This is a genomic window from Mogibacterium kristiansenii, assembly GCF_029224645.1.
GTDB lineage: Bacteria > Bacillota > Clostridia > Peptostreptococcales > Anaerovoracaceae > Mogibacterium_A > Mogibacterium_A kristiansenii.
This window is the reverse complement of sequence record NZ_JAQXUZ010000019.1, coordinates 1-46,124: the sequence shown is the minus strand read 5'-3', so window position 1 is coordinate 46,124 and position 46,124 is coordinate 1. Positions and strand designations below refer to the sequence as shown.

Annotated in this window: 41 protein-coding genes and 1 tRNA gene; 36 read left to right on the top strand and 6 right to left on the bottom strand. The window is 51.1% G+C overall.

Translation table 11 applies throughout. The features are described 5' to 3' along the window. A partial coding sequence (locus PUE40_RS05535; RefSeq protein WP_277672142.1) for a restriction endonuclease subunit S occupies positions 1 to 612 on the bottom strand: 612 nt, incomplete at its 3' end. Between the two features lie 537 nt (positions 613 to 1,149). Here PUE40_RS05535 and PUE40_RS08295 point away from each other — a divergent pair. The 5 genes from PUE40_RS08295 to PUE40_RS05510 all read left to right on the top strand — a co-directional run bounded on the left by PUE40_RS08295 (position 1,150) and on the right by PUE40_RS05510 (position 6,998). Next, positions 1,150 to 1,494: a KilA-N domain-containing protein gene (locus PUE40_RS08295; protein WP_328603037.1), complete on the top strand. Its 345-nt coding sequence runs from the start codon at positions 1,150 to 1,152 to the stop codon at positions 1,492 to 1,494. A 299-nt stretch (positions 1,495 to 1,793) separates the two neighbouring features. Beyond that, on the top strand, positions 1,794 to 2,435 hold the full coding sequence (locus PUE40_RS05525; RefSeq protein WP_277672141.1) for a hypothetical protein: 642 nt from the start codon (positions 1,794 to 1,796) through the stop codon (positions 2,433 to 2,435). Positions 2,436 to 2,446: 11 nt separating this feature from the next. Continuing rightward, positions 2,447 to 2,665, top strand: coding sequence for a PF20097 family protein (locus PUE40_RS05520; protein WP_154554065.1), 219 nt, complete (start codon positions 2,447 to 2,449; stop codon positions 2,663 to 2,665). Positions 2,666 to 2,931: 266 nt separating this feature from the next. After that, positions 2,932 to 6,255, top strand: a complete 3,324-nt coding sequence (locus PUE40_RS05515) for a DEAD/DEAH box helicase family protein (protein WP_277672140.1) — start codon at positions 2,932 to 2,934, stop codon at positions 6,253 to 6,255. 65 nt (positions 6,256 to 6,320) lie between these two features. Next, positions 6,321 to 6,998, top strand: coding sequence for a hypothetical protein (locus PUE40_RS05510; RefSeq protein WP_277672139.1), 678 nt, complete (start codon positions 6,321 to 6,323; stop codon positions 6,996 to 6,998). 982 nt (positions 6,999 to 7,980) lie between these two features. Here PUE40_RS05510 and PUE40_RS05505 read toward each other — a convergent pair. Beyond that, the gene (locus PUE40_RS05505; RefSeq protein WP_206157313.1) at positions 7,981 to 8,880 is read right to left on the bottom strand and encodes a YitT family protein; all 900 of its coding nucleotides are present in this window, start codon (positions 8,878 to 8,880) and stop codon (positions 7,981 to 7,983) included. Between the two features lie 157 nt (positions 8,881 to 9,037). On the opposite strand from PUE40_RS05505, the gene PUE40_RS05500 reads away from it, so the two are divergent. Beyond that, positions 9,038 to 10,789: an ABC transporter ATP-binding protein gene (locus tag PUE40_RS05500; RefSeq protein ID WP_277672138.1), complete on the top strand. Its 1,752-nt coding sequence runs from the start codon at positions 9,038 to 9,040 to the stop codon at positions 10,787 to 10,789. Here the strand turns inward: PUE40_RS05500 and PUE40_RS05495 are convergent. Further along, a complete protein-coding gene (locus tag PUE40_RS05495; RefSeq protein WP_277672137.1) occupies positions 10,784 to 11,848 on the bottom strand; it encodes a WG repeat-containing protein in 1,065 nt (354 codons plus the stop codon). The two genes, PUE40_RS05500 and PUE40_RS05495, sit on opposite strands and share 6 nt — an antisense overlap. Positions 11,849 to 11,981: 133 nt before the next feature. Between PUE40_RS05495 and PUE40_RS05490 the strand changes: the two genes are divergently transcribed. The 11 genes from PUE40_RS05490 (at position 11,982) to PUE40_RS05440 (ending at position 20,603) form a co-directional block, all read left to right on the top strand. Then, entirely contained in the window at positions 11,982 to 12,416 is a 435-nt protein-coding gene (locus PUE40_RS05490) for an RrF2 family transcriptional regulator (protein ID WP_277672136.1), read from the top strand. A gap of 102 nt (positions 12,417 to 12,518) precedes the next feature. Beyond that, entirely contained in the window at positions 12,519 to 13,709 is a 1,191-nt protein-coding gene (locus tag PUE40_RS05485) for a cysteine desulfurase family protein (RefSeq protein ID WP_154554252.1), read from the top strand. Continuing rightward, entirely contained in the window at positions 13,699 to 14,115 is a 417-nt protein-coding gene (gene nifU, locus PUE40_RS05480) for a Fe-S cluster assembly scaffold protein NifU (protein WP_154554251.1), read from the top strand. Before PUE40_RS05485 ends, nifU begins: the two co-directional genes overlap by 11 nt. Before the next feature lie 154 nt (positions 14,116 to 14,269). After that, positions 14,270 to 15,076, top strand: a complete 807-nt coding sequence (locus PUE40_RS05475; RefSeq protein WP_154554250.1) for an RDD family protein — start codon at positions 14,270 to 14,272, stop codon at positions 15,074 to 15,076. Between the two features lie 28 nt (positions 15,077 to 15,104). Then, the gene (locus tag PUE40_RS05470; protein WP_154554249.1) at positions 15,105 to 16,316 is read left to right on the top strand and encodes a dihydroorotase; all 1,212 of its coding nucleotides are present in this window, start codon (positions 15,105 to 15,107) and stop codon (positions 16,314 to 16,316) included. 3 nt (positions 16,317 to 16,319) lie between these two features. After that, positions 16,320 to 17,051: a dihydroorotate dehydrogenase electron transfer subunit gene (locus PUE40_RS05465; RefSeq protein ID WP_154554248.1), complete on the top strand. Its 732-nt coding sequence runs from the start codon at positions 16,320 to 16,322 to the stop codon at positions 17,049 to 17,051. Continuing rightward, positions 17,036 to 17,953: a dihydroorotate dehydrogenase gene (locus PUE40_RS05460; RefSeq protein ID WP_154554247.1), complete on the top strand. Its 918-nt coding sequence runs from the start codon at positions 17,036 to 17,038 to the stop codon at positions 17,951 to 17,953. Before PUE40_RS05465 ends, PUE40_RS05460 begins: the two co-directional genes overlap by 16 nt. 2 nt (positions 17,954 to 17,955) lie before the next feature. Next, the gene (gene pyrF / locus PUE40_RS05455; protein ID WP_154554246.1) at positions 17,956 to 18,669 is read left to right on the top strand and encodes an orotidine-5'-phosphate decarboxylase; all 714 of its coding nucleotides are present in this window, start codon (positions 17,956 to 17,958) and stop codon (positions 18,667 to 18,669) included. Beyond that, complete coding sequence (gene pyrE / locus PUE40_RS05450; RefSeq protein WP_277672135.1) at positions 18,662 to 19,270, top strand: orotate phosphoribosyltransferase; 609 nt, start codon at positions 18,662 to 18,664, stop codon at positions 19,268 to 19,270. Before pyrF ends, pyrE begins: the two co-directional genes overlap by 8 nt. Then, the gene (gene pyrB / locus PUE40_RS05445; protein WP_277672134.1) at positions 19,252 to 20,178 is read left to right on the top strand and encodes an aspartate carbamoyltransferase; all 927 of its coding nucleotides are present in this window, start codon (positions 19,252 to 19,254) and stop codon (positions 20,176 to 20,178) included. The genes pyrE and pyrB overlap by 19 nt, the downstream gene beginning before the upstream one ends. Continuing rightward, a complete protein-coding gene (locus PUE40_RS05440; protein WP_154554243.1) occupies positions 20,178 to 20,603 on the top strand; it encodes an aspartate carbamoyltransferase regulatory subunit in 426 nt (141 codons plus the stop codon). The genes pyrB and PUE40_RS05440 overlap by 1 nt, the downstream gene beginning before the upstream one ends. Positions 20,604 to 20,659: 56 nt before the next feature. On the opposite strand, the gene PUE40_RS05435 is transcribed toward PUE40_RS05440, so the two are convergent. Next, positions 20,660 to 21,409 (bottom strand): N-acetylmuramoyl-L-alanine amidase family protein, encoded by a 750-nt coding sequence (locus PUE40_RS05435; protein ID WP_154554242.1) that lies wholly within the window; start codon positions 21,407 to 21,409, stop codon positions 20,660 to 20,662. A gap of 168 nt (positions 21,410 to 21,577) precedes the next feature. On the opposite strand from PUE40_RS05435, the gene PUE40_RS05430 reads away from it, so the two are divergent. From PUE40_RS05430 to PUE40_RS05360, 15 genes are all read left to right on the top strand, one after another. Next, on the top strand, positions 21,578 to 23,101 hold the full coding sequence (locus tag PUE40_RS05430) for an NAD(P)H-hydrate dehydratase (RefSeq protein WP_154554195.1): 1,524 nt from the start codon (positions 21,578 to 21,580) through the stop codon (positions 23,099 to 23,101). A 122-nt stretch (positions 23,102 to 23,223) separates the two neighbouring features. Further along, positions 23,224 to 23,403: a 30S ribosomal protein S21 gene (rpsU, locus tag PUE40_RS05425; protein WP_092088778.1), complete on the top strand. Its 180-nt coding sequence runs from the start codon at positions 23,224 to 23,226 to the stop codon at positions 23,401 to 23,403. Between the two features lie 20 nt (positions 23,404 to 23,423). After that, a complete protein-coding gene (locus PUE40_RS05420; RefSeq protein ID WP_277672133.1) occupies positions 23,424 to 23,876 on the top strand; it encodes a GatB/YqeY domain-containing protein in 453 nt (150 codons plus the stop codon). A 1,602-nt stretch (positions 23,877 to 25,478) separates the two neighbouring features. Further along, entirely contained in the window at positions 25,479 to 25,808 is a 330-nt protein-coding gene (locus PUE40_RS05415; RefSeq protein ID WP_277672132.1) for an ArsR/SmtB family transcription factor, read from the top strand. A 13-nt stretch (positions 25,809 to 25,821) separates the two neighbouring features. Further along, positions 25,822 to 26,040, top strand: a complete 219-nt coding sequence (locus PUE40_RS05410) for a cation transporter (RefSeq protein ID WP_154554192.1) — start codon at positions 25,822 to 25,824, stop codon at positions 26,038 to 26,040. 36 nt (positions 26,041 to 26,076) lie between these two features. After that, complete coding sequence (locus PUE40_RS05405; protein WP_277672131.1) at positions 26,077 to 27,984, top strand: heavy metal translocating P-type ATPase; 1,908 nt, start codon at positions 26,077 to 26,079, stop codon at positions 27,982 to 27,984. Positions 27,985 to 28,189: 205 nt separating this feature from the next. Continuing rightward, positions 28,190 to 29,761 carry an MBOAT family O-acyltransferase gene (locus tag PUE40_RS05400; RefSeq protein WP_277672130.1) on the top strand — a complete coding sequence of 524 codons (1,572 nt, stop codon included), beginning with the start codon at positions 28,190 to 28,192 and terminating at the stop codon, positions 29,759 to 29,761. A gap of 16 nt (positions 29,762 to 29,777) precedes the next feature. Next, positions 29,778 to 30,854 carry an SGNH/GDSL hydrolase family protein gene (locus PUE40_RS05395; protein ID WP_277672129.1) on the top strand — a complete coding sequence of 359 codons (1,077 nt, stop codon included), beginning with the start codon at positions 29,778 to 29,780 and terminating at the stop codon, positions 30,852 to 30,854. Positions 30,855 to 30,869: 15 nt separating this feature from the next. Next, a complete protein-coding gene (locus PUE40_RS05390) occupies positions 30,870 to 32,450 on the top strand; it encodes an amino acid adenylation domain-containing protein (RefSeq protein WP_277672128.1) in 1,581 nt (526 codons plus the stop codon). Continuing rightward, complete coding sequence (locus PUE40_RS05385; protein WP_277672127.1) at positions 32,447 to 33,655, top strand: diaminopimelate decarboxylase family protein; 1,209 nt, start codon at positions 32,447 to 32,449, stop codon at positions 33,653 to 33,655. The genes PUE40_RS05390 and PUE40_RS05385 overlap by 4 nt, the downstream gene beginning before the upstream one ends. A gap of 39 nt (positions 33,656 to 33,694) precedes the next feature. Beyond that, positions 33,695 to 33,925 (top strand): acyl carrier protein, encoded by a 231-nt coding sequence (locus PUE40_RS05380; protein ID WP_154554186.1) that lies wholly within the window; start codon positions 33,695 to 33,697, stop codon positions 33,923 to 33,925. A 3-nt stretch (positions 33,926 to 33,928) separates the two neighbouring features. Next, the gene (locus PUE40_RS05375) at positions 33,929 to 34,702 is read left to right on the top strand and encodes a response regulator transcription factor (RefSeq protein ID WP_277672126.1); all 774 of its coding nucleotides are present in this window, start codon (positions 33,929 to 33,931) and stop codon (positions 34,700 to 34,702) included. Beyond that, positions 34,683 to 36,353: a HAMP domain-containing sensor histidine kinase gene (locus PUE40_RS05370; RefSeq protein WP_277672125.1), complete on the top strand. Its 1,671-nt coding sequence runs from the start codon at positions 34,683 to 34,685 to the stop codon at positions 36,351 to 36,353. The genes PUE40_RS05375 and PUE40_RS05370 overlap by 20 nt, the downstream gene beginning before the upstream one ends. Then, positions 36,350 to 37,036: a DNA/RNA nuclease SfsA gene (gene sfsA / locus PUE40_RS05365; protein ID WP_277672124.1), complete on the top strand. Its 687-nt coding sequence runs from the start codon at positions 36,350 to 36,352 to the stop codon at positions 37,034 to 37,036. The genes PUE40_RS05370 and sfsA overlap by 4 nt, the downstream gene beginning before the upstream one ends. A 183-nt stretch (positions 37,037 to 37,219) precedes the next feature. Then, positions 37,220 to 37,294: transfer RNA gene (locus PUE40_RS05360), tRNA-Gly, on the top strand. Between the two features lie 536 nt (positions 37,295 to 37,830). Here PUE40_RS05360 and PUE40_RS05355 read toward each other — a convergent pair. Together PUE40_RS05355 and PUE40_RS05350 are read right to left on the bottom strand one after the other, a co-directional pair. Beyond that, positions 37,831 to 40,227, bottom strand: a complete 2,397-nt coding sequence (locus PUE40_RS05355) for a glycoside hydrolase family 2 protein (protein WP_277672123.1) — start codon at positions 40,225 to 40,227, stop codon at positions 37,831 to 37,833. A 62-nt stretch (positions 40,228 to 40,289) separates the two neighbouring features. Further along, on the bottom strand, positions 40,290 to 41,033 hold the full coding sequence (locus tag PUE40_RS05350) for a tRNA threonylcarbamoyladenosine dehydratase (protein WP_277672122.1): 744 nt from the start codon (positions 41,031 to 41,033) through the stop codon (positions 40,290 to 40,292). A 122-nt stretch (positions 41,034 to 41,155) separates the two neighbouring features. Here PUE40_RS05350 and PUE40_RS05345 point away from each other — a divergent pair, with 122 nt between their 5' ends. The 4 genes from PUE40_RS05345 to PUE40_RS08225 all read left to right on the top strand — a co-directional run bounded on the left by PUE40_RS05345 (position 41,156) and on the right by PUE40_RS08225 (position 45,918). Beyond that, on the top strand, positions 41,156 to 42,022 hold the full coding sequence (locus PUE40_RS05345) for a deoxyribonuclease IV (RefSeq protein ID WP_277672121.1): 867 nt from the start codon (positions 41,156 to 41,158) through the stop codon (positions 42,020 to 42,022). Beyond that, the gene (prmA, locus tag PUE40_RS05340; RefSeq protein ID WP_277672120.1) at positions 42,023 to 42,997 is read left to right on the top strand and encodes a 50S ribosomal protein L11 methyltransferase; all 975 of its coding nucleotides are present in this window, start codon (positions 42,023 to 42,025) and stop codon (positions 42,995 to 42,997) included. A 74-nt stretch (positions 42,998 to 43,071) separates the two neighbouring features. Beyond that, complete coding sequence (gene metA, locus PUE40_RS08230) at positions 43,072 to 45,363, top strand: homoserine O-acetyltransferase MetA (protein WP_154554178.1); 2,292 nt, start codon at positions 43,072 to 43,074, stop codon at positions 45,361 to 45,363. 153 nt (positions 45,364 to 45,516) lie between these two features. Then, entirely contained in the window at positions 45,517 to 45,918 is a 402-nt protein-coding gene (locus PUE40_RS08225) for a YdbC family protein (protein WP_330636955.1), read from the top strand. Positions 45,919 to 46,124: the final 206 nt, after the last annotated feature.

Here is a 46,124-nt window from a genome sequence, read left to right as displayed (position 1 = left end):
TTCATTCCCATCATTAACACAATATTTAGCCCAACCACGAGAACCAGAAGTAAGCGAAATAATGTAATTAGAAAGCCGATTGATTTGATATCCATTTGGATTTTCAGTTGGATCCCCAAAGAGTTCTACAAATCGGGCTTTGATAAGGTCATCTAAATACTGTATCTCCCTTTTCCTGTGAGAAAGAACCGTATCCAGTTTGCTAAATACATCTACAATTTCTTTTTGCTCTTTCTTATTCCCGATCCAAACCTCCATTTTTTCTAAATCAGCTCTAATAATCTGAGGTTGGACAGCTCCACTGATTACATCCTGGAATCCTCTACCCATAAGTGCATAATATAAATATCTTATATCAATATCGTCAACCAAATCATCTAGTGCCATTGCATTACCATTTATATAGGAGAATGGCTGAGAAATATTAAGAGCGCCACACGTTCCTCTGCACCCTATCATCAAAGTTTCATTCTCATGATTGTAGTCATTATAATATCCAATTATTCCATTTGCACCGTACACAGGATATTTACCATCTGGCACAAGATTTTTTCCAGTCAAAGTTTTCCACTGTTTTGGTCTACATATATTTTTTAATTGAACTTTTTCCATACACATCAGCCTCTACAAGTCCTAGTTTTACTTTCATCTCTTCATTCCTTATGTTCTATCTTTCCTAATGCCTGAGTTATAACCTCTGGCACGCATTATGAAGTTCCCGTGAAGTGTTGTGCATTTTAGGCAATTCAGCCCCAATCTGCACAACATTTTCGTCCAGGAAGCAGTTCTTTGACGAGAATTGGAGAAATCACCTTCCTGTGTGGATTATCCTATTAGAATCACCCCCGGATTCCTCCGAAAAACCGTGCTGTTTTTATGCCGAATCCGTCCGAAACGGGCCAGCTGCATACCTGCTCGCCGCTTCGACTTTGAAGTGTTGGCGCAAAAACAGGTTCCGGCGGCAATATGCATAACGTTTCACACCAACTTCACAATCCGGCCCGGCGGCCACTCTAATTTCCGCTGTTTTCCGCCGTTTCCCGTCAGCACTCGGCGTCTGCTTTTCGCAAAACAATAAATATCAATTTGTAGCACTGCCCACTTTCCATTTAATAATGAATTCTACGTCGAAAAAATCTATAGGACCCTATCCAAAATACTGCTGCATTAAGCTATCAAATAGAAGTTGAGTCTCGTCCAACGCCTTCTGCACCGTCGCTTTCAATTTCAAAACAAGACCTGGATGATTATATTTGCATTACGGATATCGCAAAAGCAAAATCGGATTCAGCCAGAGCTGCAGATATAGTACGAAATTGGTTGAGAAACCGTGGTACATTAGAGTTTTTGTCTGTATGGGAGCAAATATATAATCCTCAATTTAAAGTGTTCGAATCTGAACACTTTAAAAAGCAGGTTGGATTATTGACTTTTACACCAAGTGTTTCGGAATGGATTAGTAACTCAAACTTCCCACATGAAAATGGGAGCTGAACAAGTAATTGCCATCAGACCGGCCAAGAGCGTATCATTGACGATGAACACATCCTTACGATTTTCACCGGCATCTGCCTTACGGAGCAGCTTTCCGACATGGAACATTGAAAAGATATTTTCGATAATTGTGTAAAGTATCTGTCCATCGCGATTGTCGTGTGGTATCATGATTGTAGTTATCTAATATCCCCAAAATCGTTGATATACTACGCATATCAAATAATGAGGAGTCTTGACAGACTCCTCATTATAAAAAACAAACATCACTGTTTCGATATGCGAAGGGGGATTTCACGATGAAGAAACGATTAGGGATTTTTGTTGTTTTAATTGCTGTATTAGTTTTTGGTATAAGTGCTCAAGGGGCTTTTGCTAGTAAAGAGCATTATTTTGGAAAAACACCACGAGGACAGAAGATATACTATACTGTCAAATCTGTAAAAAAACATACAATACGAAAGTATGCTTCCAAGCCTTCAAAATCAGACTGGAAAAAATACGTTAAAGGGGTAGTTGATGTTTCGATATCATTTTTCGATAAAAAAGTTGGAATTCCATATTCTGTAGTTTCCGCCGCATTAGGATTGAAGAATGATAAGGTTAAGATTAATTACGGAACAAGATTCTTCTCTGATGCTCAAATGCATTCGATAAAGGAAAGAACATTTTATATATATGAAGATAAAAAGCATACAAAAAAGAGAGTTGTTTACAAAGATCAGTATGGTACAGGAGATTTGTTATATTATGTTGATCCGGTTGGAAAACATGTCCATATAACTAGAATTAAGAAAAAGTGTAAATATGATGTAAAAATGAAGACACGTTGCTTTAGCAATAATTCATACATTAAGAAACGGTGTGGAATTAACTATAATCATAGGTCTAAAGAAGTGTGGAATTTGGACGATCAAGTTTTATTTCAAACTTTTAAATAAGGAGTATAGTAATGAAATGTTCAAGCTGTGGCGAAGAGATGATTCTTGGATATATTAAGTGTAGAGATGGACTTTGTTTCTGTGAAAAACCAAGCCCGATTACAGTCTTTCCATCTCTTGGAAAGAACGCTATTCCGCTTGGGAAAGAAAAAGTCGGACTTTTCAGTGGTGGAACGATTACAACTGCATACAGATGTCCGAAATGCAGAGAAGTCGTAATTAAATATTAATAATGGATAGCAATCTTCGCAGAAGCGAAGATTGCTACAGAATGAAGAAAACCCGCAGATTCAAAATTTTGAATCTGCGGGTTTTCTTGTAAGAGACGTTGGTTGGAACGGTTTTACGAGGGACCATTATCAATGTGAAGGCATATGGAAAGATTTCTTCCCAATCAACAGTTGGCAGGGAGATGGGAAATACGATATAATGAAATGACTTTTGAATGCGCCCATGGTGAGGGTGCTGCAGTTAGTATAATTATCGGAGAGAAGCAATGGGTAACTTTGATTTCCTTAAAGAGGATGCACAATTTAAGTCTTTTGCGGATATGGCTGTTCGGGCGGAACGGCTGCTGGGAATCGATCCGGAAGCGTGCGCAATCGGGTGCAGAAAGGCGATGGAATTTGCCATCAAATGGATGTACACGGCGGACCATTTTCTTCGGATGCTATATAAAGAAACCCTTGTTGCGATGATCAATACCAATCGCTTTCGGGAGTTGGTGCCGGATGATTTGATGCGGCGGATTCAGTATGTGCGGGCGCTGGGAAACAATGCGGCGCATGCCGGCGTGCAGATTACCTATGAACAGGCGGCGCTTGGAATAGAGAACCTGTTCTACTTCATGGATTTTGTGGCATGCAGTTATTCCAGAACCTACGATGCGCCGGATTTCCACCGGGAGCTTCTCGGCGCAGAGAATGAGCTGGAAAAGAAGGAAGCCCTCGCCCAGGAGAAAACGCAGCAGTACGAACTGAACATCCAGAAGCTTATCGAAGAGAACCGGGCACTGAAAGACGAACTGAGTGCGAGACGGGAAGAGCGGATGGAGAATTATGTTCCAAAGCCGCTGGATTTGACGGAATTCAAAACGAGAAAAATATACATCGACGTTATGCTGGCCGCTGCCGGCTGGACGAAAGGCAAGGACTGGCTGGAGGAGGTGCGGCTGGAAGGAATGCCGAACGCCTCCGGCGAAGGTTTTGCGGATTACGTGCTGTACGGGGATGACGGACGGCCGCTGGCAGTTGTGGAAGCGAAGCGCACCAGCGTCAACGTGGAAAACGGCCGAATTCAGGCCCGACTCTATGCGGATATTATGGAGAAAGAATACGGGCGCAGGCCGGTGGTCTTCCTGAGCAACGGTTTCGAGATGCGAATCATCGACAACCAGTACCCGGAGCGGCCGGTTGCGGAATTCTATTCCAAGCGCGATCTGGAGAAGCTTCACAATCTCCAACGGATGCGGGAGCCGCTGACGGATATTCGAATTCGCCGGGACATTGCCGGCCGGTATTACCAGGAAGCCGCGGTAAAAGCAGTCTGCCGTACGTTGGGCGAAGAGAACCGGCGGAAGGCGCTGCTGGTCATGGCGACGGGTTCGGGAAAAACCAGAACCGTAATATCCCTGGTAGAAGTGCTCCAGAGAAAGGGTTGGGTGAAAAACGTCCTCTTCCTGGCCGACCGAACCGCACTGGTCACTCAGGCTAAAAGAAGCTTCGGCGATCAGCTGCCGAATCTATCGGTAACCAATCTCTGTGAGGATAAAGAAAACTACGGCGCGGCCTGCGTCTTTGCCACTTACCAGACCATGATCGGCTGCATCGATTCGGTAAATGACGAGGATGGCAAAAGATTGTTTACGCCGGGCCATTTCGACCTGGTGATTTGCGATGAGGCCCATCGGTCGATTTATAACAAATACCGGGATATTTTTAATTACTTCGACGCACCATTGGTGGGCTTGACGGCAACCCCGAAGGACGAAATCGACAAGAATACCTACGGTGTTTTTAACCTGAAAGCCGGGCAGCCGACCTATGGCTACGAACTGGCTCAGGCGGTGACGGACGGATACCTGGTGAATTACGTGTCTGTGGAAAGCAAGCTGCAATTCATGGAGAATGGCATCAACTACGACGATCTTACCCCGGAAGAGCAAGACGAATTCGAAAATACTTTTGAGGATGAGGATTTTATCCCGAAGCAGATCGATTCCTCGGCGCTGAATCAATGGCTGTTCAACAAGGACACCATTCGAAAAGTGCTGGACATCCTCATGACGAAAGGCCACCGCGTTCATTTCGGAAAAGATATCGGCAAGACCATTATTTTTGCAAAGAACCATCGGCATGCAGAGGAAATCCTAAAAGTATTTAACGAGGAATATCCGAAGCTGACCGGCTATGCGGAGGTCATCGACAATCAGATTAAGAATTCGCAGCAGGCCATCGATACCTTCTCCAATCCGAAGAAGCTGCCGCAGATTGCGATTTCCGTGGATATGCTGGATACGGGAATTGATGTGCCGGAAGTGCTGAACCTGGTGTTTTTCAAGAAGGTGATGAGCAAATCGAAATTCTGGCAGATGATCGGCCGGGGGACACGGCTGTGTGAGGGCTTGCTGGACGGTGCGGACAAGGAGAATTTCTACATTTTCGACTTCTGTGGAAATTTCGAATTCTTCCGCTTGAATCCAAATGGCCGGGAAGTGAAGAATTCCGGAACGCTGCAGGGTCAGTTGTACCGGATTAAATTCGCCCTGTCTCATAAGCTGCAGGATTTGGAGTACCAGACGGAGCCGTTGATGGCATTTCGAAATAATCTGGTGGATGAGATGCTGGAAAAGGTCCGGGGAATCAATAAGGAAGGTTTTGCGGCGCGACAGCATTTGCGGTATATCGAAAAATATTTAAATAAGGATAATTACAAAATCATAACCGATGAAGACGAGTCGTACGTTAAGGAAGAAATCGCTCCGCTGCTGCAGGACGACACGGAAGATGCGCGGGTTCTTCGCTTTGATTCGCTGATGTACGGCATCGAATTGGCGCATCTGGAAGGGAAGAAGATGAGTGCCGGAATTCAGTCTCTCCAGAATCGTGTGGGTCGTGTGGCAAAAGAAGCCGGGACGATTCCTGCGGTAAAAGCTCAGAAAATGTGGATTGACCGGGTTCTGGATACAGAGTGGGTCAGTGACGCGGACATGAACGATTTCGAATCCGTTCGGAAGAACCTTCGGGAGCTGATGATATATTACCAGCCGCCAAAGATAAAAGTACATCATACGGATTTTGAAGATGAAATTCTGGAAATGAAATGGGATGGCGGCGAACTGGAGAACGATTACCTGAAGGATTATCGTCACGATGCAGAGGTATACATTCGCCAGCATCCGGATCACCTGGTAATCGGGAAACTCAAGTCCAATATTCCGCTGACCAAAATGGATGTGGAACAGCTGGAGCAAATCCTTTGGAGCGAGGTGGGCTCCAAAGAGGATTACGAGAAGGAGTACGGCGACAAACCACTGGGAGAACTGGTTCGTGAAATTGTGGGAATGGATATGAATGCGGCCAAAGCGGCATTTGCAGATTACCTGGAAAATGCGAACCTGAATGATCGGCAGATCTACTTCGTGAACCAGATTGTGGAATATATCGTTCGAAACGGTATCATGAAAGACGTTTCGGTTCTCCAGGATTCTCCGTTCACGGACCGCGGAAATATCATCGAACTGTTCGGAGATTCCCAAGATGTGTGGAGCGGGATCATGGGCACGATTCGGGATATCAACCGGAATGCGGATATCTCGTAGTTGAACAGAGCAGAGGAATATTTTTTCCAGTTCGGGTAAAGCATGAGCGAATGACGAGGTGAATCATGGGCGAATATTATAGGTGGGTGAATGTCGATAAAAAAGAATATATCTGTCCGGAGGATTTTGATTACGGGAGTAAATTTGGCGCGTCTATGCACAAGGACAGTACTCCACTTCATGCACTTCACAGTCTGTTGACAGATGAGTGGAAGGGCGACCGTGTTCTTTGGTTTGGTGATGAGTGTTCTGTTCCGGAACAGTCTTCAAACGGAGTGATAAAAACGCTGTACGAACAGTCGGTAGAATTTGGATATCCGGAGGATGCTTTTGATATGATCTGCGAATCGTACAGAAACGTATCCTGCTTATTCAAGGAAGCTGAAGAAGACGTCCGTGAATGGATAGAGGATGATCTTGAGGAGTACAGGGAAAACGGTAAACTTGATCATTTCAACGAATACGGGATTGATTTTGATAATCCGTATGAAGGATTGTTCCTGAAAACTGCGAAAAGACGTATGTTCACGATTAACCACACAAAGAAGATTTATTACACTCTTGCTGAGACAGACATACTTTTTCAGGATCGTACAAAGAATGATTATGCAGATCCACTGGCAGTTTTAATGGGTTATGGAAGAGTTACTGAACCGGGAGAATGGCTTGGAGACGTTATAGGGGTTTCAGATCAACGGCCTGAAGGTTATTCGCTGATCAAAGAAATATATGTGGATTGGTAGTGATTATGACGAGGCAGATATTGGATCGTTTTTCATATCGAGGAAAAAGGACGGAATAGTTTCTGCGAACTATCTCATAGTGATTCATGAAGGGCTCTAATTCAAGCCGTTTTCGGAATATCGGAAGAAATTGACGACGAACGGGAGAAGATGAAGCGTTCGTCGACAATTCTTTCCTTTTGTGAATTATGATGATATGAAGTGATGCACGAAGGCCGGCGAGCGCCTTCCGTGCATCACTTTTCATGTGAACGCGGCCCGAATCTAATTCGGGACGGCGCCGCCCGTGTTGGCGTCGGCCTCCCTGCAAGGCCTTGTTGCACCGTCAAGCCACGCCAACAAGGCCTGGATTTTCCCGAGACGGTGCCGATCGTGTTGGCGTGGGCCTTCCCGCAAGGCCTTGTTGCACCGTTAAGCCACGCCAACAGGAGCCGGAATTTCCCGCGCCGGCGCCGCCCTTGTTGGCGTGGACCTTCCCGCAAAGTCTTGTTGCACCGACAAGCCACGCCAACAAGGACTGGAATTTCCCGTGCCGGCGCCGCCCGTGTTGGCGTGGGCCCTCCCGCAAGGCCTTGTAGCACCGACAAGCCACGCCAACAAGGCCCGTATTCTCCCGAGACGGCGCCGCCCGTGTTGGCGTGGGCCTCCCCGCAAGGCCTTGTTTTACCGTCAAGCCACGCCAATAAGGCCCGGAATTTCCCTTGCCGGCGCTACTCGTGTTGGCGTCAGCCTCTCTGCAAAGTCTTGATTCACCGTCAAGCCACGCCAACAGGAACCGGAATTTCCCGAGACGGCGCCGCCCGTGTTGGCGTGGGCCTTCCCGCAAGGCCTTGTTTCACCGTCGATCCGCGCCAACAGGAGCCAGATTTTCCCGTTCCGGCGCTGCTCGTGTTGGCGTGGGCCTCCCCGCAAGGCCTTGTTTTACCGTCAAGCCACGCCAACAAGGCCCGGATTTTCCCGAGACGAAGCTGTTGACGAAGAATTAATCCGTCAGCTTTTTCTGGAAATTTCCGTACACTTTGGTGCCTTCCGTCACGATGACGAAAGCGTGGGGGTCGATGCCGCGCACCAGGCTCAGCAGCCGCTCGATTTCGTACTTGGAAATCATGGTCACCAGGATGTAGGAATCCTCTTTCGTATAGGCACCTCGGCCGGTCCAGTCGGTAACGCCGCGCTCCATCTCGGTGAGAATTACGTCGGAGATTCCCGGGTTCTTGGTGAAAATCATCACCTGCACGTTGATGTTCTGGATGAACATCCGGTCCAGGAACACCGCCAGAATCGTGGTGTAGATCAGGGAATAGATGACCACTTCCACATTAAAGATGAAGAGGCAGACACCGTAGATAAAAACATTCATGATGATGCTGATAATTCCGACTTTGGCATTGGGATGGCGAATGGCCATGCACACGCCGATGATATCCTGCCCGCCGCCGGAGGAACCTCCGCGCATTACCATTCCGGCACCGCTTCCGGCGATGACGCCGCCCACAAAGCAGGCCGCCAGGGTATCGTGCATGATCGGTGTGGCCGGCACGGGAACCAATGCCAGCGCCAGAGAGGCAATGCCGATGGACACCAGGGATTTAAAGCAGAATTCTTTTCCCACCACCTTATAGGCGACGAAGAACAGCGGCACGTTCTCCAGGAAGTAGATGATACCCACCAGGTCAAAGCCGGCCGGCACCGGAATGTGCAGCACGTTGACGCAGAGGAGGCGCAGTAGCTGCGCCAGGCCCATAAAACCCCCATTGTACAGTCCCAGCGGGGTGACAATCATATTGACGCCGATGGCAAAGAGAATATTGCCGCCGACCATCCAGGCGTTCTGCTCGATGAAATGACGATATTTCGATGGAATCAAGCTATTCGGTTTCATGACCCTCTTCCTTTCCCAATTACACTCCAAATACAATCCTTAAATATGACAATTATACATTATCTCCATGAAAAAAACAGAGTTGAACAGATAATTCTTGCAACTTTCCAAACGATTGTGTACAATAACTTGTTACAATATGATAAGGAGGAAGAATATGAAGAACCATACACTGCCCACCGGGTATTTGCTGAAGCGGTTCATGCCGTACTTCAGCTCTTATAAAAAGATCTTTATTTTTGACCTGATTTGTGCCGCCTTCACCAGCGTTTGCGACCTGGTGCTGCCGGTCATCATCCGGTTTATCACCAACACGGTATCCTACCATCCGGCCGACCTCACCATCAACATGGTGGTGCGCCTGTCTGCGCTGTATCTGGTACTTCGCGGGGTGGACGTGCTGTCCAACTACTACATGCAGAACACGGGCCACGTAATGGGCGCGCTGATTGAGACGGACATGCGGCGGGACCTGTTCCGCCACTTCCAGGAACTGTCCTACTCCTACTACAGTGAGAACAAAATCGGTCAGCTGGTTTCCAGAATCACCACAGACCTGTTCGACATTGCGGAATTTGCCCACCACTGTCCGGAAGAGTATTTCATCGCGGCGGTTAAAATCATCATTTCGTTCATCATACTGATCCGGGTGAATGTGCCGCTGACATTGGTGCTTTTCGCCATGATTCCGCTGATGATTTACTTCGCTATGAAGTATCGGACCAAGATGCGTTCCGCCTTTAAGCTGCAGCGGAGCCAGCTGGGTGAAGTAAACTCCCACGTGGAGGACAGCCTGCTGGGAATCCGGGTGGCCAAATCCTTTGCCAACGAGGATATTGAAAAAGAAAAGTTCAGTGAAGGAAATGTCAAGTTCCTGGATGCAAAGCGCATCGGATACAAGAGCATGGCGGGATTCCGCAGCGTGACCCGGATGTTTGACGGGCTGATGTACGTGATGATCGTGCTGCTGGGATCCATTTCCCTGATTAAAGGCACCATTACCGCCGGCGATTTCATCGCATATCTTCTCTATGTTAACATGCTGCTGGAAGCCATCCGCCGGATTGTGGAGTTCACAGAACAGTTCCAGCGGGGTATTACCGGAATTGAGAGGTTCGTGGAAGTGATGGACGAACCGGTAGAAGTGGATGATGCGCCGGATGCGGTAACACTGGGACCGCTGAAGGGCGAGGTGGATTTCAAGGATGTATCCTTCCGCTACAACGACAGTGAGGAAATCCTGAATCGCATCAACCTGCATATCCGTGCAGGAGAGAACATCGCGCTGGTAGGACCTTCCGGTGCGGGAAAAACCACCTTCTGCAACCTGATTCCGCGTTTTTACGATGTTACATCTGGAAGCATTTCCGTGGATGGAATAGATATTCGAAATGCAAAGATTCAGTCTCTCCGTTCCCAGATTGGAATGGTACAGCAGGACGTATATCTGTTCTCCGACACCATTGCGGGAAATATTGAGTATGGCCGTCCCGGTGCCACTCGGGAAGAAATTATTGCGGCGGCAAAATTAGCCGGTGCCGATGATTTCATCCGGGAAATGCCGGAGGGATACGACACCTATGTGGGAGAACGAGGAACGAAGCTTTCCGGCGGCCAGAAGCAGCGAATCAGTATCGCTCGGGTGTTCCTGAAGAACCCGCCGATTCTGATTCTAGATGAGGCCACTTCGGCATTGGATAACGAAAGTGAGCGTCTGGTGCAGTCTTCTCTGGCAGAACTGGCCAAGGGAAGAACTACGCTGACCATCGCACACCGCCTGACCACCATCAAGAATGCGGACCGAATCATCGTTCTGACGGAGAACGGCATTCAGGAAGAAGGAAGCCACGATGAGCTGATGGCGAAGGACGGAATATATGCTCACATGTATCACATGTATGAGCTATAGCGATTCCGGAATGATTTTTCCGTAAGGATCCATAAGGACGGTGCGAACGTCGCCGGGACCGAATATTTTCTGCGCACGGAAGGTGCCGTCTCCCAAATATTGAATACGGATATAATCCGCATCCGTCAGTTCGGTGCGGAGTTCCACGCTGTAGATGCCCAGTGCTTCGCATTGGGCATCTTTGTTGTATTCGATGTAGTAGAGGTACTCCCGGTTGTGGCTGTAAATATCCACGCCCTGATTGTGAGGACCGAACAGGGCTTCGTTCTGCTCGTTCAGCACCCACCATTTGTGGCGATAATCCATCACCAGGACGAATCCGTTGGCCATGTAATAGAGGTCCGGGTAGATGCAGGGAATGATTTCCTTTCCCGTTTCGTCGCACAATCCGAAAAGGTCGTAATCCGTTCCCCCGGGGATTATCTTTCGAATGCTGGTTCGGTAGATTTCCTTCTCCGTTGAAAACAATTCGATGTCGTTATAGATGGGCGGAATGAGGGTGCCGCCGTCTTCATCCAGCAGGGAAACGAACTGCTCCTCGGTTTCCTCATTTCGAATTACTTTGCGGAAGTGCCGGGTGGTGGGAACCCGCTCCGTAGAAATTCGGCGGAATGGGGATTCATCCGGAACGGCGGTGGACTGAATGCCATGACCGCCCTCTTCCGATGAAATGATGTATTGCCGGAGCAGCCGGTTTTCCGGATGGAAGAAGGCATCGGAAAAAGACAGGCAGAGCATGGGCTCTTCTCCCATCAGTACATAGAAATCGTGGAGTTCCATTCCGGCACAATCCGTCAGTCCATCGAAAGACGAAAGCCCCAAGGGTTCGCCGGACGAGGCGGCCGGGCCGATTCTGATTTTACAGTGATTGGAATCCTTATACCAGATGAGAAGGAATTTGGTACCGAATTCCAGCGCGTGGATTCCCAGAGAAGCATCGGTTTGCCAATCGGTGAGGCGGCATCCCTCCAGCACGCGAAAGGCTTCCTCCACACCTTGCCGGATGCGGGTGTAGCCGGAGTATTCTTTTGCAAAAAGTTGATTGTAATCGTATTTCATAGCGGTTTCTCCTTACCGGAATTGTACCATATTTAACGAAAAAATTAAATTCTATCGAATTAGTAGGAATTACTTGATTTCCTAGTGAACAGGTGGTATTTTAATTAAGTAAGTTTGAAAGGAGGATGGGCAGATGATGGTTTCGACAAAGGGCCGATACGCGCTGGTAGTGCTGACGGACCTGGCAAAACATCAGGAGGATGGTTTCGTTTCTCTGTCTGAGGTGGCGGAGCGGCAGAAATTGTCCCTGAAATATCTGGAAATCGTGGTGGCCATGATGAACAAGGGCGGTCTATTGAAGAGCTGTCGGGGGAAGAACGGCGGCTATCGGCTGAAAAAAGAACCTTCGGAGTACAGCATCAACGAGATCCTTCAGTTGACCGAGGGAAATCTGGCGCCGGTGGACTGCGTGAAGAACAGCGAAGTGGATTGTGCCAATTCGGAGGGCTGCATTACGCTTCCTCTGTGGATCGGACTGGATCGGCTGATTTCCAGCTACCTGGAGAACATCACCTTGCAGGATCTGCTGGACGGAAACCGAGAGAAGATTCTGGATATTGAAAAATAGGTGAGGATTCATTAATTCCTATTGACTTAATAGGGATTATATGATATTTTTAATTCGACATACAAAGAATACACACACTATATTTTATAGAGGGAGGGTTCTATGAGAGTATATGCAGATAACGCAGCGACCACATATATCAGTGAGACTGCGATGAACACGTTGGTGGATTGCTTGAAGAATTACAACAGCAACCCGAACAGCCTCCATACAGAGGGTCAGATTACCGCAGAGAAGCTGGCGGAGTCCAGAGAGAAGGTGGCAAAGGCCATCAATGCGGCAAATCCGAATGAAATTTATTTCACTTCCGGCGGAAGTGAAGCGGATAATCAGGCGCTTCTGTCTGCGGCCAGAGTGCTGAAGGACAAGGGTAAGAAGCATCTGGTATCCTTGAATATCGAGCACCATGCGATTCTCCATACTTTGAAGAAGCTGGAGAAGGAAGGCTTTGAAGTCACACTGCTGGCTCCGGAGAGCAACGGCATTGTAGATGTGAATAAGGTGCGGGATGCCATTCGCGAAGATACCGCGCTGGTGTCCATCATGTTCGCCAATAATGAGATGGGTGCCATTCAGCCGATTCCGGAAATCGGTGCCATCTGCAAGGAAAAGGGCGTTCTGTTCCACACCGATGCGGTTCAGGCGGCGGCTCACCTGCCAATCGATGTACAGGCAATGAACATCGATATGCTGTCCATGTCGGCACACAAGTTCCACGGACCGAAGGGCGTGGGCGTTCTGTATGCCCGCAACGGAATCCGTCTGGTAAACGTGATTGAAGGCGGTGCTCAGGAGAGAGGAAAGAGAGCCGGCACATGCAACGTTCCGGGTAATGCCGCTCTGGCAGCAGCTCTGGAAGAGGGCGTTGCCAACATGGAAGCGAACGCAAAGAAGACCGCAGCGCTTCGGGATCGTCTGATTCAGGGTTTGAGCGATATTCCGCATTCTAAGCTGAACGGAGATCCGGTGAAGAGACTGCCGGGTAATGTAAACTATTCGTTCGAAGGCGTAGAGGGTGAATCCCTGCTTCTGGCGCTGGATGAGGAAGGCATTCGCTGTTCCTCCGGATCCGCATGTACCAGTGAGTCCTTGGATCCGAGCCACGTGCTGATGGGAATGGGCGTTCCGGTAGAGGCGGCTCACGGTTCCCTGCGTTTCAGCCTGAATGAAGAGAATACAGAAGAAGAAGTAGATTACATCATCGAGAAGGTGCACGAGATTGTGGCGCTTTACAGAAAGATGTCCCCATTTTGGGAAGAGTTAGAGAAGGGAGAAAGAGAACATGTTATATAGCGAAAAGGTAATGGATCATTTCAAAAATCCGAGAAACGTTGGTGAAATCGAAGATGCAGACGGCGTCGGTGAAGTTGGAAACCCGGTCTGTGGCGACATCATGAAGATGTACCTCAAGATTGAGAATGACGTTATCGTGGATTGCAAGTTCAAGACCTTCGGATGCGGTTCCGCCATCGCCACCAGCTCCATGGCTACCGAGCTGATCAAGGGCAAAACCGTTCAGGAAGCGCTGGAGCTGTCCAATAAGGCCGTAGTGGAAGCGTTGGATGGACTTCCTGCAAGAAAGATTCACTGCTCCGTACTGGCAGAAGAAGCAATCAAATCCGCACTGGTTGATTACTACACCAGAAAGGGTTTGGAACTTCCGGAGGAGATCAAGGATTTCAAGCCACACGAAGAGTAATTAATGATTAGATAAAGACCTGCAGTCGGGATTGATATCGGCTGCAGGCTTTTGTTTTTTAGATAGGATTCACATTGCCGCCGGCAGTCTGTGCTACAATATTTAGAAATGTGTGGCGATGTTTGGGAGTTTAAAGAAAACGAGGTAAATTAATATGTCACAGAAACGCGTAATGAAATTGGCGACGAGAGGAAAGAGATTCGGTGCAGGACTGATTGATTCGGTGCCGGTGGCTTTCATCACCATTATATTCTTTGGACAGGTTGTCAGCGGCATAATGAGTCTGATTCAGGATGCCATGAACAGCCTCTCCGAATACGGATCCTACTACAACAATCAGCCTTACGTGACGGGCGGGGTATCGTACCCATCCGTAATTATCGTTTTGATGCTGATTTTCTTGGGCGCAGAACTGTATTTCTTCTCCCGTTCCCAGACCATCGGCAAGGCCATTCTGGGCTTGAGAGTAGTGGATGCCCGAACCGGTCGTCCCGTTGGATTTGCGAAAATGCTTTTGCGGGAAATTATCGTAAAAAAGGCATCCTCGTCGGTCCTGTGGCTGGGTTACATCTGGATTCTGATCGATAAATACAACCGCGGTTGGCACGACAAAATTCTGGATACGTATGTAATTGATGAGAAGCCGTCGGTTCCGCAGAAGACGTTTGTGGACTTTACGGAAGACAATCCCAGCGGCGGAGACGCTTCGGAAGCGGCACAGGAACCGGTTCACGCTCCGGAGGAAACTGTGATGCAGGCGCCGACGGAAGCCGATGATTCGAGAATGGAGATCCTGCAGAATTTGCAAAACGCAGTGAAGCCGGCAGCCCCGGAGGCGGAGCGGGTTGCAACGCCGGAAATGCCGGACGAATCGGTGGAAATTCCGGAAACGCCGGAACCTGAAAAAAACCTGACAGAACCTGATTTTACTTCTACACAAGAAGAAGAAAAAGTGCTATAATCTACTAGGTTTATATTAAGGAGGTAACATGAAGACAGTACTCAGAGGCGGAAAACTGTATAAAGACGGAGCACTGACGGATAACGGTTCTTTTGAAATTAGCGATGTTACCAATATGAATGATTGTGACGAAAAGAGAGTTATCGAACTCGATAACTCTTTTATTTTGCCATCTTTCTGTGATGTGCATGTCCATTTCAGAGAACCGGGATTCGGATACAAGGAGACCATCCGGCAGGGAAGCTTGGCCGGAGCCAGAGGCGGATACACGGTGGTGGGCACCATGCCGAACCTGAAGCCGGCACCTTGCGATATGGACTCTCTCCGGGTGCAGCAGGAAATCATCGATCGGGATGCGGTGATTCAAGTAATCCCATACGGTACCATTACCAAGGATCAGTCCGGTACCGGAACTCTTTCGGATATGGAAGGTATGGCGAATCACGTGCTGGCCTTTTCCGATGACGGCAAGGGCGTGCAGGATGACGGCTTGATGCGGGAGGCCATGAACGTGGCAAAGAGCCTGAACAAGCTGATTGTGGCACATTGCGAAGATGAATCCCTTCTTCGGGAAGGTAAAGTGCGGGAAAGCGAATGGCGGCAGATTGAGCGAGATCTGAAGCTGGCGGACGAAACCGGCTGCGGATACCACGTATGCCATATTTCCTGCAAGGAAAGCGTGGAAGTGATTCGGGATGCGAAGAAAAGCGGCGTGAACGTCACCTGCGAAACCGCTCCCCACTACCTGGTGCTGGATACCGAAGATGTGCGAAAGGGCATTGCGGAGAATTCGGAGGCCGGCGGCCGTTTCAAGATGAACCCGCCGATCAAGGATCCGGAAGACCGGAAAGCCATGATTGAAGGTGCGCTGGACGGCACGGTGGATATGATTGCGACGGATCACGCACCCCACAGTGCGGAAGAGAAGACCAAGGGTTTTGAAAAGAGCCTGAACGGAATCACCGGATTGGAATGCGCGTTCCCGGTTCTGTACACCGGACTGGTGCGTCCGGGGGTGATGACTTTGGAGCGTCTGGTGGAAATGATGGCAATCGTACCGCGGAAACGCTTCGGACTTCCGATGGGCGACGATTACGTAGTGATGGATCTGGAGAACCCGTACGTTCTGGACAGCAGCCGGTTCTTGTCTATGGGCAAGTGCACGCCGTTTGATGGCTGGACGGTATACGGGAAGACGCAGATGACCTTCTGGAACGGAAAGATTGTCTACGAGGTATAGAATATGAAGAGAGATAAAAGCACGATTTTGGAAAACCAGATGCTGGCGGACGGCATCTATAAAATGACGCTGGAGACGCCGGAGTGCGCGTTCACGGCTCCGGGGCAGTTCGCCATGCTGGAGGTTCCGGAGAAATTCCTGCGGAGACCGATTTCCGTCAGCTCCTACGACAGCGATCGCTACGTTCTGATTTATAAGGTGGTTGGAGACGGAACGAAGAAGTTGAGCCGGATGGAACCGGGAGAGAAGATTTCCTCTCTCACCGGTCTGGGAAACGGTTACGATGTGGACACCATTCCGGACGGATGCACTTTGATTGGGGGCGGTATCGGAATTCCGCCGATGCTGGGACTGGCCAAGAGCCTGGTCATTGCCGGAAAAAAATGTCGGGTGATCCTTGGTTTTAACACGGCCAACGAGGTTTTCCTGGTAGATGAATTTAAGAATTTTACGGACGACATTACGGTGATGACGGCGGATGGTTCTTACGGACAGAAGGGCTTCGTCACCGATGCCTTCGACACTTTGGATTACGCCTGTGCCTGCGGACCGCTGAAGATGCTTCAGGCGCTGGACGGAAAGGTTCGGAAGGGCCAGTTCAGCTTGGAAGCGCGCATGGGCTGCGGCTTCGGCGCTTGCATGGGCTGTTCGATTCAGACAAAAGTAGGATCCCAGCGGGTGTGCAAGGAAGGCCCGGTATTTGATAAGGAGGTGCTGCTATGGGAAACCCTGTAGATATGAGCATAGAACTCGCCGGTGTTCGGCTGCAGAATCCGGTGATGCCGGCCAGCGGAACCTTTGGCTACGGTCAGGAATACAAGGATGTCTTTGACCTGAACAAGCTGGGTGCCCTGGTAACCAAAAGTATTACGAAGGAACCGCGCTACGGAAACGAGCTACCGCGAATTGCGGAATGCACCAGCGGAATGCTGAATTCCATCGGCCTTCAGAATCCGGGGTTGGAGCATTTCCGGGAAGTGGATCTGCCGGAGCTTCGGAAGATTTACCGGGGACCGATTGTTGCGAATATCAGCGGTTTCAGCGTGGATGAGTACCGGGAGGTTGCCGCGAAGGTGGACCGGGAAGAGCAGGTGGAGATTCTGGAAATCAATATCAGCTGTCCGAATGTGGATCACGGCGGTTCCGCCTTCGGTTCGAATCCGAAGCTGTCGGAAGAGATTACACGGGCGGTTCGGGACGTGACAAAAAAACCTATTTTTATGAAGCTGACTCCAAATGTGCTGGACATCACCGAGATTGCGAAGGCGTGCGAAAGCGGCGGTGCCGACGGCATCAGCTTGATTAATAACTTCAAGGCTATGCGGATTGACTTGAAGACTCGGAAGACCATTACGTCCAAGACGTATGCCGGCCTGTCCGGTCCGGCGATTCGCCCGATTGCGATGCGCATGGTGAACGAAGTGTACCACGCATGCAAATTGCCGATTATCGGAATCGGCGGAATTTCCTGTGCCGACGATGTGCTGGAAATGATTATGGCGGGCGCGACGGGCATCGAAATCGGTTCCGCCAATCTGGTGGATCCGTGGACGTGCCAGAAGACCATCGATGCGCTGCCGAAAAGAATGAAGGAACTGGGTATCCGTAACCTGGAAGAAATCAGAGGAGTAGTATAGAGATGACACCAACAATTATGATTGCGTTGGATTTTCCAACAGGACAGAAAGCACTGGAATTCTTGGATCGGTTCCAAGAGCCGGTATTTGTAAAGGTGGGCATGGAGCTGTATTACAGCGAAGGTCCGTCCATCATCGAAGAAATCAAGAAGCGGGGCCATCGGATTTTCCTGGACCTGAAGCTTCACGATATTCCGAACACCGTGAAAAGCGCCATGAAAGTACTGGCGAGACTGGGTGTGGATATGACCAACGTTCACGCCGCCGGCGGCATCAAGATGATGCAGGCCGCGAAAGAAGGTCTGATGGAAGGCGTTCAGGAGCGGGGCGGCTCGGAGATTCCGATGCTGATTGCCGTAACTCAGCTCACCTCCACCGATGAGGAGATGATGCATCAGGAACTTCTGGTGAACGGTGAGATGGAAGACGTGGTGGTTCACTATGCAGAAAATGCTCGGAAAGCCGGTCTGGACGGAGTAGTTTGCTCCGCCTGGGAATCCCCGATGATTCATGAGCGGGTGGCTTCCAATTTTCGGACGATTACACCTGGAATTCGTCTGGCAGGAGATGCCAAGGGAGACCAGAGCCGTGTGGCAACGCCGGCAAAGGCCAAAGCTTTGGGATCGGACTATTTGGTTATTGGAAGAAGTATTACAAAGGCAGCCGACCCGGTCGCTGCATATGCGAGATGTAAGGAGGACATGGGAAATGAGTAAGGAAATTGCAAAAGGTCTGTTGAAGATTCAGGCTGTTTTTCTGAGACCGAACGAACCCTTCACTTGGGCCAGCGGAATCAAGAGCCCGATCTACTGCGACAACCGTCTGATTCTGACGGATCCGGAAGTTCGGAACACCGTAGAGAATGAGATGGCCAGAGTGGTAAAAGAAAAATATCCGGAATGCGAGAAGCTGATGGGAACCAGCACCGCCGGAATTGCTCACGCTGCAATCGCCGCACATATTCTGGATATGCCGATGGGTTATGTTCGCGGCAGCGCAAAAACCCATGGCCGGAACAATAGAATTGAAGGAAAGCTGGAAAAGGGAGATAAGGTGGTCGTTATTGAAGACCTGATTTCTACCGGCGGTTCCTCCATCGAGGTCGTAGAAGCTCTGAGAGAAGCCGGAGCAGATGTCCTTGGCGTAATCAGTATTTTTACCTACAACACCAAAAAGGCAGACGAGAAGTTTGCGAAAGCGAATGTGGAGAAATACAGCCTGTGCAGCGTGGAGACCATGATTGACACAGCGGTAGAAGAAGGTTACATTCAGGCAGATGAAGGAGAGGGAATCATTTCATGGCTAAGAGAGATCTAATCAACATTACGGACCTGACCCAGGAAGAAGTTGGCGAGATTCTGGATCTGGCAGACGACATGGTTGCGCATCCGGAGAAGTATTACGAGGAATGCGCCCATAAGAAAATCGCTACGTTATTCTATGAACCGAGTACCCGGACGAGACTGAGTTTCGAATCGGCGATGCTGGAACTGGGCGGTAATGTGATCGGTTTCGCCTCGGCAAACAGCAGCTCGGCGTCCAAGGGCGAAAGTGTCAGCGATACCGTAAAGGTTATCGAGTGCTACGCAGACATCATTGCGATGAGACACCCGAAGGAAGGTGCGGCGCTGGTGGCATCCAATGCCTGCAGCGTTCCGGTCATCAACGCGGGTGACGGCGGACACTTCCATCCGACTCAGACGCTGACGGACCTGTTCACCATTCGGAAGGAATTCGGCCGAATCGATAATATTCGAATCGGATTCTGCGGAGACCTGAAGTTCGGCCGGACGGTACACTCTCTGATTGAAGCCCTGCTTCGTTTCGAAGGGGTGGAAATCGTTCTCATCTCGCCGGATGAGCTGAGGCTTCCGAAATACAACAAGGAAAGTATGACGGAAGCCGGCATAAAATGGACGGAGACCACCAGTCTGGAGGATGCGATTTCGGATCTGGATGTTCTCTACATGACCCGTGTTCAGCAGGAGCGTTTCTTCAACGAAGAGGATTACATTCGTTTGAGAGATACCTACGTTCTGGACCGGGCTAAAATGAAATTGGCCAAGGAAAAGATGATCGTAATGCATCCGCTGCCTCGTATTAACGAGATTTCCGTGGATGTGGACCGGGATCCGAGAGCGGTGTACTTCAAACAGGTTCGGAACGGCAAAGACGTTCGGAAAGCTCTGATTGCAACGCTGCTTAGATGGAAGGAGGAAATGTGATGAATATTGACGGTGTAAGCACCGGAATTGTTTTGGATCATATCCAGGCAGGCAAATCCCTGCTGATCTATCAACTTCTGGAACTGGAGAATCTGGATTGTTCCGTTGCGGTGATTCAGAACGCACGGAGCGGAAAATACGGCAAGAAGGACATCATCAAAATCGATCAGCTCATTGATCTGGACTTCGATGTGCTGGGTTATGTGGACCCGAACATCACGGTGAATATCGTGAAGGACGGAAAGATGGTGGACAAGAAGCATATGGCGTTGCCGGAACGACTGACAAACGTCATTCAGTGCAAGAATCCGAGATGCATCACATCCATCGAACGAGGTGTGCCGCAGCGGTTCCGCCTGGTGGATCCGGAGCGGAGAGTGTATCGCTGTGAGTACTGCGATACGGAGCACGTAGCGAAGAGATAAAAGCAGACCCGGAAATCCATTGCAGATGCGGTGGATTTCCGGGTTTTCGATTGGAGTTATTCTTCCGAGTCCTTTTCGTAAAGGGTTTCGTAGGTGGTTTCAATGCCGTTGGCAATGGCCTTGGCATTGCCGGACAGGTTGCTGTCAAAGCGTTGGTTATCGGATTCATTGGAAATGAATCCCACCTCAATGATGCAGGACGGCATGGAGGAGTATCGATTCTCGGAATAATTGTCAGAAGCATCCGGTAATGTGCCGGTGCCGATTTTTCGGTAGGTAAAGCCTTCTTTCTCCAGATTGCGGAGTATGTTGTCCGCCAGAAGGGTGGCAGAGGAATTCCCTCCGGAGTGAATCCAGGCCTCCACACCTTGACCTTCTCCGTCGGACTGGTTCCGGTGGAGGGAAACCATCAGCTTAGCTTCTGCCTCGTTGGCCATCTCAGCTCGCTCCGGGCGGTCCACGTTCACGTCATCCGTTCGGGACATCACCACTTTAAAGCGTTTTCGCCGGAGGTATTTCCGAACCTTCAAGGCCAGCTCCAGGGTGTCATTCTTTTCCTTGCGTCCCAAAGCCTCTGCGCCGGGATCCTCACCGCCGTGTCCCGCATCGATAAAGATGACGCCGCGGGTCTGGAACAAAGTGAAGATGCCGCCGCCGGTGCTGAAGGAAAAGCCCAGAATTCCGGCAAGGAAAACCAGGCAGATGGCTAAAGCAATCCGTTTCTTTCTTCTCTTTCGCTCTTTTTCTTTTTGCTTTCTCCGGAGAATAATCTGCCGGATTTCGTCGTCGGTAATCTGTACGGACATAAACGCTCCCTTGAAGTATTTTTTTATGAAAATCAGTACGTATATTGTAGCTTGATTCGGTGACGGTTTCAAGGATTCTCGGTAAAACCCGAGTTGCATATGATGTCAAAAATGATATAATATATTCTGTATAATTAGTTAGAAAACTGTATAAGCAGGAGTAGATATATGTATGCATTAACGGCAAAATCCATGAAATACATGGACGAATACACGATGGACAAAGGTGTTCCAAGTTCCGTGCTGATGGAAAATGCATCCCGAGGTGTGGTGAACGAAATTACGGAGCGCTTTCCGGATACCAATACGCGGGTTCTGGTTATGTGCGGACCGGGAAATAACGGCGGAGACGGAGTGTGCGTTGCTCGCTGGCTCCTTCATTTGGGCTATTCCGTCACACTCTATTTTGTGGGAGATCCCAACCGCACTTCTAAAGAATTCCGGCGCCAGATTCGGATTATTTCCTCCATGTTCCCGGATTTGAAAATCTACGGAACGGAAGATGCGGCGGAAAGCCTGAAGGCGCTGCGTTCGGAATACGACGTTCTGGTGGACGGTATATTCGGAACCGGACTCAATCGCCGCTTCGGAAATAATTTTGTGAAGTTCCTGGAGTATGTGAATTCCAAGAAGGGCTACAAAGTGGCCATCGACATTCCGTCGGGACTGAATGCCACCACTGGTCAGATTATGAACGCGGTATTCCGGGCCGACCTTACCGTAACCATGGGAAATTACAAGACCGGTCTGTTCTTCTGCGAAGGACGAAAGGTTTCAGGCGAGGTAAAAGTAGTAGACATTGGTCTGGCGAAACGAGGATATCGGGATATTCCGGATCGTATTTTCGTGTGCGACCGGGAGTTCTTCCGAAAAACCAAGGATATGGCACTGATTCCGAGAACGGAGGTTTCCCATAAGGGCACCTACGGAACCGTGGGAATCGTGGTGAGCCCGGGTAGCATGATGGGGGCGGCGATGCTTTCGGCAAAAGCTTCCTACAGAGCGGGCTGCGGGCTGGTAAAGATTTTCTGCCCGAACAAATTCACCGGTTTCTTCAATGTATCCATCCCGGAAGCGGTAGTGGTGCCGTACAAGACGGACGATGTAATTGGAGCGCTGGATGATTTTGTGGAAAGCGTAGACGTGGTCCTGGCGGGACCGGGCATGAAGGAAGATGCAACCGGACGCCTGATTATCAAAGAAATCCTGGCACAGGAGACTCCGGTGGTGCTGGATGCGGGTGCACTGAACCTGATTTCCAAGAATCTGAAGCCGTTCCGTAAAAGAAAATGCCCGTGCATCATCACGCCGCACGTGGGTGAGATGGCGCGGCTCTGCGGAGAAGACATCCAGGTGATTGAAAAAAATCGAATCGGCTTTACAAAGAAGTTCTCGGAGCTATACCGGGTGAGCATGGTGGTGAAGTCCGACGTGTCGCTGGTTTCCCTGATTAAGGAAGATGGTACTCAGCGGCTGTACCTGAACGTCACCGGCAATTCCGGTCTGGCGACGGCGGGATCCGGGGATGTGCTCTCCGGGGTAATTGCATCCCTGATTGCTCAGGGCAATTCGGAGAACAACAGCTTGCTGTACGGCGTGATGATTCACGGCATGGCGGCGGATAAGTTTGCAGTGGACGAGGATTCCCGCCGGAAGATGATGGCCGGAGACATCGTCGAAAGTATTTTCTAAGGAGTTGTGAAATTTCTTTAAAAAATCACTTGCAGAAATAGATTGATGATGATACAATTACAATGTTATGGACGATTCTGTTCCATTTACATTCTGAGTACGGTAGGAGGTGAAATCGGAATATGGCACAGGTTATCGTTAGAGAAAACGAAAGCTTAGAGAGCGCTCTTAAGAGATTTAAGAGATCTTGCGCTCGCGATGGCGTTATGTCTGAGCTCAGAAAGAGAGAGCACTACGAGAAGCCAAGCGTAAAGCGTAAGAAGAAATCCGAAGCTGCTAGAAAGAAAGCCAGAAAGTATTAATCTGGTAAAGGAGGTATTCAATGGGTCTTAAGGAACAATTGCTTACCGATTATAAGGAAGCGATGAAGGCGCATGACAGCACCCGGAAGGAAACCGTTAATCTGATTCGTGCCGCGATTAAGCAACATGAAATCGATCAGCAGGTGACCCTGGAGGATGCCGACATCGTTCCGATTATTAAGAAACAGCTTAAGATGCGTACTGACGCGATTGCTGATTTCGAAAAGGCAGGAAGACAGGATTTACTCGATAGTTATAGAACAGAAATCGATATTCTGAAGCAGTATTTGCCGGAGGAAATGTCGGAGGAAGCCGTTCGCGCCGCTGTGGAGCGAATTTGTGAAGAATCCGGATTGGACCGCTCGATGAAGAGTATGGGTCCGATGATGAAAGCCGCTATGGCAGAGCTGAAAGGCCAGGCAGACGGTGCTGTCGTCTCGAAGGTTGTTAAAGAATACTTAAGTGAAAAGTAGCTATCAGAAGGGGCTGCTGCACAATGGTGCGGCGGTCTCTTTTTTATTTTTTTGGATTTCTCCGGCCGCCGGGTGCCGATGCTGGCACTGGCATCGGTCTCCCTTCAAATCCTTACTTTTTCGGCTGTCCACCATACGAGGGCGTCCAAATTGAATGGCTTTCTTCAAGGTGCTCAATTTGTAAAAGTGTCCGCTTCTATGGGTACACTATAGTACGTACAACCTCTAATTTGTGACTCTTTCAAGAAATTTCAAGAAATCGGAAGAAATTGACGACGAAACGCTCTCCCCCGAGGTTCCGTCGTCAATTTCCCCGCGGCCGCCGGGTGGATTAGAGTTAAATGCCCGGAGGAGAGGATGGGATGAGATCTCGGAAGCAGGAAATTCGGGTTGGAAGAAGCGGTTTTGAATCTTTGCCGAACTTGTATTAGAGCTATTTGGACAGAAAACAATTAGATTGACGACAGACGGTTCAGGAGCGGGGGTCTGTCGTCAATTTTTTGTGGGCCGAATACAGATTAGAGCAGCAGACGTGAGAAGAAGATTAGAATTGACGACGAAAGGAGGGAAATGTGGGGGTTCGTCGTCAATTCTTTCCTTCCGGAATTACAATGATGAGAAGAGATGCACGAAGGGCGGAGCGGTTCTTTCGTGCATCTCTTTTCATCTGAGCGTGTCCCGGGTGTAAGCCGGGGCACCGGCGGAAAACGCCTTATCGCCGGCTCGCCGACAGGCGCCTTTGCTCCCCGCCGCCCGCAAAGGCATACGGCTTCGTTTCGGGGAGCAAAATCTTCACAGAGGGCGGCGGCGTAAATCGTCCTATTGCCGGCGTGCCGGCCGCGGACTTTGCTCCCCGCCGCCCGCAAAGGCATACGGCTTCGTTTCGAGGAGCAAAATCTTCACAGAGGGCGGCGGCGGAAATCGTCCTATTGCCGGCGTGCCGGCCGCGGACTTTGCTCCCCGCCGCCCGCAAAGGCTTACGGATTCGTTTCGGGGAGCAAAATCTTCACACAGGGCGGCGGCGGAAAACGCTTAATCGCTGGCGTGCCGGCCGTCGCCTTTGCTCCCCGCCGCCCGCAAAGGCTTACGGCTCCGTTTCGGGGAGCAAAAAGTTCACAGAGGGCGGCGGCGGAAAACGCTTTATCGCCGGCTCGCCGGCCGCCGCCTTTGCTCTCCGCCGCCCGCAAAGGCATACGGCTTCGTTTCGGGGAGCAAAAAGTCCACACAAGGCGGCGGCGGAAAACGCCTTATCGCCGGCTCGCCGACAGGCGCCTTTGCTCCCCGCCGCCCGCAAAGGCTTACGGTTTCGTTTCGGGGAGCACAAAGTTCACAGAGGGCGGCGGCGGAAAACGCTTAATCGCCGGCTCGCCGGCCGCCGCCTTTGCTCCCCGCCGCCTGCAAAGGCTTACGGCTTCGTTTCGGGGAGCAAAAAGTTCACACAGGGCGGCGGCGGAAAACGCTTAATCGCCGGCGAGAATCCCATTCCTTCGGTGCCGGTAAGCGCGGCGGCGGCACAAAATGAAAAAGGGTATTGACATAATATGAATATATGATAATATACTCATATGAACAAACGATAATATGTATTGAAGGAGTGAAGACATGACGAAACGAAAATATCAGGAAGAGAAGGGAGCCCGAATCGGAGGCATCAATGAGGATGAGTTGATGGATTTGGCGGATCTGTTCAAGATGTTTGCGGATTCCACACGAATTAAGATACTGGTCGACCTGTCTCAGGGAGAGAAGAGCGTGTCGGAAATCTGCGAGGATCTGGAAATGAATCAATCGGCGGTCTCTCATCAGCTGAAAATCCTTCGAAATGCCAAGCTTCTTTGCACTCGCCGGGAGGGGAAGTCCATGATCTATTCTCTGGCGGACGACCACGTAAGTACGATTATCGCAATGGGCAAAGATCACATCGAAGAGTAACGAGGAGGTTATCATGAAGAAGAAATTTAAGTTGGATGAAGTGGATTGTGCAAACTGCGCGGCAAAGATGGAGGATGCCATCCGCAAAATTGACGGTGTTAAAGAGGTATCGGTCAATTTCATGACCCAGAAGATGACGCTGGAAGCGGAGGATGACTCCTTCGAAGCGATTTTGGATGAAGCCTGCAAGGTGATTGCCAAGGTCGAGCCGGACTGTGAGGTTATTCGGTAGTTTGTTTTTATAGAAGATCATTCTGAGGACGAGGGTATGAGCAAGAGATTAAAAAGACAACTGAAGCAGATTCTGATTGGCTTATCCATCTTTGCGGTTTTGATGGTGGTGGAGCACACCTGCGGTTTTCCGGGGATTTTGGGTACCCGGTGGGGCGAGTTGGTGCTGTATTTAATTCCGTATCTGATTGCCGGTAGGGACGTGGTAAAAAAATGTTTTCTCGGCATAAAGAACCGGCAGCTGCTGGACGAGTGTTTTCTCATGACCCTGGCGACGGTGGGCGCTTTTGTGACCGGTGAAAACAGCGAGGCGGTTGCGGTGATGCTGTTCTACCAGGTGGGTGAATGGTTCCAGAGCTACGCGGTAGGGAAATCCAGAAGATCCATTACGGAGCTGATGGACATCGCCCCGGATTTTGCCAATGTGGAGAGAGCCGATGGATCCATCGAGGAAGTGGATCCGGAGGAAGTGCAGATTGGGGACACCCTGGTGATTCGTGCCGGGGAGAAGATTCCGGTGGACGGCACGGTGTTGGAGGGTCAGAGCATGGTGAACACATCGGCTCTTACCGGAGAATCGGTGCCGCGTTCGGCGGTTCCGGGAGATCAGATTATTTCCGGATGTATTAACGGCGAAGGTCTCCTGAAGATTCGGGCGGAGAAAAAGTACGAGGATTCAACCATGGCTCAGATTCTGGAGCTGGTGGAAAACGCGTCCTCCAAGAAGTCGAAGACGGAGAATTTCATCACCCGGTTCGCTCGGTACTATACGCCAATCGTGGTGGCCGGTGCGGTGATACTGGCCCTCATTCCGCCTATTTTTACGGGCAACTGGATGAATTGGATGATGCGTGCCTGCACCTTCCTGGTAATCTCCTGCCCGTGCGCTTTGGTCATTTCCGTGCCCCTGTCTTTCTTCGGCGGCATCGGAGCGGCGTCGAACATCGGCGTGCTGGTAAAGGGCTCCAACTATTTAGAACAGATGGCGCATTTGGACACGGTGGTTTCGGACAAAACCGGCACACTGACGGAAGGCGTTTTTCACGTGACTCGAGTGGTTCCGGCGGAAGGTGTTTTGGAAGAAACGATGCTTCGGAACGCCGCCATCGTGGAAAGCTTGTCTACCCATCCTATCGCCAAATCCATTCAGGCAGCGTACACCGAAGTTTTGGAGCCGGGGCTGGCACGGGATGCGCGGAATATCTCCGGTCAGGGCCTCATTGCGAAAGTAGGTGATTCCACGGTCTACGTGGGAAATAAACGGCTGATGGAGGAGAACGGAATCGACTACCGAGAGATTCAGGACGGAGAGTCCACCGTCGTCTACGTGGCGGCGGACGGCAAATTCCAAGGGGCCATTCTCATCTCCGACGAGATTAAGGATAGTGCGGTAAAAGCAATTCGGGAGATGAAGCAGGAGGGCGTCCGGCACGTCGTGATGCTCACCGGAGACCGGAAGGGAATTGCGGAAGCGGTTGCCGAGAAACTGTCCGTGGATGAATTCCGGGCGGAGCTTCTGCCGGCGGACAAGGTGCAGGCAGTGGAAGAACTGTTGGCACGGATGTCCGGCGACAAGAAAGACGGCAGCAACGGCAAGAAGAAGCTGGCATTTATCGGGGACGGAATCAACGACGCGCCGGTGCTTTCCCGGGCGGATGTTGGAATTGCCATGGGCTCCATGGGTTCCGATGCGGCCATTGAAGCTGCGGACGTGGTCATCATGGATGACGATATCGGCAAAATCCCGCGCACCATTCGAATTGCCCGGCAGACGGTGGGCATCGCTTACCAGAACATTGCTTTCGCACTGTTTATCAAGATTCTGTTCTTGATTCTGGGTGCTTTGGGCATTATCGGAATGTGGTGGGCCGTGTTCGCCGACGTGGGCGTCGCTGTAATTTGTATTTTGAATTCCATGCGGATGTTGAAGCGAAAAGGGTTATAAATAAAGAAATATGGCGGCGGTGCCAAAGCGGTGAGAACCGGCTTTGGCACCGCTTCCTTTTGTGTGAAACGTTTGTTTCGCGAACAAATCATCCAAGCTTTAAGAATTCTTAAGAAATCTTAAGAATTGAAAAACCCTATCTTAATAGAATCTTAATACAAGCGTGATATAATAATGCCGATACTGAAAATGAAAGGTAAATACTATGGCATATAATGTTAATTCCTATTTTATCTTCCTGCCGGCGGTGGCACTCCTGTACCAGCTGGTGAAGAAGGAGCGGCGATGGTGGGTGCTGCTGGGGGCCAGCGTGGTATTTTTTTGGCTGATCAGCCGGCAGCTTATCCTTTGGGCGGTGGTGACCGCCGGGATTACCTACAGCATTGCGGGATGGATTGACCGCACACAGGTTCAGATTAAAGCCATTGACCGTTCGGAGAAGGAACGGCGAAACGCTCTGAAGGAGAAATCCCGGAAGATTCTGCAGCTGGGACTGCTGGGGACCGTGGGCATCCTGGTGGCACTGAAATATACTGCTTTTACCGTGGAGACGACGATGCAGGTGGTTCGATATTTTGGCGGGAATGGAAATTTCAGCGTGGGGCGGATTCTAGTTCCCATCGGGATTTCGTTCTATACCCTGCAGGCGGTGAGCTATTTGCTGGACGTGTACTGGAAGCGGGAGAAGGCGGAATCCAATTTCTTTAAGCTGTTCCTGTTCCTGATCTTCTTCCCGACGGTGATGGAAGGTCCGATTCTTCAGTGGAGCGACACGAAGGACACGCTGTATAGCGGCGAACCGATTCAGGGAGAGAACCTGGGGCTGGGATGCTTCCGGATTATTTGGGGACTTTTTAAAAGAATGATCGTCTCGGACCGATTGAACACGGCGGTGCTGATGCTGTATCGGCCGGAGGCGCACTACAGCGGATTCATGATCGTGTTGACGGCGGTGGTTACCACCATTCAGCTGTATCTGGAATTCTCCGGTACCATTGATATCGTCATCGGATCGGCACGGATTTTCGGGGTGAAGCTGCCCGAGAATTTCCGTCAGCCCTTCAAGGCTAAGAGCGCCGCGGAGTTCTGGCGGAGATGGCACATCACCTTGGGACGCTGGTTCAAGAACTATATTTTCTATCCGGTCACCACTTCTTCGCTGGTGAAGAAATGGGGAAAGTACGGACGGAAACATTGCGGAAAATACATCACCATGGTGGTCACCAGCGCGATGGCGCTGTTCCCGGTGTGGATGCTGAACGGGCTTTGGCACGGACCGAAGTGGCCGTACATCCTGTACGGAGTGTACTATTTCATCATTCTGCTGGCGGAAGTGGCATTGGAACCGCTGGGCGAGAAAATGCGGCGGCTGATTCACGTGTCCGATGACAACCCGATTATTCAGAAGTGGCATATGGTCCGCACCTGGGTGATCATCGTCATGGGCGAGATGCTGTTCCGGGCGGAATCCTTTGGGCAGTTTCTGTCCATGTGCCGCAATATGTTCCGGGGACCGTTCATCAGCGACAACCTGGCCACCTCCATGCTGAGCCTGAAACTGGATCCGGGGGACTGGTTCGTGGTCATTGTGGGAACCGTTCTGGTGTTCATCGTGGACGACCTGCTGGAAAAGAAGCCGGATCTCTTCGAGCGTTTTCCGAAGATTCCCACCTTCTGGCGGTGGAGCGTGTATTACGGATTGATTGTTTTTATTATCGTATTCGGAGCCTACGGGGCGGGATACCAGACCGTGGATCTGATCTATGCGGGATTCTAGAAAGGAGGAGGAACCTATGAAAAAACAAAAGCATATGATGAGAACATGTCTGTTCCTGGTGATTCTGTTTCTCCTGATTTTCCTCCCGGGTTTGGTGTTGACCCCAAAGGTGGTCATGAAATATCACCTGGGCGCCGGCAGAAATGCGGTGTATTCCCGCATTGCCAACGAACCGAAGAATACCATCGATGTGCTGGTGATGGGAGACAGCGAGAGCTACACCAGCATTTCCCCCATGAAGATTTGGAACGAAACCGGATACACGGTCTACGCGGCAGGACAGCCGGGGGCCAATCTGGCGGATACCCGGAACGTGCTGAAGACTGCGTTGGAATCTCAGAAGCCGAAGGTCATTCTGCTGGAAACCCACAGTTTATTCCGAAACCGGAAGAGCCAAGCCTTCCGGAAGCAGTCGGCCCTGGCGGAAAAATTGTATAATGCCTTTCCGGTGCTGCGTTACCACAACAGCTGGAAACAGGTATTTCCCCAGAAGATGCACGCCACCTATAAGGGGTTCGGCATCAGCAGCAAGGTTCGGCCGTACACGGGACCGGCGGATTACATGAATCCACCGGAGGGGGTACCGACGGTCAATTCGAAGGACAAGGATAAGGTTCAGAATACCATCAGCAAGGCCAATCGCCGGGATTTTGACGCAATTCGGAAGACCTGTGAGAAGCACGGAATCCAGCTGATTCTCTATTCCGCACCGTCCCCGAAGAACTACAACATTCAGCGGTGCAACGCCCTGGCAAAGCTGGCGAAGAAAACCAACGTCCCGTATGTGGACTTGAATCGCCGGGTAAAAGAACTTCAGATCGATTGGGCAACGGATACCAGGGACCGGGGAGATCATTTGAACATCTCCGGCGCCATCAAAACCACCGGTTACCTTCGGGACTATTTGGTTCAGAACTGCAACCTGGAGGATCGCCGGAACGACCCCCTAATTTCCGCCAAGTGGAATCGAATATATGGCAACTATGAGATTGCCGAGAAGAAAAAGATGAAGAAAATCAACGGGGATGATACCATGAATTCTTTGGAGAATCTGCTGGCGGAAGGCGGAACGAAAAAAGAGGTTCAAGATTAAGATAAGGAAAAAGATATGAAGAGAAACATCGATAATGCGAGTAAAACCATTTTGGACATCTTTGAGAATACCGCAGTGATTCACGGAAAGCGTTTGGCGGCGAAGGATCCGGTTCGGGAGCTCACCTATGGCGAACTGTTTGAACAGGCCCAGCGCATGGCGGCGGAAGTGGGAGAAATCCTGTATCCGGAAGAGGATGGGGAGGTGGAGACCGGTTTTCCAATTGCCATCCTGGCGGAGAAGAGCTGCAGTGAACTGGCGGCGGTTCTGGCTTCCATCTATGCGGGGAGCTTCTACGTTTGCATCAACCCGGAGCAAACGGAAAGTCGAATTTCTTCCATTTTAAACGTTCTGGAGCCTCGCCTGGTCATCGTGGAAGACAAACAGACGGAAAAACTCTCCCGGGCGGGGTACGAAGGAAAAACCCTGTCCCTGGATGCCTTGGTTGAAAAGGCGAAAGCAGGAAATACGTCGGAAGCGGCCATGATGAAGCTGATAAAGATTCGCCGGAAAATTCGGAGCACCGATCCCTTGTACGGTATTTTTACCTCCGGGTCCACGGGAACGCCGAAATGCGTGCTGGTGGAACAGCAGTCCGTGATGGACTTTATCCGGCATTTTGTGGAGATTTTCGAATTCACGGAAGAGGATGTCATCGGCAACCAGGCGCCCTTTGACTTTGATGTATCGGTAAAAGATATCTATTCCGCTTGGATGACCGGGGCCTCTTTGCTCCTCATTCCGCGGGAATACTTCTCCACGCCGCCGCGGCTGCTGGATTACATCTGCGACAATCACGTAACCAATCTGACCTGGGCGGTATCGGCGCTGTGCATCATTTCCGGCCTGAAGGGATTCGGGTACCGGGTGCCGACGGAACTGAAGCGGGTGATGTTCTCCGGTGAGGTGATGCCGATCAAGCAGCTCACCATCTGGCAGGAAAATCTGCCGGAGACGAAGTTTGTGAACCTGTACGGGCCGTCGGAAATCACCTGCAACTGCACCTATTTCCCAATCGAGCGCCGGTACGGGAAGGAAGAAAAGCTGCCTTTGGGAAAGGTGTTCCCGGGACGGAGTGTGGTGCTCTTGGACGAAGAGGACCGTCCGGTGAAGACGGCCGGTCTGCCCGGAGAAATCTGCGTGATGGGGGAATCCCTGGCGCGGGAATACTACCACAATCCGGAGCAGACGGCGAAGCATTTTGTCCGGTATACGGAGGACGACGGAACCACCCGACGGATGTACCGCACCGGGGACCTGGCGGTGCTGGATGAAAACGGAGAGATGGTTTTTGCCGGCCGAAAGGATTTCCAGATCAAGCATATGGGGCATCGAATCGAGCTGGAGGAAATTGAGCTTCAGATGAATGCGCTGGAAGGGGTGCGCCAGAGCTGCTGTTCCTACGATGCCAAAAGAAGCCGGCTTTCCGCCTATTACACCGGCGATGCGGCCGCTTCGGAGGTGCACCGGCAGCTGAAGGATAAGCTGCCGGCCTACATGGTTCCGTGGAAATTCCACCACGTCAAGGAATTTCACCTGAACAAAAACGGAAAAATCGACCGAAAGGTGTTGACAGAACTGGAGGAAACAGAATGATGCTTTCAGATAGAATAATCCGGGAGGCGGCGGAGCGATATCCCACCCCTCTGTATATTTTCAATACGGATGCCCTGTTAGAGCGGTTTCAATATTTTAGAAAACACCTGGGGGATGAAATCGGTTTGACCTACTGCATGAAAACCAATCCGTTTCTCACCGCGGCATCCCTTCCGGAAACCCAGCGAATTGAGGTGTGCTCCGACGGGGAGTTTCGGGTATGCCGAAGCCTGGGAATTCCCCCGGAAAAGCTCTTGATTTCCGGGGTGCTGAAACGAGCAGAGGATCTGGAAGAAATTCTGGATTACTGCGGGGACCGAGCGCTGTACACCGCGGAGTCCCCGAGTCAGCTGGAATTGCTGAACCGAATGGGAATCGAAGGGAATCTGGTGTTGAACGTTCTCCCGCGGCTCACAAACGGCAGCCAATTCGGAATGGATGAGGAGACCGTACTTTCCTTAATCCAAAGAAGGGCGGAATACAAGGGCGTGGAATTCCACGGAATTCATTTCTTCTCCGGCACCCAGAAACACCGCCTGGCGAAGCATCGGAAGGAACTGAAGAAGCTGGATGAATTCTTCCGAAGACTGGAAGAGGAAGCGGGTTTCCATGTGCCTATGCTGGAGTACGGAACCGGTTTCGGCGTGCCGTATTTCGAAGGGCAGGAAGAAGATGTGACATCGCCGGAGCAGCTTTCGGAATTTCGTGATATAATAACACAGATGAGCTGGAAAGGGGCGGTGACCCTGGAGATGGGGCGCGCTTTGGCGTACGATACCGGTTACTACATCACCAAGGTGTGCGACGTGAAGACCAATTCCGGAAAGAATTATGCCATCACCGACGGCGGAATTCACCAGCTCCACTACGACGGGCAGATTCGAGGCATGTACGTGCCGGAGGTAAAAGTACTTTCGGGCAAGCCGGAGGCGGCCGAATGTGCCGAGACGGTGCACTATTCCATCTGCGGATCCCTGTGCACCACCAACGATATCTTAATTGGCGACTATGCCTGCCGGCCGCTTCGGGAGGGCGATCTGATTGTTTTTACCCGAACCGGTGCCTATTCGGTGTACGAGGGCATGAGTCTGTTCTTGACCCACGAGCTGCCGGGCGTGGTGCTCTACAGCGAGAAAGAAGGTTTGGCAGAGGTGCGGAAGCAAATGCAGACCCACCCGCTGAACACCCCGGTGCGAAGCAATTAATTTAACGAATGACGCGTTACGCGAGAAAGAAGAAATACGATGAACGAATTACTGGAAATTTTGAATGAAATCGACGATACCATTGATTACGAAACGGAAACCGGCCTGATTGACGACCATCTGCTGGATTCTTTTGCGATTATCTCCCTGGTGAGCGAGCTGGAGGATGCCTTTGACATCTCCATCGATGCGGCGGAGATGACGCCGGAGAATTTCAACTCTGCGGCCAATCTGTGGAAGATGGTGGAAAGACTGCAAGAGGATGCATAAAGAATGGCTTACAGAATACTGGTTGCCGAGGACGATGGGGACATCGTTCAGGTGCTGAAGCTGTATTTGAATAATGAGGGGTATGAGGTTCTCCACGCTCCCAATGGGGCGGAGGCGCTGGAATTCATGGAGCAGCAGCCGGCGGACCTTTGTATCTTCGATATCATGATGCCTCGGATGGATGGATACGAGCTCATTCGGCGGGTGCGGGAGTTTTCGGCTGTCCCGATTATCGTTTTATCGGCGAAGCGAGAAGATGCGGACCGGATTGTGGGTCTGAACATCGGTGCCGACGATTACCTGGTAAAACCATTCAACCCTTTGGAAGTGGTGGCCCGGGTGCGTTCGGTGCTGCGGCGATGCTACGAGTTCGATAAGAAGCCGGATCCTTCCCTCTCGACCGATGCCGGAGAAGAAGGCGGCAGCCAACCGCTTCGGACCGAAGATGACATCCGGTTCGAAAACCTGCGGTTGGACAGAAACACTCGAAAGCTGTACGTGGATGAGGAAATCGTGTCCACCACCCCGGCGGAGTTCCGAATTCTGGAGCTCCTGATGAGCCATCCGGGAAGGGTGTACACCAAAATTCAGATATACGAATTTCTGAACGGAGAGTATTACATCAATGATGAAAATACCATAACGGTGCACATTTCCAATTTGCGGAAGAAGATCGAAGCGAACAAACGGGAGCCCCGTTACATCCAGACGGTGCGGGGCATCGGTTATAAATTCTGCGAGGAACAGAAGGTCAGCGATGAAGAAACTGAAAAGTAAAGAGGGAAGCCTGTATATGGTTTTCATGAAGGGTTTTATCCTTCTGTTTCTGGTGATTGTGGGACTTGCCGGAATTCTCTACGGGGTGAACTATTTCCTTCCGCGCCGGGTTGTGGTAATGCCGAAATCCTATGATATTGCGGATTACACCAATATTCTGGAAGAAGAGAAGTACGACCGGGTTCCGGTGACCAAGACATTCGGCAAGACCGGGTACCTGGAAATTCTGGACGAGAATGCCAAAGTCATCTATGATAGCCGCGGCAAAACCAACAAAAAATACCACAAAGATTCCCTGCGTTACATTTCCGAGATTTATCCGGATGTATATTACGGCGTTCAGCGCATCGGTTCCGGGTATCAGCTGAAGAAAAGCGGATACCTGATTTTTCAGTACCGTTGGAATGACGAATCCGAACAGTATCTTTCGGGAACCGCACTGCTGGATTCCAAGCGAAATGTAATCTATTCCAACATCAACCTGGGAAAAAAGCAGCTGACAAAGGATGAGATTCGATACCTGATAGAGAGTAACGATGGAGAAGACGTGTCCGGCAATATTCTTCAGAAATTTCCATTTACCACGTTGGACGGAAAAGCACGAACCGCACTGATTCACACGGAAAGCGTGGGAATGCAGCTGGGAAAAATATATTCCAAAATCTTCTTTATCAGTCTGCTGGTGTTCGTCCTGGCGGTCATCGTCACGATTCTGCTGATGGATCTGTACATCGTGAACAAGGTGCGCCGGCCGCTGGCCGACCTGGAACATGCCATTGCGAGATTCCGAGAAGGGGAGAGAAGTCCCATTGTTGACTATTCCGGACCGAGGGAGGTGACCACGGTTATCGACGCTTTTAACCAGCTGGAGGAGAAGCTGGTGGAAGCGGAGGAAAAGCAGCAGGCCCTCCGGAATCAAAAGCAGCAGATGCTAAGCGGCATTTCACACGATCTGAAGACGCCGATTACGGTAATTCGAGGATATGTGGACGCGATTCGGGACGGTTTGGTACCGCCGGAGGACCGGGACCGTTACCTGGCGATTATCGAGGAACGAGTGGATACCATGACAAATCTGATCAGCAGCCTGAGCGACTTCAGCATGCTGGAGCATCCGGATTTCGCCTATACCATGACGGAGGGAAATCTGGCGGAGTACCTGCGGGAATACATCGCCGGCAGATATCAGGAATTGAATATTCAAGGGTATTCCATGGAAGCGGACATTCCGGAGGAGAACATTCGAACCGCCTTCGACCATCATCAGCTGAATCGGGTGTGGGAGAACATCATCAGCAATTCGGTCAAATACACGCCGAAGGGCACCACCCTGTTCGTCCGTCTGATGAAATCCGCCGACGGAAAAAACATCATCATCCATATCGGCGACAACGGTCCGGGCATTCCGGAGCAGATGAAGTCGGTGCTGCTGGACCCCTTCGTGGTAGCGGAGCCGTCCCGGAGCAACGGTCAGGGGACCGGTCTGGGGCTGAGCGTGGCTCAGCGAATTGTAGAAGCCCACGGAGGTGCGATTTCCATTTTGAATGAGAAAGAGACCGCCCTTGCGGTGAGTGAATTTACCGGCAGCCGAGGAACACACGGATTGTTCTACCGGATTGTATTGCCGGTGAAGAAAGGAAGCAGAGAATGAGATATCCGGATATTACGGAAGGAAAATTCATCGACCGGCCCAATCGATTTGTGGCCCATGTGGAGATTAACGGGCATCCGGAAACGGTGCATGTGAAAAACACCGGGCGCTGCCGGGAACTGCTCCTTCCGGGAAGCCGCGTCATCCTGAACCATTCGGATAATCCCAACCGCAAAACCGCCTATGACCTGGTGGCGGTGTACAAGGAGTCCCTGGGTCTTGTGAATATCGACAGTCAGGCGCCCAATCAGGTGATGAAGGAGTGGCTGTCAGCACAGGGCTTCGATGTGATTCACCCGGAGTACACCTACGGAAACTCCCGAATGGATTTCTATATGGAACGGATGAAAGCTGCACAAAATACTTCGGAACGCTATCTTCTGGAGGTGAAAGGGTGCACTCTGGAAAAAGAAGGAATCGGCTATTTTCCGGATGCTCCGACTCTGCGCGGCGTAAAACATCTGCACGAACTGATAAAAGCTGCCGGCGAAGGGTACCATGCCATGCTGGCCTTCGTCATTTCCATGCCTAAAGTGACGAAGGTGCTGCCCAACGTGGAAACCCATCCGGAATTCGGAGAAGCCCTGACGGAAGCCAAGGCTGCCGGCGTTCAAATCCTGGAACTGCCGTGCAAGGTGACAGAAGACGGACTGGAAATTCGAAGCGATGCTCAGATTCGATAAATAGAGAGAGTGCGGGCATCTGCCACCGGATCTGAGCTTCGATAATTTATCATGTGCGTCCGCCCGCCGATAGCTTCGACCGGGCGGATGCCTGTCAGCATTCCGGAACGTCGGAAAATTTGAAAAATAATACTAAAAAACGTTGACAGGAAGAATGAAAAGTGATATCATATAAAAGACGTTGCGGAAGTGGCTCAGGGGTAGAGCATCGCCTTGCCAAGGCGAGGGTCGCGAGTTCGAATCTCGTCTTCCGCTCCATTTTTATTTTTTGGAAAATTCAGCAGAGCAGAGCAGAGCAGAGCAGAGCAAAGCAAAGCAAAGCAAAGCAAAGCAAAGCAAAGCAAAGCAAAGCAAAGCAAAGCAAAGGATTAGGATAGAGACTGTCCCCTCAATGTGCAAAGAGGACAGTCTCTACTGATTGATAGGGGAAAGGGAAATGTCGACAAGGTGTTGCGGGAGCAGCACCTTGCCGACAATTTTCGTTTTTTGGGGGAGATGGGAATTCCGGGAACCCGGGGCGGGTTCCCGGAATTGTCCGGTTGGAGGAAATCGGGGGCGTGGTGCCCGGCGACGAAGAAACAAGGGCTAGCGGGCGGTGAGGCACCACGCCCGTGACGCCGGAAGCCCATCCGGCTTCGTGGCACCAAATCGTCCGGCCATGCCATCCGGATCACGGCACCACGCCGCCCGGCCGGATGCCATCTCTAGTGTGCAAAACAACACAAAAACACCGGGAGCCGATAATGTGTCCTTTTGGACACCGATAATCGCTCCCGGTGCGGAATGCTCGCTTGCTACTTCACATGGAAAATCAGTTCGTAGCCTCGGCCGCCGTTCAGGTTGTTGTACGGCGTGCCGTCCCCGCGGTGATCCTTCGGATTTCCGTGAAGATTCTGAAGCCCGCTAATCATCAGTTTTCCCATGCCCATCTTTCCGTTGGTGCGCACATAGGTTCCTCCCATGCCGCCCTGAAGGGTGATGAATTTCGGACCGATAAGATCGATGCTGCCTTCCGCTTTCAGTGCCAGCGGATTGTTGGCATACGGCAGGATGTTCCCGTTCTCGTCCAGTGCCCGGAAGCGAACGGAAGCCACATCGTAGGTCTTGCCCTCGCGAAGCTCCGTTGCCGATACTCGGATTTCCAGGTCGTGCATCTTCATCGGAACGCGGGTAATGCTGGACACAACTCGGCCGTCCTTCACACCGTCAAAGCGGTACTCCGGAACCAGACCGGTATTTCCCAGAATGTACTTTTCGTAGAGACGGTTCAACGTACTTTCGTCCACGCTTTCGGTCTTCTTTCCGCCAAAGAACCCTTTCTTCTCACGAACTTCCATAAAGCTGCCGGTGCAGGCTTTGTGATTCAATTGGTTTCGAATTTCCTTCCGCTGCTCCTCGGTAAAATCAGATTCCGCTTCTAAACAGTTTCCGATAAAATCATCGATTCGAACCGGCATTCCCTTGGTTACTTCATATTCTTGAATCGGTTCTCCGTTACGATACGTGCGGAGAACATCCGCGTTGGTGTATGCGTACACATCCCCCAGAGAATGCATCGGATTTTCTCCGAAGGAGAGGGAAGAGGACAGCTCCAGTACCGGTACCTCGTCCCGGTAGATCTGATAGGCTGCGGCCGCCAGCTTCGGGTTCCGGAACATATCCATCACGCCGTGATAGCAGATGCGGTCCCCGCTGCCGTAATTCTGATGGGCATTGTAATCCGTCATGTTCCAGCCAAAACTGCCCAGAACATCCACGTGCTGCTCCACGTCGTGAAGGACGTTGGAATACAGCAGGGCCTGACCCAGTCGGCGTGCTTCACCATCGCCGGATTTTGCCGGATAGGAAACACCGCCAAAGGCCGAAATCAGGTACGGCTTCTCCATGTCCGAAACGACGTCGGATTTCCGGCGGCAGGCAGCGCCATTCAGACCTGCGGAAAAATCGTTATAGGCATACACATCTTCTGCCATGTGTTCCTTCGGTTTCCGGTGGACGCCGGTCGTCGCCCGATCCGGATCCAGCTTGCGTGCCAGCCCGGAGATTCGCCGATTGAAGTCATCGTCTTCTTCCGATTCGCCCACTCGAATGCTCCACAGGATGATGGAAGGGTGGTTCCGGTTCTGAAGAATCATCTCCTTCGTGTTCTGCAGTTCCTGATTTTTCCATTTGATATTGCCGATGTAGCGGGATCCCGGGATTTCACAGATGACCAGTAGTCCCAACTCGTCGCAGCGATTCAGGAAGGCCGGAGACTGCGGGTAATTTGCCGCCCGAACAGCGTTCACCCCCAGTTCGTTCTTCAGAATATTCGCATCCTCAATCTGCATGGAATCCGGCATGGCATAACCAACGTATGGGAAAGCCTGCGACCGGCAGAGCCCCCGAAGCTTGATTTTCTTTCCGTTCAGATAGAAGCCGTCTTTGCGGAATTCCGCTTCTCGGAATCCCACCCGGGTAATCACGGTGTCCACGACTTTCCCTTCTGCCAGCAGTTCCGTCCGAAGATCGTACAGAACCGGGTCATCCGGTTCCCAGCGCCGGATGCTTCCCATGGAGAAAGCCATGGTTCCTTTCGTGGCGGATACGTAGCCCACATCTGTATAGTCGTTATCGGATCCGTGCATGCGAATTCCCTGGCGAATCTGCACCGCCGGTTCCGGGTTGGCAACCTTCACCCGGCTGATGGCCTGCGCCCGACCTTTTGGAAAATGGGTGCGTACATACACGTCCTGAATGTGCATCTTTTCCTTGACATCCAGGTACACGTCCCGATAGATGCCGCCGTAGGCCAGGAAGTCCGAATGCTCTCCGAATGGCGGAATATTCAGGCTTTCCCGGGTGTCCAAAATGACACGGATGCGGTTGCTTTTACCGTATTCCACGTGGTTGGTGATATCAATGGTAAAAGCAGTATATCCGCAGCGATGTTCGTATACCGGCTCATCGTTGATGAACACCTCGGCGTTGTGTGCGGCACCTTCAAAGGTGAGAAGGAGGGTTTTGCCTTTCCACTCATCCAGGATGAACAGGGGACGCTCGTATTTGCAGCGCATCTGGCACTTGGATTCATTGAAATAGTGATAGGGAAATTCTTTGCATGTGTGGGGAATTCGAACCGACACGGTGGCATCGGTTTCCGCATCCTCCGTGAATTTCCACTCGTTGTTGAGATATTTTCTATCGTTCATTACTACGCCTCTTTTCAAATAACAATATAGTTTATTTTAGCACAGACGAAGGTCGGATTCCATTACTTCTGGCGTCCGCCTCGGAGACGATCCGAAGGGTCGAATCCGGTGAGTTCCCGTACCACCTCCGATGCGATGATTAGTCCGGCGGCTGCCGGTACGAACGGGGTGGAACCGGGAAGGCTGCGGCGAGTGGTTTCCTCCTCATCCTCGTAGGGCGGAATCGGGGCCTCCGTGGAATAGACCACTTTCAGTTTTCGGATGCCATCCTTTCGGAGTTCCCGGCGAATGACTTTCGCCAGCGGATCCATCTGGGTTTTGTAAATATCCGTAACCACCAGCTGGGTGGGGTCGAAACGGTTTCCGCATCCCATGGCGGAGATAACGGGTGTCCCCAGTTCGCAGCAGCGGCGGATGATGTCCAGCTTGGCGGTCACCGTGTCGATGGCATCGACAACGTAATCGAAGGCGCTGAAATCGAAATGATCGGCCTGTTCCGGCATGTAGAAGGTGCGGTGGGCGATCACTTGAATGTCCGGATTGATATCCCGAATTCGATTTGCCATGGCGGTCACTTTGACTTGCCCCACGGTGCTCCGGGTGGCGATAATCTGGCGATTCAGATTGGTCAAGGAAATATCGTCATTGTCGATGATCTCGATGGTGCCCACGCCGCTTCTGGCCAGTGCCTCCGCTACGTAGCCGCCGACGCCGCCCACGCCGAAAATGGCAACGTGCTTCTGCGCCAGGGTTTCCAATGCTTCCGGGCCCATCACCCGTGCCGTCCGTGAATTCTGATGTATCATTCCATTCCTCCTGATTTCAATCTTCTTAAATTTTACAAATTTTTTCCTCATCATGCAATGTGTCTTTACAGAATTCCATCAGAAATGCTAATATATAAGGTATTAAAAAAGGAGAATAAAAAATGAGCGTATATATTGGATGCCATCTGTCCTCGGCAGGTGGTTTTGAAGAAATGGGAAAGCGGGCACTGGAGATCGAGGCGGATACCTTTGCTTTTTTTACACGAAATCCTCGAGGGGGTAAAAGCAAAAAGGCAGATCCGGAGGATGCGGCAAAGCTTCGGGAAATCATGGCGCAGAACGGATTCGGAAAGCTGGTGGCGCACGCCCCTTATACCATGAATGCCTGCTCTAAGGACGAGCGGGTTCGGGAGTTTGCCCGAATGTGCATGAAGGAGGATCTGGAGAAGATGGAGCTTCTCCCTGGAAATTACTATAACTTTCATCCCGGCAGCCATGTGGGGCAGGGCGCAGAGAATGGAATTCGGATGATTTCCGATACCCTGAACGAAGTGCTTTGGGAGGAACAGAAGACCACCGTACTCCTGGAGACCATGGCGGGAAAGGGCAGCGAGATCGGAAGCCGCTTTGAGGAATTGGCAGAAATTATTCGGAAAGTGAATCTGAGCGATCATGTGGGTGTTTGCCTGGACACCTGTCACGTAAACGACGGAGGATACGATATCGTGAACCATCTGGACGAGGTGCTGGAGGAATTCGACCGGTGCATCGGGCTGTCGAAGCTGAAAGCGCTTCACATCAACGACAGCATGAATCCGCTGGGGGCCCACAAAGACCGGCACGCCCGGATTGGAGAGGGAGCCATCGGAAAAGAGGGAATGGTAAAGATTCTCTGTCATCCGGCACTGCAGGGGCTTCCGTGTATTTTGGAAACCCCGCAGAAGGATCTGCAGGGATATGGCGCGGAAATCCGAATGCTTCGGGAAGCCATTCGGGAAAGAAATTTCGAGAAGGAGGAAAACCGTTAAGTGAATTACTACGAACTTCAAATTGAAACCGCCGGGCCCGGTGTGGAACTGGTGGAAAACGAATTGACGGAACTGGGCATCACCCAGTTCGCAGTGGACGACCCCAATCTGGACATACAGATGATGGATGAGGCCTGGGGTACCGAGTACGTGGACCGGGAGGAAATATTGGCACGGAAGGACCGCAGCGCCACGGTAACCGTTTACACCGAAACCTTAGAGGAAGCGGAGGCGATTTGCCGAAAGCTTCAGGATTGGATGCCGGCGGTTCGGAACCGCTTGGCTTCCGGCGTATACGGAGAGAATTTGAATGCGGACTCACTGGGAAGCGGAAAGATAAGGCTGACCCTTCGGGGAGATGAGGAATGGAAGGACAAGTGGAAGGCCTACTTCAAGCCCACAAAGATTACGGAACACATCGTGGTCTGTCCGAGTTGGGAGGAATACGAACCGGCATCGGACGAGGAAGTGGTGATTTCCATCGATCCGGGTATGGCCTTCGGAACGGGAACTCATGAAACCACCGCCCTCACCACATTGCTGATGGAGAAATACCTGAAGCCGGGTGAGAAGGTGCTGGATGTGGGCTGCGGAAGCGGCATCCTGTCCATCATCGCGGCGCGCCTGGGTGCATCCCGGGTGCTGGGCATCGATATCGACGACGAAGCGGTCACCGCATCGGAAGAAAACGGCGAACGGAATGGCGTGATGGACATCGCCCGCTTCCAAATGGGAGATTTGACGGAAGGGGTGGATTTCCAAGCGGACGTGGTGGTGGCCAATCTGCTGACCCATCTGGTGCTTCGCCTCAGTCCGGATATTCCGAAGCACATGCTTCCGGGCGGCCGATACGTTACCTCCGGCATTTTAGTGGATCAAGAGGTGTCGGTTGTGCAAGCATTGGAAGAACTTGGTTTTACCGTACTGGAAACTGCAGAAAAAGGAGACTGGTGCTGCATCGCCGCCCGTCTGTAAATAAATTTCGTGTTGATAAAACAGCGCGGATGGAATATTATTGAACAAAGACTAGAGTAAAAGGAGATTAAATTATGCCTATTAAAGTACCGAACGATCTTCCGGCGATAGATACGCTGACAAAGGAAAACGTATTCGTGATGACGGATACCCGGGCGATGACCCAGGACGTCCGTCCGCTGCACATTCTGCTGCTGAACCTGATGCCGACAAAGATCGATACGGAGACACAGCTGGCGCGCCTGCTGGGAAATACTCCGCTGCAGATTGAGCTGGAGCTGCTGCAGACGGCGACACACAAGGCTCACAACGTGTCTCAGGAGCATATGATTGCGTTCTATAAGACCTTTAGCGAAATACAGGACGAATACTTCGACGGGATGATCATCACCGGCGCACCGGTGGAAAAGATGGAATTCGAAGAAGTGGATTATTGGGAAGAGCTATGCGAGATTATGGAGTGGAGCAAAACCCACGTCCACAGCACGTTCCACATCTGCTGGGGTGCCCAGGCCGGATTGTACTACCATTACGGTATTCAGAAGCACATGCTGCCGAAGAAGCTGTCCGGCGTGTACCTGCATCATCTGGATCAGAAGCACGGCATGCTGTTCCGCGGCTTTGACGATGAATTCTATGTACCTCATTCTCGGAATACCACCGTGTACCGGGAAGACATCGAAGCGGTGCCGGAGCTGAAGGTGCTGGCATCTTCCGAAGAAGCGGGGGTGTTCTGCGTAAAATCCACGAACGACCGTCAGATCTTCGTAACCGGCCACTCGGAATACGACTGGAACACGCTGCTGAAGGAATACGTCCGGGATAAGAATGCGGGACTGAATCCGGATGTACCGGATCACTACTTCCCGGATGATGACGATACCCGGACACCAATCGTCAAATGGCGTTCTTGCGCGAACCTGATCTATTCCAACTGGATTAACTATTTCGTATATCAGTCCACACCGTACGATATTCATATGATCGACAACGAGGATTTGGCACCGGTGCTGAAGAACAATTCGGATCTCACCGTGGCGAAATTCGGCGGAACTTCCCTTGCCGACACGGAGAAATTCCGTCAGGTGAAGTCCATCGTCCAGGAGGATTCGGCTCGAAAATACATCGTGGCTTCCGCGGCCGGCCGCAGTGCGGAAAATACGGTAAAAGTAACGGATCTGCTGATTGAGGCTGCGAAGAAGCCGGAGAAATTCGATGAGAATGTGAAGCTCATTTCAGACCGCTACTGCCGAATTGCCGAGGATCTGGATCTCGCAGTGGATATTTCCGCAAAAATCAATCGGATTCGCGAAGATTTCCGGGAAATCCGGGAGAGTGGCGGCAATCCGCTTCCGTACCTGGCGAGCCGTGGCGAGTACCTCTGTGCACAGCTGCTGGCGGAGTACTTGGGATATGATTTCGTAGATGGAGAAGAGCTGATTCTCTTCCATAACGACGGCACCCTGAATCTGGAAGCCACTCGGAACCGGATTGCAGAAGTGCTGAAGGATCGGGAGCATGCGGTGATTCCGGGATTCTACGGCCGAACCGAGGACGGCAGAACTTACACCTTCTCTCGGGGCGGTTCGGACATTACCGGTTCTCTGGTGGCAGAGGCGGTAAAAGCGGATCTCTATGAGAACTGGACGGATGTGCCGGGAATGCTCATGGCCGACCCGAAGGTGGTAAGGAATCCGCTGAGCGTACCGGTCATCAATTACCGGGAGCTGCGGGAGCTTTCCCTGTGCGGTGCGGAAGTGCTGCATGAGGATGCGGTGGCACCGGCCAGAAGAAGGGGCATTCCGATCAATATCCGCTCCACATCGGAGCCGAAGAAGCCGGGCACTCTGATTGTAAAGAATGCAGATTTCTATCAGACGGTGCTGGATGTCTCCGGCATTTCCGGAAAGACCGGCTACTGCTCCGTCTTGATTGAGCGGGAGCGCCTGACGGAGGATTCGGCGATGAAGTCCAGAATCGATGAGATTTTCCGAAACCACGGACTGGAGATTTCGGCAGAACAGATTGCGCTGGATTCTGTCTCCTTGGTGGTAAACGCTTCTTCCTTCCGGGATTGCGAGGAGCAGGTGATTCAGGAACTTCATGAGCTGACCGGTGCAGAGGATATCGATGTATCCACCGGCCTGGCTACCATCGCAGTGGTGGGACGGAACATCAGCAAAACCGTTTCCGTATCCCTCCGGATTTTTGAAGCCCTGGCCAATGAGCACATCAACCTCCGCTTCGCCGATCACGGTGCGGAGCGAATCAGCATGCAGATTGGCGTCAACGAATCGGATTACAAGAATGCTATACGGGCCATTTACAAGGCGTTTACCAATGTTTCCCGACTTGCGGAAAAATAATTTTTCGAAAGTTTATGTTTTGCCGTTTCTGTCCCGCAAAAGGGGGATTTCGGTTTAAAAGCATGTCGTATGAAATTTGCGCCTCCATAACAGAGAAGATATAATTTAACCATCAAATGGTTGTGTATCAAGTATCGAATAGGAGGAATAGAAATGGCATCATTTGAGTACAAAATTGAGCGACATTACGGGAATCTGTCCACATCGCCGAAAGGTTGGACTAAAGAACTGAATCTAATTTCCTGGAACGGAAATCCCCCGAAGATGGACATTCGCGATTGGGCTCCCAATCATGAGAAGATGGCAAAGGGTGTGACACTGACCCGAGGAGAAGCGGAACGACTGGAACGGATGCTGGCACAGGCATTGAAGCCGGCATCACAAAGAGTACCGAAACCCGTCCCGCGAGAAACGGGTTTCGAGGCAGAGGTATCCGGAGAATCCGTCTTCGCATCGAATGAATCGCCGGACGACCCGGTGGAACCGGAGACGGAGGAAGAAAAGAGAGAAGAACCGGTATTCAGGGAAGAAGAACCGATTCCGGAAGCAGAGTAATTTGAATCGGGTAAGTTACATCGGAAGAGTCCCGGGACGAGAAAGCGTCCCGGGACTCTTCATGTGTAACCGGTAAACCACCCGTGCCTTTACAAACAAAGAACAAAAGAAAACGAGGAACCTCTTGCGAGAATTCCTCGTTCTTTGTTTTCCGCATTTCAACCAGGCCAGCATCGCTGCTGGCAAGGCTATTTCATCTCGGCAAT

Excerpts from the sequence above, each read along its gene's own strand:
- PUE40_RS05525 (WP_277672141.1), top strand. The coding sequence starts at position 1,794 with ATGAAGAAACGATTAGGGATTTTTGTTGTTTTAATTGCTGTATTAGTT.
- PUE40_RS05520 (WP_154554065.1), top strand. The coding sequence starts at position 2,447 with ATGAAATGTTCAAGCTGTGGCGAAGAGATGATTCTTGGATATATTAAG.
- PUE40_RS05515 (WP_277672140.1), top strand. The coding sequence starts at position 2,932 with ATGGGTAACTTTGATTTCCTTAAAGAGGATGCACAATTTAAGTCTTTT.
- PUE40_RS05510 (WP_277672139.1), top strand. The coding sequence starts at position 6,321 with ATGGGCGAATATTATAGGTGGGTGAATGTCGATAAAAAAGAATATATC.
- PUE40_RS05505 (WP_206157313.1), bottom strand. The coding sequence starts at position 8,880 with ATGAAACCGAATAGCTTGATTCCATCGAAATATCGTCATTTCATCGAG.
- PUE40_RS05500 (WP_277672138.1), top strand. The coding sequence starts at position 9,038 with ATGAAGAACCATACACTGCCCACCGGGTATTTGCTGAAGCGGTTCATG.
- PUE40_RS05495 (WP_277672137.1), bottom strand. The coding sequence starts at position 11,848 with ATGAAATACGATTACAATCAACTTTTTGCAAAAGAATACTCCGGCTAC.
- PUE40_RS05490 (WP_277672136.1), top strand. The coding sequence starts at position 11,982 with ATGATGGTTTCGACAAAGGGCCGATACGCGCTGGTAGTGCTGACGGAC.
- PUE40_RS05485 (WP_154554252.1), top strand. The coding sequence starts at position 12,519 with ATGAGAGTATATGCAGATAACGCAGCGACCACATATATCAGTGAGACT.
- nifU (WP_154554251.1), top strand. The coding sequence starts at position 13,699 with ATGTTATATAGCGAAAAGGTAATGGATCATTTCAAAAATCCGAGAAAC.
- PUE40_RS05475 (WP_154554250.1), top strand. The coding sequence starts at position 14,270 with ATGTCACAGAAACGCGTAATGAAATTGGCGACGAGAGGAAAGAGATTC.
- PUE40_RS05470 (WP_154554249.1), top strand. The coding sequence starts at position 15,105 with ATGAAGACAGTACTCAGAGGCGGAAAACTGTATAAAGACGGAGCACTG.
- PUE40_RS05465 (WP_154554248.1), top strand. The coding sequence starts at position 16,320 with ATGAAGAGAGATAAAAGCACGATTTTGGAAAACCAGATGCTGGCGGAC.
- PUE40_RS05460 (WP_154554247.1), top strand. The coding sequence starts at position 17,036 with ATGGGAAACCCTGTAGATATGAGCATAGAACTCGCCGGTGTTCGGCTG.
- pyrF (WP_154554246.1), top strand. The coding sequence starts at position 17,956 with ATGACACCAACAATTATGATTGCGTTGGATTTTCCAACAGGACAGAAA.
- pyrE (WP_277672135.1), top strand. The coding sequence starts at position 18,662 with ATGAGTAAGGAAATTGCAAAAGGTCTGTTGAAGATTCAGGCTGTTTTT.
- pyrB (WP_277672134.1), top strand. The coding sequence starts at position 19,252 with ATGGCTAAGAGAGATCTAATCAACATTACGGACCTGACCCAGGAAGAA.
- PUE40_RS05440 (WP_154554243.1), top strand. The coding sequence starts at position 20,178 with ATGAATATTGACGGTGTAAGCACCGGAATTGTTTTGGATCATATCCAG.
- PUE40_RS05435 (WP_154554242.1), bottom strand. The coding sequence starts at position 21,409 with ATGTCCGTACAGATTACCGACGACGAAATCCGGCAGATTATTCTCCGG.
- PUE40_RS05430 (WP_154554195.1), top strand. The coding sequence starts at position 21,578 with ATGTATGCATTAACGGCAAAATCCATGAAATACATGGACGAATACACG.
- rpsU (WP_092088778.1), top strand. The coding sequence starts at position 23,224 with ATGGCACAGGTTATCGTTAGAGAAAACGAAAGCTTAGAGAGCGCTCTT.
- PUE40_RS05420 (WP_277672133.1), top strand. The coding sequence starts at position 23,424 with ATGGGTCTTAAGGAACAATTGCTTACCGATTATAAGGAAGCGATGAAG.
- PUE40_RS05415 (WP_277672132.1), top strand. The coding sequence starts at position 25,479 with ATGACGAAACGAAAATATCAGGAAGAGAAGGGAGCCCGAATCGGAGGC.
- PUE40_RS05410 (WP_154554192.1), top strand. The coding sequence starts at position 25,822 with ATGAAGAAGAAATTTAAGTTGGATGAAGTGGATTGTGCAAACTGCGCG.
- PUE40_RS05405 (WP_277672131.1), top strand. The coding sequence starts at position 26,077 with ATGAGCAAGAGATTAAAAAGACAACTGAAGCAGATTCTGATTGGCTTA.
- PUE40_RS05400 (WP_277672130.1), top strand. The coding sequence starts at position 28,190 with ATGGCATATAATGTTAATTCCTATTTTATCTTCCTGCCGGCGGTGGCA.
- PUE40_RS05395 (WP_277672129.1), top strand. The coding sequence starts at position 29,778 with ATGAAAAAACAAAAGCATATGATGAGAACATGTCTGTTCCTGGTGATT.
- PUE40_RS05390 (WP_277672128.1), top strand. The coding sequence starts at position 30,870 with ATGAAGAGAAACATCGATAATGCGAGTAAAACCATTTTGGACATCTTT.
- PUE40_RS05385 (WP_277672127.1), top strand. The coding sequence starts at position 32,447 with ATGATGCTTTCAGATAGAATAATCCGGGAGGCGGCGGAGCGATATCCC.
- PUE40_RS05380 (WP_154554186.1), top strand. The coding sequence starts at position 33,695 with ATGAACGAATTACTGGAAATTTTGAATGAAATCGACGATACCATTGAT.
- PUE40_RS05375 (WP_277672126.1), top strand. The coding sequence starts at position 33,929 with ATGGCTTACAGAATACTGGTTGCCGAGGACGATGGGGACATCGTTCAG.
- PUE40_RS05370 (WP_277672125.1), top strand. The coding sequence starts at position 34,683 with ATGAAGAAACTGAAAAGTAAAGAGGGAAGCCTGTATATGGTTTTCATG.
- sfsA (WP_277672124.1), top strand. The coding sequence starts at position 36,350 with ATGAGATATCCGGATATTACGGAAGGAAAATTCATCGACCGGCCCAAT.
- PUE40_RS05355 (WP_277672123.1), bottom strand. The coding sequence starts at position 40,227 with ATGAACGATAGAAAATATCTCAACAACGAGTGGAAATTCACGGAGGAT.
- PUE40_RS05350 (WP_277672122.1), bottom strand. The coding sequence starts at position 41,033 with ATGATACATCAGAATTCACGGACGGCACGGGTGATGGGCCCGGAAGCA.
- PUE40_RS05345 (WP_277672121.1), top strand. The coding sequence starts at position 41,156 with ATGAGCGTATATATTGGATGCCATCTGTCCTCGGCAGGTGGTTTTGAA.
- metA (WP_154554178.1), top strand. The coding sequence starts at position 43,072 with ATGCCTATTAAAGTACCGAACGATCTTCCGGCGATAGATACGCTGACA.
- PUE40_RS08225 (WP_330636955.1), top strand. The coding sequence starts at position 45,517 with ATGGCATCATTTGAGTACAAAATTGAGCGACATTACGGGAATCTGTCC.